General features: G+C 42.9%; 35 protein-coding genes, 2 tRNA genes and 1 pseudogene. 18 read left to right on the top strand and 20 right to left on the bottom strand.

What is annotated here, in order from left to right:
• Window positions 1–174: pseudogene (locus tag VB836_RS27475) on the top strand (photosystem II D2 protein (photosystem q(a) protein)); the annotation flags it as partial.
• 75 nt (window positions 175–249) lie between these two features.
• On the opposite strand, the gene VB836_RS27480 reads toward VB836_RS27475, so the two are convergent.
• The 7 genes from VB836_RS27480 to VB836_RS27510 all read right to left on the bottom strand — a co-directional run bounded on the left by VB836_RS27480 (window position 250) and on the right by VB836_RS27510 (window position 6,690).
• Window positions 250–789 (bottom strand): DUF1499 domain-containing protein, encoded by a 540-nt coding sequence (locus VB836_RS27480; protein ID WP_046281820.1) that lies wholly within the window; start codon window positions 787–789, stop codon window positions 250–252.
• A gap of 189 nt (window positions 790–978) precedes the next feature.
• Entirely contained in the window at window positions 979–1,617 is a 639-nt protein-coding gene (locus tag VB836_RS27485; protein WP_323224346.1) for a transaldolase family protein, read from the bottom strand.
• 109 nt (window positions 1,618–1,726) lie between these two features.
• On the bottom strand, window positions 1,727–2,383 hold the full coding sequence (locus tag VB836_RS27490) for a SanA/YdcF family protein (RefSeq protein WP_046281822.1): 657 nt from the start codon (window positions 2,381–2,383) through the stop codon (window positions 1,727–1,729).
• A 285-nt stretch (window positions 2,384–2,668) separates the two neighbouring features.
• On the bottom strand, window positions 2,669–5,503 hold the full coding sequence (locus VB836_RS27495; protein WP_323224348.1) for a CHAT domain-containing protein: 2,835 nt from the start codon (window positions 5,501–5,503) through the stop codon (window positions 2,669–2,671).
• Window positions 5,504–5,622: 119 nt separating this feature from the next.
• Entirely contained in the window at window positions 5,623–6,051 is a 429-nt protein-coding gene (locus tag VB836_RS27500) for a ferredoxin (protein ID WP_046281823.1), read from the bottom strand.
• Entirely contained in the window at window positions 6,051–6,437 is a 387-nt protein-coding gene (locus VB836_RS27505) for a DUF1257 domain-containing protein (RefSeq protein ID WP_046281824.1), read from the bottom strand. The genes VB836_RS27500 and VB836_RS27505 overlap by 1 nt, the downstream gene beginning before the upstream one ends.
• 43 nt (window positions 6,438–6,480) lie before the next feature.
• Window positions 6,481–6,690: a DUF2997 domain-containing protein gene (locus tag VB836_RS27510; RefSeq protein ID WP_046281825.1), complete on the bottom strand. Its 210-nt coding sequence runs from the start codon at window positions 6,688–6,690 to the stop codon at window positions 6,481–6,483.
• Window positions 6,691–6,994: 304 nt separating this feature from the next.
• Between VB836_RS27510 and bioU the strand changes: the two genes are divergently transcribed.
• Window positions 6,995–8,014: a (S)-8-amino-7-oxononanoate synthase BioU gene (gene bioU, locus VB836_RS27515; RefSeq protein ID WP_323224350.1), complete on the top strand. Its 1,020-nt coding sequence runs from the start codon at window positions 6,995–6,997 to the stop codon at window positions 8,012–8,014.
• Between the two features lie 95 nt (window positions 8,015–8,109).
• On the opposite strand, the gene VB836_RS27520 is transcribed toward bioU, so the two are convergent.
• The 4 genes from VB836_RS27520 to VB836_RS27535 form a co-directional block, all read right to left on the bottom strand.
• Window positions 8,110–8,742 (bottom strand): hypothetical protein, encoded by a 633-nt coding sequence (locus VB836_RS27520; RefSeq protein ID WP_323224352.1) that lies wholly within the window; start codon window positions 8,740–8,742, stop codon window positions 8,110–8,112.
• A 191-nt stretch (window positions 8,743–8,933) separates the two neighbouring features.
• A complete protein-coding gene (locus tag VB836_RS27525; protein ID WP_323224354.1) occupies window positions 8,934–10,064 on the bottom strand; it encodes a type II secretion system F family protein in 1,131 nt (376 codons plus the stop codon).
• 145 nt (window positions 10,065–10,209) lie between these two features.
• Window positions 10,210–11,313: a type IV pilus twitching motility protein PilT gene (locus tag VB836_RS27530; RefSeq protein WP_323224356.1), complete on the bottom strand. Its 1,104-nt coding sequence runs from the start codon at window positions 11,311–11,313 to the stop codon at window positions 10,210–10,212.
• A gap of 144 nt (window positions 11,314–11,457) precedes the next feature.
• Complete coding sequence (locus VB836_RS27535) at window positions 11,458–13,464, bottom strand: GspE/PulE family protein (protein WP_046278131.1); 2,007 nt, start codon at window positions 13,462–13,464, stop codon at window positions 11,458–11,460.
• 506 nt (window positions 13,465–13,970) lie between these two features.
• On the opposite strand from VB836_RS27535, the gene grpE reads away from it, so the two are divergent.
• The 8 genes from grpE (at window position 13,971) to VB836_RS27575 (ending at window position 26,051) form a co-directional block, all read left to right on the top strand.
• The gene (grpE, locus tag VB836_RS27540) at window positions 13,971–14,717 is read left to right on the top strand and encodes a nucleotide exchange factor GrpE (protein ID WP_407659778.1); all 747 of its coding nucleotides are present in this window, start codon (window positions 13,971–13,973) and stop codon (window positions 14,715–14,717) included.
• A 247-nt stretch (window positions 14,718–14,964) separates the two neighbouring features.
• Window positions 14,965–17,049 (top strand): molecular chaperone DnaK, encoded by a 2,085-nt coding sequence (gene dnaK, locus VB836_RS27545; RefSeq protein ID WP_323224358.1) that lies wholly within the window; start codon window positions 14,965–14,967, stop codon window positions 17,047–17,049.
• A gap of 109 nt (window positions 17,050–17,158) precedes the next feature.
• Window positions 17,159–18,289: a molecular chaperone DnaJ gene (gene dnaJ / locus VB836_RS27550; protein WP_046278129.1), complete on the top strand. Its 1,131-nt coding sequence runs from the start codon at window positions 17,159–17,161 to the stop codon at window positions 18,287–18,289.
• A 28-nt stretch (window positions 18,290–18,317) separates the two neighbouring features.
• Entirely contained in the window at window positions 18,318–18,575 is a 258-nt protein-coding gene (locus VB836_RS27555; RefSeq protein WP_046278128.1) for a sulfurtransferase TusA family protein, read from the top strand.
• Complete coding sequence (gene rsgA / locus VB836_RS27560) at window positions 18,572–19,741, top strand: small ribosomal subunit biogenesis GTPase RsgA (protein ID WP_323224362.1); 1,170 nt, start codon at window positions 18,572–18,574, stop codon at window positions 19,739–19,741. Before VB836_RS27555 ends, rsgA begins: the two co-directional genes overlap by 4 nt.
• Window positions 19,719–20,090, top strand: a complete 372-nt coding sequence (locus tag VB836_RS27565; RefSeq protein WP_323224365.1) for a zinc ribbon domain-containing protein — start codon at window positions 19,719–19,721, stop codon at window positions 20,088–20,090. Before rsgA ends, VB836_RS27565 begins: the two co-directional genes overlap by 23 nt.
• 181 nt (window positions 20,091–20,271) lie before the next feature.
• Window positions 20,272–21,261, top strand: coding sequence for a PleD family two-component system response regulator (locus VB836_RS27570; protein ID WP_323224367.1), 990 nt, complete (start codon window positions 20,272–20,274; stop codon window positions 21,259–21,261).
• A gap of 32 nt (window positions 21,262–21,293) precedes the next feature.
• Window positions 21,294–26,051 carry a PAS domain S-box protein gene (locus VB836_RS27575; protein ID WP_323224369.1) on the top strand — a complete coding sequence of 1,586 codons (4,758 nt, stop codon included), beginning with the start codon at window positions 21,294–21,296 and terminating at the stop codon, window positions 26,049–26,051.
• Between the two features lie 347 nt (window positions 26,052–26,398).
• On the opposite strand, the gene VB836_RS27580 is transcribed toward VB836_RS27575, so the two are convergent.
• The 5 genes from VB836_RS27580 to VB836_RS27600 form a co-directional block, all read right to left on the bottom strand.
• Window positions 26,399–27,631 (bottom strand): ATP phosphoribosyltransferase regulatory subunit, encoded by a 1,233-nt coding sequence (locus tag VB836_RS27580; RefSeq protein WP_323224371.1) that lies wholly within the window; start codon window positions 27,629–27,631, stop codon window positions 26,399–26,401.
• 86 nt (window positions 27,632–27,717) lie between these two features.
• Complete coding sequence (locus VB836_RS27585) at window positions 27,718–28,617, bottom strand: J domain-containing protein (RefSeq protein ID WP_323224373.1); 900 nt, start codon at window positions 28,615–28,617, stop codon at window positions 27,718–27,720.
• Between the two features lie 303 nt (window positions 28,618–28,920).
• The gene (locus VB836_RS27590) at window positions 28,921–29,751 is read right to left on the bottom strand and encodes an inositol monophosphatase family protein (RefSeq protein WP_407659779.1); all 831 of its coding nucleotides are present in this window, start codon (window positions 29,749–29,751) and stop codon (window positions 28,921–28,923) included.
• Window positions 29,752–29,757: 6 nt separating this feature from the next.
• Window positions 29,758–30,330, bottom strand: coding sequence for a thermonuclease family protein (locus VB836_RS27595; protein WP_323224376.1), 573 nt, complete (start codon window positions 30,328–30,330; stop codon window positions 29,758–29,760).
• A complete protein-coding gene (locus tag VB836_RS27600) occupies window positions 30,320–30,688 on the bottom strand; it encodes a 2Fe-2S iron-sulfur cluster-binding protein (RefSeq protein ID WP_046281992.1) in 369 nt (122 codons plus the stop codon). Before VB836_RS27600 ends, VB836_RS27595 begins: the two co-directional genes overlap by 11 nt.
• A 100-nt stretch (window positions 30,689–30,788) precedes the next feature.
• On the opposite strand from VB836_RS27600, the gene VB836_RS27605 reads away from it, so the two are divergent.
• Entirely contained in the window at window positions 30,789–32,066 is a 1,278-nt protein-coding gene (locus tag VB836_RS27605; RefSeq protein WP_323224379.1) for an RNA-guided endonuclease InsQ/TnpB family protein, read from the top strand.
• Between the two features lie 233 nt (window positions 32,067–32,299).
• Window positions 32,300–32,386: transfer RNA gene (locus VB836_RS27610), tRNA-Ser, on the top strand.
• Window positions 32,387–32,530: 144 nt separating this feature from the next.
• Here the strand turns inward: VB836_RS27610 and VB836_RS27615 are convergent.
• Window positions 32,531–32,602 (bottom strand) — tRNA-Val (locus tag VB836_RS27615).
• A gap of 88 nt (window positions 32,603–32,690) precedes the next feature.
• Between VB836_RS27615 and VB836_RS27620 the strand changes: the two genes are divergently transcribed.
• The gene (locus VB836_RS27620; protein WP_046278699.1) at window positions 32,691–33,362 is read left to right on the top strand and encodes a metal-binding protein; all 672 of its coding nucleotides are present in this window, start codon (window positions 32,691–32,693) and stop codon (window positions 33,360–33,362) included.
• Window positions 33,363–33,365: 3 nt separating this feature from the next.
• On the opposite strand, the gene VB836_RS27625 is transcribed toward VB836_RS27620, so the two are convergent.
• Window positions 33,366–34,802 carry an MFS transporter gene (locus VB836_RS27625; protein ID WP_323224382.1) on the bottom strand — a complete coding sequence of 479 codons (1,437 nt, stop codon included), beginning with the start codon at window positions 34,800–34,802 and terminating at the stop codon, window positions 33,366–33,368.
• A gap of 159 nt (window positions 34,803–34,961) precedes the next feature.
• Here VB836_RS27625 and VB836_RS27630 point away from each other — a divergent pair, with 159 nt between their 5' ends.
• The 4 genes from VB836_RS27630 (at window position 34,962) to ligA (ending at window position 39,800) form a co-directional block, all read left to right on the top strand.
• Complete coding sequence (locus VB836_RS27630) at window positions 34,962–35,564, top strand: DUF1517 domain-containing protein (RefSeq protein WP_323224383.1); 603 nt, start codon at window positions 34,962–34,964, stop codon at window positions 35,562–35,564.
• A 66-nt stretch (window positions 35,565–35,630) separates the two neighbouring features.
• Window positions 35,631–36,488: a hypothetical protein gene (locus VB836_RS27635; RefSeq protein WP_323224386.1), complete on the top strand. Its 858-nt coding sequence runs from the start codon at window positions 35,631–35,633 to the stop codon at window positions 36,486–36,488.
• Window positions 36,489–36,760: 272 nt separating this feature from the next.
• Window positions 36,761–37,720 carry an Npun_R2479 family HD domain-containing metalloprotein gene (locus VB836_RS27640; RefSeq protein WP_046278703.1) on the top strand — a complete coding sequence of 320 codons (960 nt, stop codon included), beginning with the start codon at window positions 36,761–36,763 and terminating at the stop codon, window positions 37,718–37,720.
• Between the two features lie 28 nt (window positions 37,721–37,748).
• Window positions 37,749–39,800 (top strand): NAD-dependent DNA ligase LigA, encoded by a 2,052-nt coding sequence (ligA, locus tag VB836_RS27645; RefSeq protein ID WP_323224389.1) that lies wholly within the window; start codon window positions 37,749–37,751, stop codon window positions 39,798–39,800.
• 229 nt (window positions 39,801–40,029) lie between these two features.
• On the opposite strand, the gene VB836_RS27650 is transcribed toward ligA, so the two are convergent.
• Both VB836_RS27650 and VB836_RS27655 read right to left on the bottom strand, forming a co-directional pair.
• The gene (locus VB836_RS27650) at window positions 40,030–41,244 is read right to left on the bottom strand and encodes a 4Fe-4S binding protein (protein WP_323224391.1); all 1,215 of its coding nucleotides are present in this window, start codon (window positions 41,242–41,244) and stop codon (window positions 40,030–40,032) included.
• A gap of 265 nt (window positions 41,245–41,509) precedes the next feature.
• Window positions 41,510–43,468 carry an alpha-amylase family glycosyl hydrolase gene (locus tag VB836_RS27655; RefSeq protein ID WP_323224393.1) on the bottom strand — a complete coding sequence of 653 codons (1,959 nt, stop codon included), beginning with the start codon at window positions 43,466–43,468 and terminating at the stop codon, window positions 41,510–41,512.
• 379 nt (window positions 43,469–43,847) lie between these two features.
• On the opposite strand from VB836_RS27655, the gene VB836_RS27660 reads away from it, so the two are divergent.
• Window positions 43,848–45,113, top strand: a complete 1,266-nt coding sequence (locus VB836_RS27660) for a glycoside hydrolase family 10 protein (RefSeq protein WP_323224395.1) — start codon at window positions 43,848–43,850, stop codon at window positions 45,111–45,113.
• Window positions 45,114–45,424 lie beyond the last annotated feature (311 nt).

A 45,424-nucleotide genomic window follows, 5' to 3' on the forward strand; every position in this document is an offset into this window, starting at 1 on the left:
TATGACTTCGTGTCACAAGAATTACGGGCGGCAGAAGATCCGGAATTTGAAACATTCTATACCAAGAACATTTTGTTGAACGAAGGTATCCGCGCTTGGATGGCTCCCGTCGATCAACCTCACGAAAACTTTGTATTCCCTGAAGAAATTCTACCTCGTGGTAACGCGCTGTAAGACTTCGGAAGGATTTAAAACTCGCTGATAAATTTAACCCCCTGCTAGATTGTAGGGGGTTTTAACATTTTCAAATTAAGACTCAAAAACTGATCGGATCATTTCAATCCGATTGCGATTAACCCCTAAATCTGACTCTCCTAAACGAGATGCTGAACGCACATGAATGATTTGCTCCGGTTTATCAAGACTAAATTCTACATCATCTACAAATCCCATAAGGGCTGAAGTGAATTCAGCATAAAGATAACTTTCGGTTTCCGTGATGATTTTGGCGTTATCCATATTTTTGATAATGGTTTTTAGCTTCTCAAAAGCTTCAGTTGGAGATTGATCGCCATAATTGAGGGGATCGATCTGATGAACAACATCCATACTTTGGCTAGAGACACAGTTGGGAGAATCGGGACAATTAGCGAATTTCCCCTCTTCAACCCCTAAATTCTTAGGTCGATTTCCGGAAAAGGAAAAAAGACTAGCAATCATCTGGGGAGGTTGAAATGTTTGAGCAAAAGCACTGGGAATTTCCCCAATATAACTTGATATTGTCAGTCCTAAAGCAACGATTAAAGTTACAATATTCAGCCGAGAGGGTTTGAGAGAAAATATCTTCATGTTTTGTCAGTGTTGTTAAAGGTTTCTGCTAGGAAACGCTAATGATATGATATCCGATTAATGAATGATTATTGTGTAGGGGCGGGTTCTGCCGAAATCTTTGTCCCCTATTAAAGAATGTCAATAAACCCGCCCTACCTCGATAAAAGAATCAATCAACCGGACGTAGTATGAAATACAAATTCAGTTTCAACCCTTGAGTCCAATACCATTTTGGGCAAATTCTTCAACGGTTTTCTCTGAAAGTTCGTGAGTGGTGATCGCTGTTAAAATATCGAGAGGAAGGGTTAAATGAGTCGCTCCCGCTTTTAAAGTGGCTGCGGCTTCTTCGGGTGATTTAATACTGGCTGCTAAAATTGTTGTCTTGCTTCGGTGAAGCACAGCCGACATCTCCTCGACTAATTTAATCCCATCGCCTAACAGTCGAGTCGCTCGGTTAACATAGGCTATCGCATATTTCGCCCCTGCTTCCATCGCTACGGCGGCTTGAGCGGCACTGTAAATGGCTGTTACTGAACAAGCAATATCTGGAGACAGACTCGCGACAGCTTGAAACCCGATAGCAGTCGCCGGAATTTTTAACACCGTTTGAGTTCCCAGGAGTTCAAAAGCGGCTTGAGCTTCTGTTATCATCCCGTCTAAGTCAGAAGCGGTGAGTTGATAACAAATTTCTCCCGATGTGGTTTGTTTGAGTTGTTTGAGCGTTTCCGCCGGGGAAAGGCTACTTTTCGCCAATAACGTTGGGTTCGTGGTTATTCCTTTTACCCAACCCCATTGACTGACTGCCCTTGCTTCTTCAATAATCGCCGAATCAAGATAAAGTGCCATTGTTTAATTTTGTCTAAACTCCCCACAGTACAGCATAAAGCAAATCACTGAAGTTTAGAAGTTCAGTAGAGGTCATTCATCAATTACCCCTACAAGACTGATAACTGTCTTACATTCCCTCAAACGGCCCCAAAAAAGTGGGTTTGGGATGTAGAATATGAAGATCTAACAAAGCTTTAATAATCGCTAAAATCTCGCGTTGGGTATAAAATCGCATGGGTTCATCTTGATATCTGCCCCAGTCTGCGGTACCGTAACCAACCGCATCAATACCCAGTTGATTGCAAGTGTAGACCGCACGGGGTAAATGATATTGTTGAGTGATTAATACTGCCCGTTCAACTCCGAAGATTTCTCTGGCTCGATAACAGCTTTCATAGGTACTAAACCCAGCATAGTCAAGTTTGATGTCTTCTAGGGGAATTCCTTGATCTTGAGCGTAGGTTTGCATGGCTATAACTTCATTGTATTCTGGCGTGGCGTTATCTCCAGTCATTAAAATTTTTTCAACTCGTCCCAGATGGTAGAGATCAATGGCACCTTGTATTCGGTCAGCCAGCATGGGCATTGGTGTTCCATCTTCCCACACACCCGCCCCAAAGACAATGGCAACAGGTTTAATCGGAACTTGGTTGATATTGGTATAACGACGATTTTGGGTAATGATTTCAACATAAGAACGGAGTGCTAATGGCGTTAGCAAAGCTCCCAAGAAGATCAGAGGGAGAAAAATATGCCAGTAACGGACTAACCCTTTCGGCAGCATTAATATCCTGCTTGACTGTAGCAGTGGACAATTTTATCGTAAAATGCGGGGTTCAATCTTGTGTGTTGTTGCGTTTGAGGGTATCTTTAGGGCTAAAGCCCAACAACTCGCCCAACAACTCGCCCAACAACTTGTGATTTCTACTGATTAGGGCAGGCAGATTCCGGAAATTTGGCAAAGCAAAGAGTTACTATAGCAATGAGCAGGGAGCGTGTTTACAACTTTAATAGGTTTCCTCCTTCTCAAGATACCAGCCCTCACTGCTATAGCTGTTATAATCTATTCCTAACGCCAATCTCCTACTAAAATATAAGGCGCCCAAAACAGAGGAGCATCATATCGATTCTTTTCTTTTAGAAACGCCAGTTGAGCTTGACGAAGTGCTTCTGCTCTCGATTTTCCTTGAATTAATTGTTCGTAAAAGTGACCCATAAATTCAGTTGCTGACTGATCATTTAAACTCCACAATGATGCAATTGTACTTCTGGCTCCGGCTCTAACTGCCATTCCTGCTAATCCTAAAACGGCTCGATTATCTCCGGGAGCGGTTTCGCAAGCACTGAGAACTAATAAATCAATGATATTAGTTTTGTTTTCCTCCCAACTGCGAAAAAATTCATCCATTTGCTTAATATTAATCGGCCCATCTGAAGCCAGAATAAATGTTTTTTCAGCTTGTGAACTAAACTGACCATGAGTGGCTAAGTGAATCACTTGAAATGCTTGTGAACTCATGGTTTTTTCAAAATTCTGACGATTAAATTCTTCATTGAGTAACTGTTCACTATTAATAATAATGTCTTGAATTTTCTGTAATTCTTGGGGAACATTCAGCAGCAAAGCAAACTGTTGACGAAATTCTTCTGGCGGTTCGACTAAACCTGCACTCAAAGCATTGACAGGTCTATTAATAGGTTTTGGGTCTAATAATTGTAGTCCGGGCTGAATGACAACTGGATGTTTTTCGATTAGATATTGTTTGCCATCATAAAGCGCTGTCATCGGAATATTTCGCAGTTCATCATCCAGCACAAAAACTAAGGTTTCATCGGCTTTTAATTGAGTTTCTAAAGGTTCAAGCAACCAACGATAAACTTGTTCTGATAATCGTTTAATTTCTTGATAAGCATAGGGCTTTTGAAGTTGAAATCTGAGTTGCTTTAGAGTATTTCTTAATTCTATTTTCGAGACAGATGTTCTATAATGAAAGAGTTGATTATTCGGTAAACTGGCAATGATTTCTAATCGGTTTTCTAAAACAATTCCATAGATAACGACTGCATTAGCATCAATTTGATCAATCGGTTGCGGTTCTGCTTCTAAACAAGCATCTTGAAAGAAATTATCGAGTTCGGCTAACTGAAGATCTTCAATGACTTCTCGGGCTTGTTTTAGATTTTCTAGAGATGGAGTTTCTGATATTAAAAGTAGATCAACGAACTCTCGATAAACCGGTTCAACGCGATCGCGAAAATCAAACTGTACATCTTGACGAATGGCAACCAGATCTTTTCTCAAAGATTGTAACGTTTTTACCGCTCCATTATAAGCTAAAATTACACTTTTTGTATCTAATGGTAGCTGATTTTTTAAAATTCTACCGAATTGCCATTGCCATTGATAAACAATTTCTTCAGCTTGAATAGACTGCGCTAAAAATAAAGCATCTTGAGTATAAAGTTTAGCTTCTTGCCATTGTTGGCGTTGTTCGTAGAGTTGACCTAAATAACCGAGTGCATAGGATTGAACTCGGGAATCTCCGAGTTGTTTTGCTTGTTGGATAGTGGTTAATAAAAGCTGTTCAATATTTTGATAAAGTAGAGGCTGATCTAAGGCTAACTTCATCAAGCTTTGTACTAAATCTAGTTTAGCATAAATTGCAGTTCGACCTAAAGGAAGATTGTTAATTTTTGACTCTATACTCTGCCAGTTTTCCTTCTCAAACTCAATTTTAGATTGAACATTCTTCAAAAAATCCGCATCTTGTTCTGAATCTAAACCCTCTGTTAATTCTAATAATAAACTAAGATGATTGAGTCTAGCTCGAATTTCAGTTATAGAAATAGAAGATGTAGCCGCTTGTTGATAACAATTTAAAGCCGTTTGAGCTGATTTTTTCGCTAGAGTTGGATTGTCTAATTCTTTGTGTTGTTGATAGATAGCTCTTGCAGTATTTGCTAAATTAAATTGAGCGTCTTTAATTTCTTGGGGCGACTGTAATTGTTGAGCTGTTTCTAACAATTCTAACCCAACAACTCCGGCTGAGAGTTCAGTAGAAGTTGAAGTTTCGACTGAATAATTCTCTAAAATTTGACAATAACTAGAATCAATATAGTCTATTTTTCCTAGATTTCCTAACAGTCTGAGAATATTACTAAGACTGCGAAGCTGAGAAACTTTCAAAACAGAATCCGGTTGTAATTTGAGGATGTCTCGGACTTCAATCAACGTTTTTTCCGCTCGACGATAAAGCCCCAATCCTTGCAAAGCTTGAGCTTGATTCAGTAAACTTTGAATGATTCCATTTTGGTTCTGAGTTTGTTGATAAGTTGTCTCTGCCAGTTGCCAAGTTTCCAAAGCCTTGTTATATTCACCTAAAGAAAAGTAGAGGTTTCCTTGAATGTTAAAAGCTTGAGCTAAGGTGGCAATCTGTCGATTATTGTTATTTGAAACAGAATGCAGCAACTCTAAACTTTTTTGAATGGCTTGCGCGGCTTCTTCCCACTTTCCTAATTTTTGTAGACTCAGAGAAAGATTACCGAGTGCAATGGCTTGTTTTAATTTGTCCGTTTCTGTTGTCGCAACTTCTGTCCAGAGTTGTACCGCTTTCTCAAAATCACCTGCTTGATAAAAATCTCGACCTTGTTGTTCGAGTTGGGAAATAGAATACTGTGGTTTTAGAGGAGTTATAGAAGCTGTTTTGAACAAAGAAGTGAATGTCGATAACTCAAAACCCATAACAGGTTTTTGACAGGATAATCCCATAGCCAAGAAAAATCCTAACAGCACCCAGAGGACTAAGTAAAGAATTTTTGTTAAAATAGACAATAGAGATTTTTGGGTGATCATGGTTAAAGGTTTTGCATTTCCAGCGATCGCCAAATCTGCTTTTAAACTCAAGACAAGATCAATAAAAATACAGAAAGAAATTCTCTCCAGAAAAAACACCAGACTTCACTTGTAGGTGCTGCTGGTGTATAGATGCCAATCGAGATCACTGCAAATGGATAGGGCAATTATTAACCTTTTTTGCGTTTGCGGTTAACCATTGAAGCCTCAACCGGAAATCCCACAACCGGGATCACTTGATGTTGGCGTTCTGCTTCAAGCTGTTTTAACTCGGTATAATCAACCCAGTGAATGCAATCAACCGGGCAAGTCTCTATTGCTTCTTGTATGATCTCTTCGGGATCACCATCTTGCCGAAACACTCGACTTCGCCCATAATCAGGTTCGAGATAGAAGGTATTACGGGCAACATGGGCGCAGTGCTTGCAGCCGATACAGGTGGGTTCATCGACATAAACCCCCTTTTGCCGCAATGCACCCCCCAACTCCGGCTCAAAGCCTGAACGCTGTGACGCATCCCGCAAACCCCCTCCCAGTTCCGGTTCTAAACCTGAACGTTCTGGTGTTAGGTTAATCGACGATGCAGACCATTCAGACATTAGGCACTCCAACGTTGGACAACGAGACGAATTGAACCATCTTGGTTTTGCTGTTGTTCGGCAATTTGAAAGCCTTGTTTGCTGCTTTGACTAACAACGGTATGATAAGCATAGCGTTGAGTCACCTTGTTCACAAAGCGATCAACGGGGATGGGTTGCTGCCAGAATTGCAAATCAGCGACTAATTCATATTCAGTCCCATTCCAGCTAAAGCCGATATCATAACCATTGTTTTGTTCAATCAGAATTTCAGCCGAACGAGTTTGACCTTTGTAGCCTCTAACTTCTATTGGGCCTGATTTCCAGTCAATTTTTAGATCCGATAAAGCGGCTTTTAAAGAAGTCAGATTGCGAATTTGTGTTTTGATTTGGCTAAAGTGTGACATAGACGCTAATGTTGAACGAATTGAATGAATTCCGGGGTAAAGTTTACCAATTGCTAAAATTGACCTTGGCAGTCGCCGTTTGAGATTGATGGTGTGTTTGTGCAAAATATTCAGAAGTAGTCTCCTGAGTTAGCACGACACCCAACTCCGCTTCAATGGCTTTAGTAACCTCCTCACAGGAAGCACCGACAATGCCAGTGACTTTTTCCTGGACTCGGCCATCGGGATAGATCACGAACTCTAAGGTTTCCATAGATTGAGCTGACTGCTACAAGATATTGAAGATCCTCATCGACACTGCTCGGGCAGTGACAACAATTTTTGCGATCGCTTCATCATTTGACTGACTCGCAGATCCCTACATCAATTTTGACGAATGGATCTAAAAGGAGTCATAGCTTCACAAAACTTATTAATATCTGAGGCAAAGGGTAAATCATATGTTAAGTTTCGCGTAGATTTCCCCCAGAGTCAAGGTAGTTTTACTCAAAGCTTGCTTGCCTTGTCTCCACAATAATCAACGATAATAAAAGATTGTCTAATCAAAAAATGATGCTATGAGTCAAATACCAATCCAAAAAGAATTCACTCAATCTCCCATGCGAGTCGGCATACTGGGATTTGGGGGATTAGGACAAGCGGCGACAGGCGTTTTAGCCGCCAAACAGGAAATGCTTTGGGTAGCGGCAGCCGATCAAAAAGGGTATGCTTATTCTGCAACTGGATTGAACCGCGATCGCTGTATTAGCGTCTACCGAGAGCAAGGTTCTCTGGGGTATCTCGAACCGAATGGCACCCTCAGCAGTCAAAGCATCGAGGAATTAGTGCAAATGGCAGAAGGGGTTGATGGGTATTTTCTCGCCTTACCGAATTTACCCAACAGCTTCATGGCGTCTGTGGCGCGACAGTTTATCAAACTCGGATGGCGAGGCGTGTTGGTTGATGCGATCAAACGAACCAGCGCGGTTGAATTATTGCTCGAACTCCAAGACGAACTTAAACAAGCCGGAATCACCTACATGAGCGGTTGTGGAGCCACTCCGGGACTATTAACTGCCGCCGCAGCTTTAGCCGCCCAAAGCTACACCGAAATTCATCGCGTTAATATTACCTTTGGGGTGGGAATTGCCAATTGGGAAGCGTATCGCGCCACCATTCGCGAAGATATTGCTCACCTGAGCGGCTATACTGTTGAACGCGCTCAAGCGATGAGTGATGCCGAAGTCGAAGCCCTACTCGATCAAACCAACGGTTTACTCAAACTCGAAAACATGGAACACGCCGATGATATCATGTTAGAGTTAGCTGGAATTTGTAGCCGCGATCGCGTCACCGTTGGGGGAATTGTTGATACTCGCAACCCCAAGAAACCGTTAAGTACCAACGTCCAAATTACAGGCAGAACGTTTGAAGGCAAAATCTCAACTCATACCTTCACTCTAGGCGATGAAACCAGCATGGCGGCTAACGTTTGCGGGCCTGCCTTTGGTTATCTCAAAGCCGGAATTCAGCTTCACCAACGGGGAATTTACGGCTTATTTACCGCCGCAGAAATCATGCCTCAATTTGTCCGTTAACTAACCTAAAACCCTCATTTTTACAGTTATCAGTTATCAGCTTTTTTCACTCTTGACTATTCACTGATAACTGGTTACTGATTACTGTTCACTGTTCACTGTTCCTGTTCTCCCCATGATTTCCACTCAGGATGATGTTCAAGATCTAATTCCTCAAGTTCATCAATAGACTGATAATCTAAGGGATCTACAGTCGTATCTAAGGCTGGAATAACAAAGGGTAAATTTGCACCTTTTAGTCCTCGTTTAATTCGTTCAGGTGTTTCTGAAAATAACACAAACAAAGGATAAATCTTTTCAGCTTCTTGTGAATAAATATGGCTATAATGTTCAGGCATCACCCATTCATAGCCCTGCTCTAAGCAAACCTGAGTAAATCGCCAGCGTGTTAATAAGTCAGAAAAATCTTCATTCGGGCGATGAATAAAGATAAAAATTTCCGCCCCCATTTTGACTTTCCACTCGGGATCACACATGATAATCCCTAAATCAGAGGGTAAACAAATTGCTTGTCCCGGTGTAATACTCAGCCCCGATTTTCCCGTATAAGAAACCCCATCTCGTAAACGGACAATCGGTAAAGGAATCGTAATTAAACTTTCATCTGGGCGACGCATACTCGGAATCATTTCCAAGTAGGTTCGATGTTGTTTTAAAAGGGCGATTGCGGCTTCAGCATTACTGTATTCAGCCAGCAGAGTTTCGTAATGAGATTGTTGTACAGGCATTTTAAATGAAGATCAAGAGAATTTTTAAAATTAGGTTGAATGAGTTAGAGATTAAGCTGATTTAAGATTTATTCAAAAATTGTATTCAGTGAGTTTTGGCTATCCAATCAGCTTTTTTTTTTCGATGATCATCTAAAAAACACTCACAATTCAGAAGAAAACTTCCTCAAATTACAAAGTGTTTTTCGGATTTACAACGACTCGAACACTTTAAACATCGGCAGATACATTGATAACAAAACCGACGCAACAATTCCCCCTACAACCACAATCATCATCGGTTCTAATGCACTGGTTAAACCCTTCACCGCTTCTTCAACTTCTGTTTCATAAAACGCCCCCACTTTCATCAACATTTTATCGAGTTCCCCAGATTCTTCACCAATAGAAATCATTTGAATTGCCAAACCCGGAAAAACATTTCCTTCTTGCAGGGCTAAACTAATTAATCCCCCTTGTTGAATTTCTGTTCTCGCGTGTTCAATCGCATTGGCAATCGCTTGATTTCCAGCTACATCTCGCACAATTTCTAGCGAGTTCATAATCGGTACACCTGCACGAGTTAAACTCCCGAAAATTGTACAAAAACGAGCCACAGCAGACTTCTCAATTAACGGCCCAAACAAAGGAAGTTTCAGGAAAATTTTATCCATTGTTAGACGGCCTCCTGGCGTTTTATAAAAAGCTTGATAAGCCAAAGAGAGTATAAATAAACTCACAATCACAAGCCCTTGAGGAATCGGCGGCCATGTTGTACAAAAGTCACTAATACTCAGCATAATGACGGTAAACAATGGCAGTTCAGTCCCAATTTGCTCGAAAATTCCTGCAAAAGTTGGTAAGAGGAAAATCGTCATCGCAAAGAACACGGCGAGGGCAATAAATAAAACCGTTTTCGGGTAAGACATAGCCGATTTAATTTCACTTTCGGTTTTGTGGTTTTTCTCCATCATCACCGCCAGACGTTCTAAAACTTCATCAAGTACACCCCCAACTTCACCGGCGGAAACCATACTGATAAACAACATATCAAAGACATCAGGAAACTTCCGCATTGATTCTGACAAAGAATTTCCTTCTTCTACATCCGCTCGAATTACTGTTAAAGCCCGTTTTAAACGAGCATTATCGCACTGTTCAGATAACACACTCAAACACCGAGCCATCGCAATTCCCGCGTTAAACATCGCCGCAAACTGACGGGCAAAAATCGCTAAATCTTTAACCGTAATTTGCGACATCGCAACGTTAATATCTTCTTCAAATTTTTTGAAATCAAAACCTTGTTTTCGAGAGTGACTGCGAAGTTTATTTGTAGTCATAGATCCCCTTTTATACAACTTTTATTGACAGTAATTTTTGGATTAAAAATAGGATTTAGGATTAGAAGAATCAAAGCTTTTTAGTCTGTTTTTGTGATCAAACCCAGGCTATCAATAACTTCTAATCCTCAACCCTAATCCTGTATTAGTGAGCTTTAGCTTTTGGTGCTGTTCCTTTCGGTGCAGGGCCAATTAAACGTTCAAGTTCCTCGGGTTTTGAACTCTTACTCATCGCGGCATCCCAACTTACTTTTCCTTCTTGGAAAATTTTAGCTAATGCCATTTCCATTGTTTGCATTCCTAATTTTGCCCCCATTTGAATTTGGGAGTAAATTTGAGTTGTTTTTCCTTCCCGAATTAAGTTCCCCATAGCTGGAGTATTCAGCATAATTTCTTGCGCCGCACAACGTCCCCCGCTAATAGTTGGAACGAGGTTTTGACTACAAACTCCAACTAAAGATCCTGATAACTGCGCTCGAATTTGAGGTTGTTGAATGGGAGGAAATACATCTAACATCCGGTCTACCGTAGCAGAAGCAGAGTTTGTGTGTAACGTTCCAAAGACTAAGTGACCTGTTTCTGCGGCGGAAATCGCCAAACCAATAGTGTCTAAATCCCGCATTTCACCCACCAGAATAATATCGGGATCTTCACGTAAAGCCGCTTTCAACGCATTGGCAAAACTCTTAGTATCTTCCCCTTTTTGCCGTTGGTGAAACAAGCTTTTAATATTGGGAAAAACATATTCTATCGGGTCTTCAACGGTTAAAATATGTTCACTACGAGTCCGGTTAATTAAGTCTAATAACGCCGCCATTGTGGTGGTTTTACCCGAACCCGTTTGACCTGTGACCAAAACCATTCCCCGAGGTCTTTCCGTCATATCCCGAATGGTTTGGGGAACCCCCAATTTATCCGCGTTAGGAATTTTTGTCGCCAACGCCCGCAAACAAGCAGCCCAGCAACCCCGTTCACGATACACATTCACCCGAAACCGAGCCAAACCTTTGACCCCATAAGCACAGTCAAGTTCCCATTCTTGCTCTAGTTGCTTACGCTGCATATTATTCAGCATTTGAAAGATGAGAACCTGCACATCTTCAGGCGCCAACAATTCTCCAAACTGAGGCTGAGGAGTCAGCTTACCACTAACCCGGAAAAAGATCGGCGCACCTGCTTGGATGTGCATATCAGAGCCACCTTGTTCGATCAAGGACTCCATCACATCTTCAATCATCAAACCAGCCATAATATTGAATCCTCCAACTCAAAAAAATGTTGATAATTTCGGGAATAGGGAACAGGCAAAACTCAGAAGTCAGAAGTCAGGAAAAAACTGATAACTGCTAGGGGGAATTCATCAATTCCCCCTACACGGGTGAGTGTAAAGACTCTAATCGGTAAAACGGGGGGTCATACAATAGGGACAATCGAGCCATTCCGGTTTGAGTTCGGCATGACAACCCTTACAAGTCAAGCCCTGCTTGCGTTTGGCTTTCAGTTCCGCTTCTAAACCAGAATCAGTGAATGTCACCCGTTCTACTTCTTCAAAGGTAGTATGGCCTTCACGCACCAGTTGTAAACTGTAAGCCAGCAAAGTTTTCATCCCTTCTTCGACTGCGGCTTCCTTAATTTGTTCGGTGGGGGCGCCTTTGGTGATTAACGTTTGCAGGCGTTCAGTGACTTTCAGGAACTCGTAGACCCCAACCCGGCCTTTATATCCTAAACCGCCGCACTTTTTACAGAGTTCACCGCGCTCGGCCATTGACTTGCGTTGATCGGGGGCGATAATATTTGCCCGAAAGAACTCGACATTCACTTCTCTCGAAGCCGATAAGCCATAGCGTCCGAGTTCTTCAGAAGTGGGAGTATAGGGAATGCGGCATTCCGTACAAACCCGACGCATCAGACGTTGAGCGAGAATACCCAATAACGCCGCCGACACCATGAACGGTTCTACGCCCATTTCATCCAAACGAGCGATCGCCCCTGCCGCGTCGTTAGTGTGTAGGGTAGTTAAAACTAAGTGTCCCGTCAGAGCCGCTTCAATCGCCGTTTTAGCCGTTTCTAAATCTCGCGTTTCTCCCACCAGCAATACATCGGGGTCTTGTCGGAGGAAAGCCCGGAGAATATTAGCAAAAGTCAAGTTTTTTTCACGAATCACCTGACATTGAGTAATACCGGGAAGGGCGTATTCAATGGGATCTTCGGCGGTACTGATGTTAACACCGGGGTCGTTACGTTCAGAGAGAATGGAGTACAACGAGGTTGATTTTCCTGAACCGGTTGGCCCTGTTACCAAGATTAACCCAAAAGGTCGTCCGGCCGTTTCCCGAACCATTGCTAAGGTTTCTTCATCGCTAATCAGCTTATCGAGTCCCAACTGGGTTGAGGAACTATCGAGAATCCGCAGTACAATTTTTTCACCGTAGCGACTGGGTAAGCTATTTACACGAAAGTCAATGGTTCTGCCTTTAAAGCGACGACGAATCCTTCCGTCTTGGGCTTGACGACGTTCAGCGATGTCTAATTCAGCGAGGATTTTCAAGCGAGAAGTAATAGCAGGGATGACTTTTTTAGGAAATCTGAAATATTCTTGCAAAACGCCATCTTTCCGCATCCTCACCCGCATCTCATGTTCTTGAGGTTCAACGTGAATATCGGAGACAGCCTCAGATAACGCTTTTGCTAAGATCACGTTGACCGCTTTAATAACCGGGGCGGTTTCCGCTTGTTCGATTTCGTCAGCCAAGTCCATGCCACCGCCCTCATCGGTGACATCTTCTAAATCCATCTCCTCAAAGTCGCCGGAGGTAAACTGAAGTTTTTCATCTTCTCGACGGGCGGCTTCGGCTTGCTTGCGTTTGAGATCTTCTTCGCCGTAGGCTGAGATTAACTTGTCATAGTCCCCTTGGGTGATCACTTGACGCTTGAGGTTCCAACCTTTCGGACGCAGCAGTTGGTTTTTCAGTTCATCTAACCCACTGAGGTTGTCCGGGTTAACCATTGCAATTAAAACCGTCGGCGGTTCAGTGTTGAGGGTTTGCAATGGAATGAAACGATGACGTTTGCAGGTTTCAATCGTGGTTTCTAGGGTGTTGAGCATTTGTTCGATTTGCTCAACGGAAACCTGTTCAACTTCGAGATCAAAAGCATCAACGCCGTAGATAATTTTCTGCTCAAAAAGCTGTTGTTTTTTATATTGGCGTGCAAGTTCTGGGGGAAGAGGCTTTCCGGTGACTGATTCCAACACTTCAGTTAAGGGTTTCCCGGCTTGGCTTGCTTTGAGGGCTTGCTGAAGTTCTTCTGGGCTAATATATCCAGATTGAATTAACTTATTGCCAAAAGGAGTCGTGCTGGTCGCAACTAGGGCGGTACGTCGCCGAGATGTATTAGTCATATCTGAAGTAACAATCTCTTAAATATATAGAATTCCCAAAGATTTTGAGAAAATTTCTGGAGCCAGTCTCTAACCGCCTTGATCTTTCTAGATTTAGCGAACTCTAGAGCCGATCAGGCTGTGATCACCGCAGGGGTTGAATCCCTGATTCTCAGGCAGGTTCAGTCAGAATTTTCACCCCAGTCAGGCCCGGAGCAATCAAACCCTTTGAGTAAACCCCAAAGCCAAATTCGGCTTCCACGTCCGATCAAAAGCCGATCCCGAGGTATGGATTTCCGATTGCGGTTAATCGTTGTTCATCATGGCTGGCTGATTAGGGTACGATCAAGATGACTGATGCTCAGTTCAGGGAAACCTATAATCAGATAATAGCTTTTGCCAACTCCTATCGCTGTGATTTACGATATTATTTTGGTTAAAATTCTTGAATAGACAGATGCGAGTTGGAGGATAGCGAAGACTGACTCAGCACAGGCAAGTATTGAAGCTCCATCGCTCAGTTTTCTATGATGAACCAAGACCAGCAAGAAGAGATGATGTCAAACTCAACCACTGATACCCCTGAAGTTGCAGCCAATTCCAATGGTATTCCGTTAGATGCCGAAATCCCATCGGACAGGGCCGCAACTCCAGAGGCTGATGCCAATTTAGACGAACAAGAATTGCCCGCCGATTTCCCCCAACCGGAAATGGACCGAGAAGAACTCACCAGCGATCAAATTCAACAAGAATTGATCGCCTTAGTTCAGGCTAATCAGGAACTCACAGCTCAACTCGATGATATTAACGGACAGTACCGACGTCTAGCGGCTGACTTTGAGAACTTTCGCAAGCGAACTCAAAAAGAAAAAGAGGAGCTAGAGGTACAAATTCAATGCAATACCATCAAGAAATTATTACCCGTCATTGATAATTTCGAGCGGGCTAGATCTCATATTAAGCCTCAAACTGAGAGCGAAATGAACATTCATAAAAGCTACCAAAGTGTTTACAAGCAAATGGTAGAAAGCCTCAAACAATTGGGAGTGTCGGCGATGCGTCCCGAAGGCGAACCTTTTGATCCCAATCTCCATGAAGCGATTATGCGAGAAGCGACAGATGCCCATCCAGAAGGCACTGTGATTGAGGAACTGATGAGAGGTTATCTCATGGGTGAACGGGTGTTGCGTCATGCAATGGTGAAAGTCGCCACTGCTCCCGAGTTTTCAGGAACACCGGAAACAGACTCAGAAGCCGTTACTCCACAAGAATAGTCATGTTGGTTGGCGAGTGTTTAGTAAACACTGGTTGTCAGCACTAAATTTCTCTGAGGGGAGAAGGCTAAGAAAAGATGAGTTTGGCAGCCGATAGAGTCCCTCTAAGGTCACTCAAATTCTGGATCAAAAAACCTCAACAATCGCTAACTTAGCCTTTTTTAAGCCCGTGTTAGCTATGTGTTGCCCTCAAAACACTGAATACTCTTTCAGGCAAACCAAAGCACACCTTCATCGCCGAGACGCTATGGGAAAAGTCATTGGCATCGATCTAGGCACAACCAATAGTTGCGTCGCTGTTCTAGAAGGCGGTCAACCCACTGTGATCGCCAATTCGGAAGGCGGACGCACAACCCCCAGTATTGTGGGATTTGGGAAACATAATGAACGCTTAGTCGGTCAACTGGGAAAGCGACAAGCCCTGACCAATGCCGAAAATACGATTTACAGTATTAAGCGGTTCATCGGGCGCAGATGGGAAGATACCGAACAAGAACGAAAACGGGTTCCCTATAAATGCGTTCCCGGTAAAGATAACACGGTAAATGTCCAGATTCGAGACCTAGTTTACACCCCGCAAGAAGTTTCGGCGATGGTGTTGCAAAAGCTCAAAGAAGAAGCCGAAAGCTATTTGGGAGAGTCGGTCGATCAAGCTGTAATTACCGTTCCGGCTTACTTCACCGATGCTCAACGACAAGCGACTAAAGATGCGGGAACCATTGCGGGTTTAGAAGTTCTGCGGATCATCAACGAACCAACCGCCGCCGCTTTATCCTATGGTTTGGATAAACAAGATCAAGATCAAAAAATCCTCGTCTTTGACTTAGGAGGCGGCACTTTTGATGTGTCGATCCTGCAATTAGGCGATGGCATCTTTGAAGTGCTAGCAACCGCCGGAAACAACCATCTGGGCGGAGATGACTTTGATAATTGCCTCGTCCTGTGGCTCGTCGAGGTCTTCGGAGAACGCGAAGGGATTGACCTTTCGAGCGATAAAATGGCACTGCAACGGATGCGGGACGCCGCAGAAAAGGCAAAAATTGAACTGTCGAGTCGCACCACAACCTCAATTAACCTGCCTTTCCTGACGGCAGATGAATCGGGTCCCAAGCATCTAGAAATTGAGTTGAGTCGCAGCCAATTTGAGGAACTCGTTAAGGAGTTAATTGACAACACCATTCAACCCGTGACTCAAGCCTTGCGAGATGCCAATCTCCAAGCCGATGATGTCGATAGGATTATTTTGGTGGGCGGTTCAACGCGAATTCCGGCTGTACAACAAGCGATTAGCGAATATTTTGGAGGACGTACCCCCGATCGTTCTGTTAACCCTGATGAGGCTGTAGCTTTGGGAGCCGCCATTCAAGCGGGTGTTTTGGGCGGTGAGGTCAAAGATCTGTTACTGCTGGATGTAACACCTTTATCCTTGGGTTTAGAAACCTTAGGCGGTGTCTTTACAAAAATTATCGAGCGCAACACCACCATCCCTACCAGTCGCTCTCAAATGTTTTCAACAGCCGTAGACGGACAAACTTCGGTGGAAATTCACGTTCTCCAAGGAGAACGAGCGCTGGTCAAAGATAATAAAAGTCTCGGTAAATTTCTCTTAACGGGAATTCCGGCTGCTAAACGGGGTGTTCCGCAAATAGAAGTGGCTTTTGATATTGATGCCAATGGAATTTTAAAAGTTTCTGCCATTGATCTCGGAACCGGACGAGAACAAAGTATCAAAATTACCAACACAGGCGGTTTGAGCGAAGCTGAAATTGAGCGGATGCGACAAGAAGCCTCACTCTACGGCGACGAAGATGAACAACGCCGCCAAATTGTTGAGCTGAAAAATCAATGTGCAACCCTGTTTGAGAACTGTAAAGAAACCCTCAAACAAAACCCACAATTAGTCACACCTCAACTCAAACAGCGAATTCGGACTGAAGCAACCGCCCTGAAACAAGCTGTGGCTAACCCCGATGTCACCTACGAACAAATGAAAGAACGAGTCGATGCTTTCAGAGAAATGCTCTACGATATCGGCGCCACAGTTTACGAAAATACCGAACCCCAGTCTGCGGTTACTTCTCCTCCCGAGGAAAGCTTGCCAGTGGTAGACTTAGAAGAGGATGAAGCTGTCTCTGAAGATTTATCCCTAGAGGATGATTTGATCACTGCCGAATCAGCTTTCGAGCTTGATAAGGTGTCCTCAGAGGATGATTTGATCATTGCCGAATCAGCTTTCGAGCTTGATGAGGTTTCTGAAGAAGTTGCTTCTCAAGCTGGGGAGATTTTAGATCCCGATCCCGGCAATCCCTTTATTCTCAATTCCACCAGTTAATCTGGAGTTAGGGAGTTTGGGCTTGTAATGAGTTCAACACTTCACTCTAGAGTAATTCCCGACCGTTGTTGTGTAGTTATTGTGATTTAGATTTCACCAATAGAGTTCTATGGCAGCCGATTATTATGAAACACTTGGTGTTGCTCGCGACGCAGACAAAGAGGAAATTAAGCGTGCTTACCGTCGGCTAGCTCGCAAATATCACCCCGATGTCAATCAAGAACCGGGATCAGAAGAACGCTTTAAAGAAATTAATCGCGCTTATGAAGTGCTTTCTGAACCGGAACTGCGAGCGCGTTATGACCGTTTTGGTGAAGCAGGAATTGCCGGAGGAGCTGGAGCAGGCTATAACCAAGACTTCAGCGACAGTTTTGCCGATATCTTTGAAAGCTTTTTCAGTGGGTTTGCAGGGGGCGCGGGTAGCCCTCAAGGCAGACGGCGAACGGGTCCGGCCAGAGGGGATGATTTGCGGCTAGACTTGCCCCTTGACTTTAAAGAGGCGATCTTCGGCGGCGAAAAAGAAATTCGCATCAAGCATCTGGAAACCTGCGAAACCTGCAACGGCAGTGGCGCTAAACCGGGAACTCGACCTCAAACCTGTTCAACCTGTGGCGGTAGTGGTCAAGTGCGACGGGCAACTCGGACTCCTTTTGGGAGTTTTACTCAAGTTTCGGTTTGTCCGACTTGTAATGGTTCCGGTCAGGTGATCGAAGATAAATGTACCAGTTGTGCGGGTCAGGGTCTTAAGGAAGTTACCAAGAAACTCAAAATTAATGTACCCGGTGGGGTTGATAACGGTACCCGCCTACGTGTCGCCAATGAAGGAGACGCAGGCAAGCGGGGAGGCCCTCCTGGAGATTTATATGTCTTTTTGTCGGTGTCAGCCGATTCACACTTTAAACGAGATGGGATTAACATCCTCTCAGACGTGAAAATAAGTTACTTACAGGCAATTTTAGGCTGTAACTTAGAAGTTGAAACCGTTGACGGGCCGACGACTGTCAAAATTCCCGCCGGAACTCAGCCAGGAACTGTCTTAACTCTGGAAAATCAAGGGGTTCCGCGTTTAGGAAATCCGGTGAGTCGAGGCGATCATTTACTCACTGTATCCGTTGAAATTCCGACTCGGGTGACGGCTAAAGAACGAGAACTTTTAGAGGAACTGGCGAAAATACACGGTGAACGGACGGGAAAAGGCGGCTTAGAAGGATTTCTAGGCAGTTTGTTTCATCAAAAATAACGGGATCAAACTCTTTTTTCCATAACTTATGACCCATTCCACCACTTCTAAACCCGATGCTCAAATGGACTTGCGAGGCACTCCTTGCCCCCTCAATTTCGTTAGAACTAAATTGAAATTAGAACAAATGCCTCCCGGTTCGCTGTTAGAGGTTTGGCTAGACTCGGGTGAACCGATTGAACAAGTTCCTGATAGCTTGACGATGGAAGGCTACCAGATCGAACAGATTGAAGATCGTTCCGGTTTCTTTGCCGTTCAAGTTCGACGCCCTCTGACTCAAGCATGAGTTTAGGGGAGCCGAATTCTACTGTCAACCCAGACACTCATCCCGTGATGGGGACTGTGGTTGCTGTTCAGGCGAACTTCTATCAGGTGCAGTTAGCCCCCGTTTCTTTCAGCTTACCGGAGGCGCAGGGGTTAACGGATTCTTTGTTACTCTGTACTCGCCGCACTCGCCTAAAAAAAATTGGTCAGAAGGTGATGGTTGGCGATCGCGTGATTGTTGAAGAAGCAGACTGGACAGGGGGGCGAGGGGCGATCGCCGAAGTGCTTCCTCGCCATACGGAACTGACTCGTCCTCCCATTGCCAATGCTGACCAAATTTTACTCGTGTTTGCGGTTGCAGAACCGGATCTCGATCCGCAAGCGTTGACTCGGTTTTTAGTGAAAGCGGAATCAACAGGTTTAGAAGTTTGTTTGTGTTTAAATAAATGCGATTTAGTCAGCATTGAACAGTTGAAAGACTGGCGTGAACGTCTTTCAAGTTGGGGTTATCAGCCTTTTTTTATTAGTGTTAATCAAGGGTTGGAATTTATTTTAGATGAGGATAAACAGGTCAAAACCTATGCAATTTCTGACCTGAAATTAGTTGTTTATCATTCTTTAATTCATCAGCTAAAAGAAAAAATAACGGTAATTTGTGGCCCTTCTGGAGTGGGAAAATCGAGCTTAATTAACTTATTAATTCCTGATATTGATCTGCGAGTGGGGGCGGTTTCTGGAAAGTTAGGACGAGGAAGACATACCACGCGACACGTTGAATTATTTGCACTTCCCTCCAAAGGATTGTTAGCCGATACTCCGGGTTTTAATCAACCGCTATTAGACTGTGAAGCGCAAGAATTAGCCTATTATTTCCCAGAAGCCCGAGAAAGATTAGCCACAGGAAACTGTCAATTTAGTGATTGTTTACATCGAGATGAACCCAATTGTATTGTCAAAGGAGATTGGGAACGTTATCCCATTTATCTCGATTTTTTAGAAGAAGCGATCAAACGTCAAGAAGTATTGCAACAACAACCGGATGCAGAATCAAGTTTTAAATCTAAAACTAAATCCGGTGGAAAGCAACAAGACGAACCGAAGTTAGAAAGTAAGAAATATCGCAGATCTTCTCGACGATTTCAGCATCAAACTTTACAAGATTTGTGTGAAGAAATGGAAGATATTTGAGTATAAATCCTCGTGGTACGGCTCAGTTGTAGTTTTTGCTCATAGATTCTATCCGTCAACTAAGACCTGTTCAAGTTGCGGTCACGTTCAAGAAATGGCTCTGAAAGAACGAGTTTTCAACTGTCAGGCTTGCGGTGTAAGCGTTGACCGTGATTTGAATGCTAGCCTAAATTTATTACATTATGCCGAGGGCTTCTCGGTAAAAAGCCTGTCTGACCGGGTGCTGCCGACAGTCCGGGGTGATGCAGCGCAAAGTCCGATCTCGGCGGAAACCGCTCGAGAAGGAACTTTGCAAGACAGGAACGAAACATTAATACGGTTTATACCGTGTTATATCAGTTTTCGATAGCAGGAAACAAGAAACAGTTATTGCAGTATGCGATCGCTGTAGTCCACAAAAACCCGGTGCGCGTAGAAGTTACCGGGTTTTTAATTTGATGAAAAGATGTCCCTCCGACTCCTTAATCAATTTTTGTGAAAGACCTTGACTATATTGTGATATTATGCGTTTCATGCAGGTTGAAGACAAGATGGACTTTGATTCATCGAGCGCCCTTTCAGAATCCCGATCAGGAGCTATTCTTGTGGTTGATGATACTCCTGGTAATCTCCACATCTTATTTAATGCCCTAACCGAAGCAGGCTATGACGTGCGTTGTGTTAAAAGTGGTGCGATGGCACTGCTCGCGGTGCAGGCAGATCCCCCGGATTTGATCTTGTTGGATATTCGGATGCCCGAAATGAATGGATTTGATGTTTGTCAACGCTTAAAAGCCAATTCTCAAACCTGTGAAATCCCTGTCATTTTCTTAAGTGCGCTAGATGAACCTCTCGATAAAGTGAAAGCCTTTCAAGTGGGTGGAGCAGATTATATTACCAAACCGTTTCAATTTGAAGAAGTATTAGTGAGAATTAACCATCAATTGACGATTCGCAGTTTACAACAACAACGCCAAGCATTAATTGAAGCCTTAAAACGAGCAAACGATGAACTGCAACGTTTGGTTATATTAGATGGACTGACCCAAATTGCCAATCGTCGTCATTTTGATCAGTACCTAACTCAAGAGTGGAAGCGATCGCTGAGAGAACAAATACCCTTGTCTTTAATTTTGGCAGATATCGACTATTTTAAGCAATATAATGATTTATGTGGTCATCTGGCAGGCGATCGCTGCCTTCAACAAGTCGCCCAGACCCTCAAACAAACGATTAAGCGACCCTCCGATCTAGTTGCCCGCTATGGGGGAGAGGAGTTCATTATACTGCTACCCAACACAGACCTCACAGGAGCGACTCAACTGGCAGAAGCAGTCCGCTTGGCTGTTGAGCAACTGAGAATTATCGATGTACCCAGGCCTCCCCGTGAACACGTTACCCTGAGTTTAGGGGTTTCGAGTTTGATTCCGTCTCGAAGTGAATCAGTAGAAACTTTAGTTAAAATAGCAGATCAGGCTCTCTACAAAGCCAAAGACGAGGGACGAAATCGAGTTTGTGTGCAAACCCTCGAAAAGCGATAACTTCACCCGAAAAGCGATAACGTGGAGCTTGAATGAGATTCAAACAGCCCTGTTTTCAGAATAATATCTCCTTGCGGTGGGTGTTAGTTGTTCCCTTTGTGCTGCACACCGTCGGAGCGGTAACATTAGTGGGGTATCTGTCTTACCGGAGTGGGCGACAGGCGGTTGAGAAACTCGCTCATCAACTGATCAAAAATGCGGGACAGCAAGTGACTCAAGAACTCGATCACTATTTGCAGAATGCTCACGAGTTCAATCAACGCCAGATCGCCGCGATCACATCGGGGGCTATAAACCTACAAAACCTCGATCAACTGCATCGCTATCTGATTTTACAACATCAACAAACAGAAGATCTGACAACGCTTTTGTTTGGAACTCCTCAAGGTGATTTTCGGGTCAGTCATCGCGTCAGTCCGAGAGATTATGGGGTAACAACCAAGCTACAACCGGAAGAATTGCCCTTTGAAGCCTCTTTTTCTACGCTATCGAATCCTGCGACTCTCCAGATTTATAGTATTAATGAAGCTGGGGAATTGATGCGCCCTGTAGAAACACTCCAAAATATTGATGTACGCGATCGCCCCTGGTATCGTCAAGCCGTTGAAACGGGAAAACCGGGTTGGAGTCCCCCTTTTCAAATCGGGAGTACGAATCTCCTCGCCCTTAATGCTTACGATCCTTTATATGACCAATCACGCCAATTGTTAGGGGTTTTTGCTGTTAATATTAGCCTGAATCAACTCGGTGACTTTCTCCGTAATTTAGAGGTCGGAGAATCGGGAGAAGTGTATATTATTGAACGCAACGGTTTATTGATTGCTGACTCAATGGAAGAAATGCCTTATTCTATATCCGGCAAACCTGACTTGAGTGGAACTGCTGAACCGGGAACGATAGTCTTTCAGCGCCTATTCCCCTCACAAATTCCTAATTCTGTAATTCAAGATTCCTATGAGTATCTCTTGGCAAAATTTGAGAATTTAGCAACAGTACAATCGGCTCAAGCCTTAAATTTTCAAAAGCATGGCGATCGCTACTTTCTAAACATTTCCCCCTATCAAGATCAATACGGGTTGGATTGGCTAATTGTGACCGTGATTCCTGAGTCGGATTTGATGGCAGAAATTCACCAAAATATCGACACCACGATTGTACTCTGCTTGCTGGCGCTGGGATTAGCGATCGCATCAGGACTGATCACGGCGAATCGATTTATGTTTCGCATCACTCGAGTCAACCGAGTTAGTCAGGAACTCGCATCGGGAAATTTGACCCAGCGATTGCCTGCTGATAGCCCAATTGCTGAAGTGAAAGCATTGGCGCAGTCTTTTAACAAGATGGCGGATCAACTCCAACAATCTTTTGATCGGCTTGAGAATGCTTTAGAAGAATCAGAAGAAAAATTTACAACTATTTTTCGTATTATTCCCGACCCGATCGCCATTACCAATCTAACAGAAGGACGGCTGTTAGAAGTCAATAATCGCATGATCGAGTTTTATGGCTATTCCCGTGAGGAAATGATTGGGCGAACGGCTTTAGAAGTGGGTTTATGGGTGAATTCGGAGGAACGGGGGCGGTTTAAATACCTGTTGGAAACCCAAGGCTATGTTGATAATCTTGAGATTACAACTCCCACAAGCAGGGGCGAGATAAAGATTGTGCTGCTATCGGCAAAAGTCTGCAACCTGCAAGGACAAAATGCTGTGATTGTGATTATTCGAGATATTACCGAACAGCAAGCGGCACTTCGTGAACGCGAACAAGTTGAACAAGCCTTACGCCAAAGTGAAGAAAGATTCCAACAATTAGCCGCCGCTTCCCCTGGGGTTATTTACACCGTTATTGAATATCCCAGTGGCCCTGTAGAATATCAATATTTAAGTCCGGCTTTTGAAGATATTCACGAGGTTAGTATCGCAGAAGTTCGCCAAGATGCCAGCATTACGTTTAAACAAATTCATCCAGATGATCGAGAGGGCTATCAACAAGCTGTAAAAGAAAGTGTCGAAACGGATAAACCCTTCAAACATGAATGGCGGATTATTACCCCTTCTGGGAAAATCAAGTGGATTCAAGCCCATTCTAGACCCCAAAGACGCGACAATGGTGAAATTGCTTGGCATGGCGTTGTTTTAGATATTAGCGAGCGCAAACAGATTGAAGAACAACTCCGCAAAACTGAACAATGGCTACAACAACACAGCCGTCTATCCCCCAGTTCCATTTATACGTTTGTTGAGGAACCCGATGGACATCTTTGGTTCGAGTACACCAGTTCTGCCGTAGAAACCATCCATGAAGTCACCCAAGCACAAGCACTAGAAAATGCTTATTTGCTGCTTGAGCAAATGCACCCGGAAGATGTGGCAGGTTATATCGCGGCGGTGACTCGCAGTGCTGAATCTTTGGAGTTGTTTTCTTACGAGTGGCGAATTATTACACCCTCTGGCAAACTCAAATGGTTACGGGCAAGATCCCAACCGGAGCGACGGAGTAATGGGGCGATCGCCTGGCATGGAGTGGTTGAGGATATTAGCGATTATAAACAGGCAGAAGCCGCCCTGCGTCAATCGGAACTGAAGTTTGCCACGATTTTTCGGGATAGCCCCCAACCTGCTTGGATTGCCAGCCTAGAAGAAGGACGCTGCATTGACATTAACGAAAGTTTTACTAAGGTTCTGGGCTATTCTCGAACTGAGGCGATCGCCAAGACCTGTGTTGAGATGCAGTTATGGACTGATTTGATAGATTTACATCAGTTTAGAGCTTCTCTGCTTCAAGAGGGAAGAATTGATAATTTTGAAATCGGGTTTCGCACCAAATCCGGTGAAGTCAAAACGGTGTTGCTGTTTGCTAGAGTTAGCCGTCTTGATGATCGAGATTGTGTGATTGGGGTCTTGAGCGATATTAGCGATCGCAAACAGCTAGAATTAGCACTGCAACAATCTGAAGCCAAGATCAAGAATATTTTTAATAGTGCGATGGCTGCTATTAGTAGTATCCGAGTATTTAAGGATAACACTTGGCAAATTGATCAGGTATCAGCCGGAGTGGAAATTCTATCGGGTTATACTTCTGAAGAATTAACTCAGGATAATTTTCTCTGGATGAGTTGCATTGATCCCGATGATTGGCAACTGGTACACCCGCAGATATATGCTGATATTTTTGCTCAACGCTCTGGCACCTATGAATATCGCTTGCGTCACAAAGATGGCAGTTTACGCTGGATTTCGCAAACGAATAATTCCTGTTGGGATGAAGTCGGAAAATGTTGGAATGTGACGGCTATTTCGGTTGATATTAACGCTCGTAAACAAGCCCAACAAGAACTGCAACAGGCGAAAGAAGCAGCAGAAGCGGCCAATCATGCTAAAAGTGCTTTTTTGGCAACGATGAGCCATGAACTTCGCACGCCTTTAAATGCAATCCTGGGATTCACACAATTGATCAACCGAGACGCAACTCTTAGCCCAGATTATCAGAACTATATCAAAATTATACATAACAGTGGAAGCTATCTTCTGAAGTTAATTAATGAAATTCTTGATCTCTCAAAAATAGAAGCCGGAAAACTGAGTTTAGACAACCAAGCTTTAGACCTATTTGATCTGCTGCAATCTTTACACGCTACCTTTAGTCAGCGAGTTAGCAATCAGAAATTACAAGTTGAGTTAGATATTCTCCCAAAAGTACCGCAATTTATTATTACAGATGCTCAAAAATTGCAACAGGTGTTAATTAATTTAATTGGCAATGCGATTAAGTTTACAAAAACAGGCCTTATTATCTTACGAGTGGGTTTAGACAATCAAGACTCGTTTTACTCCGATTTTATCTGTTTAAATTTTGAGGTAAAAGATACTGGAGTTGGTATTTCTCCTGAAGATTTAAACCAGATTTTTGAGGCGTTTACTCAGGCGTCAGCAGGTCGCAAAGTCCAGGAAGGAACGGGACTCGGACTCACGATTAGCCGCAGATTAGTACAATTAATGGGGGGTGAAATTACAGTTAGTAGTCGTTTAGGAGAGGGTAGCACGTTTGCGTTTACCCTTCCAGTTCAAATAACAACAGAAGCCTGTGTAAAACCCCAGCAGTCTAAACAACAAGTAACAGGACTCGCCCCGAATCAACCTATTTACCGAATTTTAGTAGTTGATAACCAAGCCGAAAATCGACTGCTGTTAGTCAAGCTATTGGAACAAGTTGGACTGGAGGTAAAAGAAGCTGCATCTGGCGAGCAAGCCCTATTAATTTGGCAACAATGGCAGCCCCATCTCATTTGGATGGATCGACGAATGCCGGGAGTTGATGGCTATGAAACCACTCTAAAAATTCGAGAACATGAGCAGAATAATCAAGAATTAGAGTCTACGATTATTATTGCTCTAACGGCTCAAGCATCTGTTAGCGATCGCGCTAAGGCTTTAGCTGTTGGCTGTGATGATTATATCAGTAAACCGATTGAGATTACAACTCTATTTAATAAAATGGCAGAACATCTAGGAGTCGTCTATCTCTACAGTCAAGATCACCATTTATTCTCGAATGATCAGAGATTAGTTCGGGAAAATCTAACCTCAGAAAATATCGCGGTTATGCCGCATCACTGGATCGTTGAACTCTATGAAGCCTCAATCGCTTGTCAACATAAAACCGTCGAACAGTTAATTAAACAGATTCCGCCTGAATATTCATTTTTAGCGATTGGCTTAGATCATTTAAATCAAAACTTTGAGTTTGAAAAAATGATGCAATTAACACAACAAATCAATACAGATTAGCCCCCATAATTGGCAGGGCCGTTTCAAAGTCGATAAACATTTGCTTAGAACCTCTCCCCCAACCCCTCTCCTATAAGGCGAGGGGAGCCTTTTTTTTGATTACTAAATATCTAAAACTATTAATTACTCCTCCTTCCAAATAAAAAACTTTTTTCCTTTTCCCTCTCGATTAATAAATAGTCCCGTCGGGGACACCTTTTCCCTCTCCTCGTAGGAGAGGGTTAGGGAGAGGTAGGAGAGGGCTAGGGAGAGGTAGGGAAGGGGGTTGGGGGGTTAGGTCATCAAATTTCGGGTCGAGAATGAAACAGCCCTGCCATCATTGGGGGTTTGGGGGCGATCATGATAATCTAATTAACGGTTTCAATTCTTGGAATTCCTTCCCCGTTTACCCAAGCAATTTGATGAATTCCTCGACGACGAGCATAATCTCGTAAATCTTCGATATTTTCCCGACGCCCTAACTCCATTTCGACTCGAACTAATTGAGTTGATTCTCTCAATTTCTCCGCATAAGCAAAAGCCGCAGCATAAGCTTGAGGCGTTTCAGGAACAACTAACCAATCACTCGAAGGTGCTTGTTGAGGAAGTTGATTCATCCCCAATAAAACCTGATGCAAGTCTTCAATATTAAAAGAAAATCCTATTCCCGGTTCAGTTTTCCCTTGAGGATGATAAAGTCCTAACAGTTCATCATAGCGTCCACCCTGAGCTAAAACTCGCGCTCCTGACTCGCTATTACTAACGACATCAAACACAATCCCTGTGTAGTAGTCAAACGTTTGAATTAAACTCAAATCAAGAACTATTTTGGGCTGAGAAATCTGAGGCGAATAACAGTTTTGCAACAAGTCAATTAAAGATTTTAGATTATTCAAAGCTTGCTGTTGTTCAGCGTCTAACTCCAATTGCGCCACCTGGGAAAGAACATCTTCCGGTTGTCCCCGCAAGTCAAATAGAAATAACGCCCGTTCTCGCAACTCCTGGGACATGGGTAACGTTTCTAGGGTGATTCGATCTAAATTAGCGATCGCTTCTCTTACAGGCTCTTGTAGCTTGGCTGGAAACAGAGATAAAAGCGATCGCGTCAGTCCGGCTTCACCTAAAATTAAATGACAGTTACTCAACCCCAAACCCTGCAAACACTCCAGTACCAAAAGTAAAATCTCACTATCAGCCAGCAAACCGCCTGCACCCAATAATTCAACGCCTGCTTGATAAAATTCCTGCTGACCGCCGTAGTTGGTTTTGCCACCTTTGCGGAAAATATTAGCATTGTAATACAAGCGTTGCGGCCACCAACTCGAACCCGCCATACGAGTGACAACTGTTCGAGCGATAGAAGCGGTTAATTCGGGCCGCAGTCCTAGACCTTGATCTTCGGCTTCGAGTAACTGAATAACCGTTGAACGTTGAACCGCACCTCCCGCCATCAGGGTATCTAAACGTTCCAGCGTCGAGGTAATGATCCGATGATAGCCCCAACGGTGAAACACCTGCTGTAAACGGTGTTCGATCCAAAGTTTTTGAGTCACATCGAGGGGAAGTAGATCTCGGGCGCCGAGAGGGAGTTGATGAACCATAACCTGAAATTTTGATTGTAGATTAGGGGATGTTTGCAAGGGGGAGTTCGGCGTTAGAATATCACATTTTGGTCGTTCTACTGTTGTTATTTCTTCTTACCGCCGCCAAATAAACCCCCAAACAAACCACCCCCTGGCTTTTGTTGAGGCGGTTTCCCTTTGGGTGGAGCGGCTTTTTCGAGTTGTTTTTTCGCTTCTAAGGCTTGGGGTTGTTTAGGATCAAGTTGTAAAGCCCGTTTAACGTGAGGCGTTGCGAGTTTAGGTTGATTTTGTCCAAGATAGGCTAAACCCAGTAAACCATGACAGCGACTATTTTCAGGTTCTTGTCTGATGGCATCCTTGAGTTCTAAAATAGCTTGGGCGTAGTTTTGAATAGCCATCAACTTTTCAGCCCGACTACAAGCTTGTTCGACAGCAGAATCTTTTTTCGGGGGCGTTGGTGTGGGCGCGGGTGTCTCTGACTTGGGTTGAGGGGTAGGTGCTGGAGTTGGTGTCGCCGAACCCCCTTTTGCTGCTTTTCGCAATAAATAAGCTTGATTTAATTCACTAATTTTACCGACAACCTCTAAAACCTGCTGAGGAGACTCATACTGTTTTTGTGCAAGTTGTTCAAGTAAAGTTTCGTAAGTTTGTTGATAATTTGCTGCCGTTAAAATTTGTTTAGCAATATCACTGTGAAGTGTGAGGGTACGCTGTTCTTTAACGACTCGCTCACCAATCGTTTTTAACAGCAGTTCGTATTCTTTGCGTTCGCTTTCCTTAGAAAATCGGTTATAAGCCGGACTGACTAACTTCGCTAATAACTGCTTGGCTAACTCTTTTTCCTCGGGTTTTTTAAACGGACAAGTATCAGGATGTAAACGCCGAGCAATTCTTGTATATCGCTTGCGAATATCAGAAAACTCTGCATTGAGAGGAACGCCTAAAATAGCATGACTATCTGTAAATCCCAGTAGAAATAATCCTTTTTTTACTTCAAAAGACATAAGCTCTTGCCTTCCTTACTGACTAGCGCAATGTTAACAGTTCTCATTGCTTTAAATACAATATTAGCCTGATCGTTTAGAGAAATCAGCACTCCATCAGACTTAACGGTTTTGACTGACTGAAATTCCCCCAGTTTAGGAGAAATTTCAGGCTACAACTTTTAAAAATTTACCGTTTCTACAGACACACCCATCAAGTTAGTTTTTCAAGAGTTTTTAAACTAGCGATCAAACTTGTGGCTAATGTTATAGCCCCTAATTGCATTTTAACTAAATTTGAACCCTTTCAGTGATGTGTTATTCCTATGACCAAGACGATAGCGGTGGCGTTTCCATTAACGCTTGACTTAAACTGGCGTGTAGATAACCATTTGTGGCGAGAATCCGACCCGATTTAAGTTCCAGAGGACTGCTATCATAGGCAGTAACTTTACCTCCGGCTTCCTCTAAAATCACAATACCCGCCGCAATATCCCAAGGAGATAGTCCTCGTTCCCAATATCCATCTAAGCGCCCACAAGCCACATAAGACAAGTCTAACGCCGCCGATCCGCCTCGCCGCACCCCTTGAGTTAGATGAGTCAGATGACAAAATTCTGCATAGTTATTATCAGCAGTTTCTCGGCGATCGTAAGCAAACCCCGTCACCAGTAAACTATTGGCTAAGTTATCGGTTTTAGAAACATCAATGGGTTGACGGTTACGAGTCGCACCCAAGCCTTTAGCGGCGCGAAAAAGTTCACTCCGCCAAGGATCAAAAACCGCTCCGACAGAGGGAATACCGTCAATTAGTAAAGCAACGGAAGTTGAGAAAAAAGGATATTGATGAGCAAAATTTGTCGTTCCATCTAAGGGATCAATTGCCCAAAGAAACAGGCTATCCTGATTTCCCAATTCACCAGATTCTTCTGTGAGAATAGCATGATCGCTAGCATGACGCTTGAGAATATCAAGAACCGCAGCTTCCGAGGCTTTATCGGCTTCTGTGACTAAATCTCCTGATCTCCCCTTTTCTTGAATATCTTGGAGATTCCCTAAACAAGATTGTAAGACAGCACCGCCTGCTTCAGCCGCGAGAGTGGCAATATCTAAGAACGTTTGGAGTTGATCGGGGGTTATGTTTAGTGTATTCATCTGTGATTACTTTTGCTCATTCTGACGGCGAAACTCAGCCGGAGTTAGACGCAACGGTTGTTGGGGGTTCCAAATTCCTTGAGCTAGAATTCGCGCTTCATACTGAGCATAGAGCAAACGTTGACTATATTTTGTATTGGGAATCTGTTCTTCAGCGAGAACATAACCCTGTTTGATCAGTTGCTCATTGATCAGTACCCCATCCAACCACACATAGGCTAACACGCGGTTGTAGCGATCGCGCTGTTCGCGATCAGACTCTAGTAAAATCTCTTTTCCCAAACCCACTTGTTCAAGGTAACGCTGGGCTAGCAGTCCCCAAGGTTCTTGCTTCAAGTCGGGCGCTGCAATCCCAATCAACCTTACTGATTGTAGTGCAGGGACAACACTACGAGGATCAATAATTTCGAGAGTTTGTCCACTGACGACTCGTTCAACTCGACTGATCACTCCAAGCGGTGGAGGTTCAGGCGTGGAACAGCTTACCAAAAATAAGCAGATAGCGACTAAAATCACAGAAAACAGGAAAAATATTCCTCTTTTTTGAGATAGTAATCCCCAGAGTCTGTTAATCTTCATCTAAAGGCAATCCTGCTGTTACTTTCCCTTTGCCAAAGTAGCGTCCAAACTGGAGTTCATAAACTTCGTCTTCGTCTTGAGTTTCCACTTCCAGGTCCGAACGCGGATAACTGACGCACAGTAAAGCATAACCTTCTTTTTGCAGTTCCGGTGAAAGTCCCATTGCTTCGGGTTGATAGAGATCACCCGAGATCACCCGTACCGCACAGGTGGTACAAGCGCCATTGCGACAGGAAAAGGGTAAATCAACGCCTTGATTTTCCGCACATTGCAAGATGTAGCGATCATCTGGAACTTGAACGGTGTAGAGTTGGTTCTTCTGGGGATAATGAATCCGAATGGTGTAATAACGGGACATAAAAGATTTTATCTCAAAATAGCTAGAAGACCCTCACTTTCAGTGATGGGATGAATAGCAGCCAACTAGGCTATCATAGTAGAAAAACTTTGGCAAGTAAATGTTAAAAGCCTATAAGTACCGTATATATCCAACCTCTGAGCAACAGGTCTTGCTAGCCAAGTCCTTTGGTTCGGTACGTTGGTTTTACAACTACGGGCTTGAGTTAACATCCAAAACCTACAAAGAAACGGGCAAAGGTTTAAGTCGCAATGACATCATCAAACTTTTGCCAAAGCTCAAAAAAGAATATGAATGGTTAAAAGAAGCCCCTTCTCAAGTCTTGCAACAAGCCGCTTTAGATCTGTCGGGCGCTTTTCTCAACTTTTTTGAAGGGAGAGCCAGATATCCCCGCTTTAAAAGCAAGCAGAAAAGGCAGTCTATTCGATTTCCTCAAGGGTGCAAGTTAGATGGCGATTACCTGATTTTGCCCAAACTCAAAAAAGTCTACTGTCGAGTCTCTCGCCTGCCTATTGGTACTCTGAAGTCAGTGACAATTTCTCTGACTGCAACTGGCGAGTATTACGCATCCTGTCTCTATGAGGATGGCAAACAGAAGCCCGAGTCTAGTAGCGAAGGAAAAGCAGTAGGAATTGATGTCGGACTGACTCACTTTGCGATTACTTCCGATGGAAGCAAGCACGGTAATCCTAAATACTATCGTCGATCTGAGAAAAAGTTAGCCATTCATCAAAAACGTCTGAGCCGAAAGCAAAAAGGCTCAAACAATAGAAACAAGGCGAGGGTTGTTGTTGCTAAAGTGCATCAAAAAATTAGCCGTTGTCGAGAAGATTTTCTACACAAACTCAGTCGTAAATTAGTTGACGAGAACCAAGTCATCGTTGTAGAAAATCTAGCCGTCAAAGGGATGGTCAAAAACCACAAACTCGCCAAGTCTATAGCAGATGCGGGTTGGGGAATGTTTTGCACCCTACTCAAATACAAAGCCGAATGGGACGGGAAAACTTACCTAGAAATAGATAGATTCTTTCCTTCTTCAAAAACCTGTCATATTTGTTTGAATCAAGTTAGCAGTTTACCTCTCGATATTAGAAACTGGACTTGCTTGAATTGTCAGACTGAGCATGACAGGGACATAAATGCGGCAATCAACATTAGAAATGAAGGTTTACGACTTTTGAGCCAGTGCGGTCTTGACGGTCTCCGTCGAAGAGCGCGAACTCCGATCTTGGGGTCACGCCTGCGTGGAGGAAGTAAGCCGCTTTGCGGCAGGCTACGCCAACGCAAGAGAGCAACTGGCATGGCGGGAGGGCATCTCGTTAGTGCTTCTGGAGTTCGAGTCAGACCTTACAAAGGCAGTACCTTTGTAAGGCGTTGAACTGTGAAGGAAGAATTCCTCGTTTTTAACGATGGGAGTTGTCAATGTCGCTTTCTGGATAAACAGACGGTTGCAAGATTTAGGGTCTATTGTCCCCCAGTCATTATAGCGGGGATTGGGCGATCGGTTAAATTCAATCCCTGTGGAAAGTTTTTGATGATCGCGCTTGCAAAATATCTTGCTGTTCTGCTATTATGATAATTCGGTAAGTCAATAGAATATTGCTTTTCTGTGGAGAGGTGGCCGAGTGGTTGAAGGCGCAGCACTGGAAATGCTGTTATGCAGTAATGTATACGAGGGTTCGAATCCCTCCCTCTCCGTTCTATCAATACACATCAACTTCTAGAAGTTGGCTCTCAAAGCCAAAGCAATCAGTCTATAGCGGATAATCAGTTTATCCACATTGCTATCCACTTTGGGGCTAAAATAGGGTCTGAGAGAGACTGAAATCAGGTAGTTTTGTATGGGCGATACTGGACTTGAACCAGTGACATCCTGCTTGTAAGGCAGGCGCTCTACCACTGAGCTAATCGCCCGTTTTTCGTTGTTTCACTATTATAGCACCAAACTGTAAAATAGGAACAATTTATTTGCTCAAATCAGAAATTTGTTGAGCTGTTGCTTATGCCTTCTGGCCAAACTCACGATCGCATTACCCTGTGGATCTTACCTGTTGTCACAGGTTGGACATTAGGGCAAACTCGCAGCAGCCATCTTACCCTAATTGTGGCGGGTTGTTTTCTATTTAGTGGCTTGATGTTTGGCCCTGATCTCGATATTCAACGCTCCTACCATTTTCAACGCTGGGGGTGGTTGCGTTGGTTGTGGCTTCCCTATCAAAAGAGTGTCCGTCATCGCTCGTTCTTGTCTCATGGGCCGATCATTGGGACAGCAGTACGAGTCTTGTACCTAAGCGTTTGGGTGATCATTTTGGCGACGCCTGTAGCCGTAATTGCTCGAGGGGTTTGGGAGGTAGACTGGAGTTTATCTGAACTGGCTCGAATGATACTGCGATCGCTATCCCAACATTCAACCGAGTGGTTAGCAATTTTTATCGGTTTAGAATTAGGTGCAATGGGTCATTACCTAAGCGACTGGGGAGGATCAGCGTACAAACGAATTCAAACTCAAGGCTTAGGGGGATTTCTATCAAACTTGGTGAATAAACGGCTTAAAACTCCAGGGATGATCAGATTCTTTTCTCAAAAAACTCTACCGAAGAAACGGAAATCTCCCTCAACTCGTCGGAAAACCTCTGTTTCCGTACCGAAGCGGAAAACTTCTGTCAAAGACTAAAAATTAATCACTCAACTTTTGGGTTTTGCGTTCGTTCAATTTCAACAAAATTTCACCATGAACCGCTTCGGTAATCGGATAGAAATAGGTGAGAATGATCCCACATATTAGTACAATAGCTGGAATCGGGGCGATCGCAAACCGAATAGCAAAAATAGCAGAATCCGGTTGTTGGGGGAGTGCTTGTCCGGGAACTCGTTCCATAAAGCCCGAAATTTCCAAAGCTTGTCCGACGAGAAACAATCCCCCAGCTAATCCTAATTTTTGTAAAAAGACCATAAACGAATAAAAAATTCCTTCGCGTCTTTTACCCGTATTCAACTCATCTAAATCAACCACATCCGGTATCATTGACCAAGGAATCAGATAAGCCGTTGACACCCCAAAACCCGCAATAATGGCTAAAATATACATCAGAGAAATCTGACCGGGTTGCAGAAACCACAATCCGATTTGAGCAATAATCCATAAACTCACCCCCATAAAATAAACAATTTTTTTACCATAGCGTTTACTGATAGCACTCCAAACAAATAACATGAGAATCGCCGTACCCTGAACCGAGATAGCTGTCAAATAAAAATCAATCGTTGAAAGCTTCATGCGATTTTCAACATAGTAGGGAAGAATCGCCGCAGTGAGTTGAACCCCTAGCCAAGAACACAAATAAATTCCGGTAACATATAAAAACGGACGATTTTGAAAGACAATTTTAACTTGTTCTAACAAAGGTAAATTTGAGGATGAATCGGTTAAACTATCCGAGGTTTTAGGTCTTAAAGTGCGATGACGAGTGCCTAAAAAACACCAAAAAATCGGTAAAACCGAGAGAATTCCACAAACCAAACCTAAAATCAGATATTGTTTTTTCAGATCATCTGGGAATATTGTCGCGATGACCAAGGCTAAAACCAAGGAAAAAATACTCCCTCCAATGGAAAAAGCAAAACGAAAACTATTCAGACTGGTGCGTTCGTGGTAATCCGATGTGAGTTCAGGCGTGAGAGCGGCATAAGGTAAATTAACAATGGTATAAAGGAGATTAAAAATCACCGAAATAATAACGTAGTACCAAAACAAAACCCAAACATTGGTACTGGGAACAATCCACTGTAAAAAGAAGAAAATCCCAAAGGGAATCGCCCCAAAAATCATCCAAGGATAACGCCGTCCCAAAGGATGAACGGTGCGATCGCTGAGTACCCCAATAATCGGATCATTAATCGCATCGGTGACTTTGCCAATCATATAAACACTGCCAGCAAGTCCCGCAGGTAAACCCGCGACATTCGTTAAAAAAACCAACAATACAAAAGATAGAAGATTAGCCGTAATTGCCGTACCCAGATCACCTGCACCATAGGCGAGTTTCGTTGCAAAATTCAGCTTTTCAGAAGTGGGCAAGGGGTCGGGAGAGGATGGGGAGGACTGAAGACTCATGGAATTATTCCAAATAATCGTTGATTGAAATTACAACCCAGGTGAAAGAGTTTCAGGTGTTCTCAACCGAATCTGTAGGGGGATTGTATCAACAAATAAACGCGATATCCTAGAACTATAGCTCAATTCACTCCAATTTCCATCGGGAGTAACTCAGTCATGGCTTCTCTTGGCAATCGTTTTAATCAATTTATCGGCAAAACTCGCTTTGTCGTCTGTCGCCTATTTCTGCATTTAGGGGGAACGGAGGTTTCACCGTTACTCGGTGTTCTCAACCAAGTCGCTCGTAATACCATAGATGCGGAAGGGGATCTCGAAGTGTTGGGGGAGGGACTGGTTGAAATTTGTCAAAACCTACTGCAATACTATATCTATTGGCAATCGGCGAGCAATGAAGGTGATGTTCTCTGGAATGAAGGGGAAACTGCCGATTATGTTGATGAACTGTTCACCGACTCGGCTCAACGCTATCTCTCCCAACCGTTAGAAAATCTAGCCAACCGCGATGATCAACCGTTGTCTTTACCGACAACAGCCAATCTCGTGGTGATGATAACCATCGCCTGTGAAGGGGAAGTTCCGGATCTCGAAACCGATTTAGCGAGTGTGGAAGCCATGCAGCAAGGCTTAAAAACTATCATGAATCTGCATTATCAAAATCGCCTACGAGCGGTTCAAATTCACTATTCTCCCGCCCGTTTTGGAGATGAACTCACCAGTGATCAACTGTTGCAGAACTTTCCGGAACTGATCCCGCTCTAGAATGATGCTCGCAAAACCCCAAAGCTGTTTTCAAAATTCCATCCTAAGAAAATCTAATTTTGATTTATGTTGCGTAAATTGATCATTGTTTTAATGTCGCTGTCGTTGTGCTGGACAACCCTCGCCTGTGGTTCGTCGAACACAACCACTAATCAAACTCCGACTCAAACGGCTAGCCAAAATCGAACACAGGCTAACGTTGGTGAATATCCCGTTCAGCAAGCCGAATATAACGATGCTAACGGTGAATATACCCTGATGCTGCTCAATACCCCAGCCGGAACCCCGCCTGTTTATCGGACGACAAACCTACAAATGGCGCGTCTGACGGATGAACAAATTCAAGCGGGAAAAGGAACTTACGCTCAAATTCAAGGCAATCAAGCCACATTGTATCTGACGGAAGACTTTAAAATACAATACGTTCACAATGTTACTGAAACCCGAACGAATCCCTCTACAGGACAACAGGAAGTGGTTGTCGTGCGTCAACAGTCGAGTTTCTGGCAACCTTTTGCTGGGGCTTTTATCGGCAGTGCGATCGCCAATACTTTGTTTGCACCCCGCTATTACGTTCCTCCCGTTTATCAACCCGGTGGTAACTTAGTCGGTTATGGCGGTTATGGCAATACCTATGATAGTGCTGTTCGCGATTATAGTTCCCGTTATAATTCCCCGCCTCCTGCGGTGAGAAATCGCCAAGTTCTCCGAACCACTGGAACTGTTGCATCCCCTTCTAACAACCGCACGACTCGTTCTCCTTCTGGAAATGGGAGTCGTTCGACAGGATCAGGAGTGGGTGCGAGTGACTTGCAACGACAACCCAATCAAACTCGTCCTTCTCCGACGCAAAAACGAACCCCTAGCTTTGGGAGTGGCACTTCCAGGAGTCGATCCGGGGGTGGCGCGAGACGACGCCGTTAACAACTCAAGAGAGTTTGACTTGCAAAAATAGAGGGTAGAAGGTATTTACACTCAACAAATTCTCTACCCTCTGGGCTAAATTGACGTTAAAAATGTCAAGCATGATCCTCGCTAAAAATTGAGAGTCGAAATATAATAGGATCAACTCGTAACTGTATAGAAACTTGCTCAGTAATTAGCAACAGTCAGACGACGAATCTGCTCGGAAGTTTTTTCAAGTTTGAATCCTTGAAAAATCTAAAAACCTACAAGAGTAAAATTGAGTTCTGAGTATGTTTAATGCAACTGCTATTCTAACAGATGCCTTTGTAGAAAGACTGCAAGCCGGATACCGTCGTACTTATGGCGGTTATAAGCCAGACTACCCAGAAATTATTTCGTGGGTTGGCACAATGGCATTAGAAAATATTGCCAACTGCGACGCCCTCTATCACAACGTCGAACATACGATGTTAGTGACATTAGTCGGACAGGAAATCATGCGGGGTAAACACATTCGCGAAGGGGGTGTGACTCCCGAGGATTGGTTGCACTTCATCATATCCTTATTATGTCACGATATTGGTTATGTCAAAGGGGTTTGTCGCTGCGATCAAGAAGTCAATGGACTTTATGCAACTGGGATAGGGGATGGAATGGTGACGATCCCAGTGGGGGCAACCTCGGCGAGTTTAACTCCCTATCATGTTGATCGAGGAAAATTGGTGATTGATGAACGATTTGGCGGACATAAATTAATCGATGCTGAACAAGTGAAACGCAATATTGAACTCACCCGTTTTCCGGTTCCGGCTGATGAAACCTATCAAGATCGAAATAATTATTCGGGTTTAGCAAGGGCGGCTGATTTAATAGGTCAACTCAGTGATCCTCGCTATTTGAAGAAAATTAGTGCATTATTCTACGAGTTTGAAGAAGTCGGAACTAATAAAGTTCTCGGCTACAAAACGCCCGGAGATTTACGCAAAAATTACGCTAAATTTTACTGGAATGGTGTTTTCCCTTATATTCCGGCGGCATTAAGATATTTGGAATTGACTCAAGAAGGCAAACAAGTAGTCGCTAACTTGTATGCGAATGTGTTCCAAGTTGAAAACGAATCTCGGATTATTCAAGAGATCAATAATACCCGTTTTGGTGCTGACTCCAATGGAAGTCTTTCTTTGGGCGACATTGATTCAGAAGCCAAAGAACTGCCCAAATTTAGCGAATTAACCGAACTGAATCTATAATGGTTGAGCGGAGTTGATTGAAAATTCAGTGGAACAGCCAACAGTAGAAACTCAACAGCGTGTTCAACAGCTTAGGCATCAGCTACAACAAGCTAGCTATGCCTATTATGTTCTCGATGCACCGATCATCGAAGATGCAGTCTATGATCGGTTGTATCGAGAATTGCAACAGCTTGAAACAGACTATCCTCAGTTCATTACTCCCGATAGTCCGACGCAACGAGTGGGTGAAAAACCCGCCACACAATTTACATCCGTTCAACATAATATTCCTCTGTATAGTTTAGAAAATGCCTTTAATACAGAAGAGTTAAAAGCCTGGGAACAACGCTGGAAAAAAGTTAAAAATACTGAAGAAATCGAGATTAAAGATTCAGATCCTCTCTACATTTGTGAACTTAAAATCGATGGTTCTGCCCTGGCTTTAACCTACGAAAATGGCTTATTAATTCGAGGTGCAACGCGGGGAGATGGCGTAACAGGCGAAGAAATTACCCAGAATGTTAAAACAATTCGTTCTATTCCCTTGCGGTTAAAATTAGAAAATCCCCCGCCTATTGTAGAAGTTAGAGGCGAGGCGTTTTTATCCCTAAATATCTTTGCGAACATTAATAAAGAACGTCAACAAAACGGTGAAAGCCTATTCGCAAATCCTCGCAACGCCGCAGCCGGAACGTTAAGACAACTAGACTCAAAAATTGTTGCAAAAAGACAGTTAGATTTTTTTGCTTATACCCTACATTTACCAGACGAAACAGAATTGCAAACTCAACAAGATGCGTTAGAATTGCTGCAAGAAATGGGCTTTAAAGTCAATCCTAACCGTCAACTTTGCCCCTCATTAACGGAAGTTCAAACCTATTTTCAAGACTGGGATAGCCGACGCCAAAATTTACCCTACATGACGGATGGCGTTGTTGTTAAAATTAACCCATTAAACCTGCAAAAACAACTCGGTTTTACGCAAAAATTCCCCCGATGGGCGATCGCACTCAAATATCCCGCCGAAGAAGCCCCCACGCAAGTGAAAGCCGTTACCGTACAAGTGGGGCGCACAGGGGCTTTAACCCCCGTCGCTGAGTTAGAACCCATCCAACTCGCAGGAACTACCGTACAACGGGCGACACTACATAATAGCGATCGCATCGCGGAATTGGATCTGCATATTGGCGATACTGTTATTGTTAGAAAAGCCGGAGAAATCATCCCCGAAGTGGTGCGTATCCTGCCAGAATTACGCCCTACAAACGCCCAAAGCTTCAAAATGCCCACCCACTGCCCGGACTGTGGTCAACCCGTTGTCAAGCCCCAAAACGAGGCGGTAACACGCTGTATTAACACCTCTTGTCCGGCAATTTTACGGGGTTCTTTGATTCATTGGTGTAGTCGAGATGCGTTGGATATTAACGGCGTTGGGGATAAATTAGTTCAGCAGTTTGTTGAACAAAAATTGGTTGATTCTGTTGCAGATTTGTATGAATTAACTGTTGAAAAACTCACCCAACTTGAACGCATGGGCGAGAAATCAGCCACAAAAATTGTGAATGCAATTCAAACTTCAAAAACTAAACCTTGGGCGAGGGTATTATATGGGTTGGGAATTCGTCATGTAGGGAGTGTGAATGCAGAGTTATTAACTCAAAAATTCCCCAGTGTTGAACAGTTAGCAACAGCAACACCCGCCGATATTGAAGGGGTTTATGGGATTGGGGTAGAAATTGCCCAAGCCGTTTATCAATGGTTTAAAGTTCCTGCTAATCAAACGTTAATGGAACGGTTAAAACAACAGGGATTAAATTTAGCTTCTCAACCGTCTAAAACGGAGAGTTCATCCAAAAAAGATTTAACGTTATCCGGTAAAACCTTTGTTCTTACGGGAACGTTACCCAGTTTAAAACGAGATGAAGCCAAAACGTTAATTCAAAATGCAGGCGGAAAAGTTACGGGTTCAGTTAGTAAAAAAACGGATTATGTCGTTGTCGGAGAAGATGCAGGTTCTAAACTCACAAAAGCCGAAGAATTAGGAATTAAACAGTTATCCGAAGCCTCACTGTTAGAACTGTTAAATAATCCCCAGTAGGGACCTATGGCATATGCCCTTAAACAAATTAATATAATTTTGAGGGTTTAGAGCGTGAAAAAGTTTGATGATGCAAGTCTTGTCTCTTTAGAAGAGATGATATTATGTCCGGTTGATTAATTCTGTTATGGGGTGGGGCGGGTTTATCTCAATCTCTCAGTAGTGCTAAAGATATTGACTGAACCCGCCCCTACAGAATCATTATTGATTAGTCGGACATGATATGATACTATGAAGTAAATTTTGTTTGATCATTTTGTTTTTCACTCAAGTAGAGTTTTAGACTACGTTGCCAAGTTCTGCCGAGCCATAATGCACTGACTAGAATCACAATTTCCTCAATAAAACGGACTTCAACTTTAGATAGTATTCCCATGACAGGATAACTTCCAAATAGAAAGAAAAAGTTGAAAATAAAGAAAGTACAGAGAGCAAAAATTTGATTTTGAATTTGTTCTAAACTAAGTCTAGGATTCTGCTTAAGTTGATAGGTTATATAAACTTTTTCGAGTTTTCTTCCACAGAAGTAGCCTCCCCATGTAAACAAACCGAGTGTTAGAGGAACTGCAACTAACTTGGGAATTGGGCTAGGATTTCCAAAGAGATAAAATCCAGGAGCCATAACGGTTGCGATTTGATTGTTCTCATGTGTCCAAATCCCTGATAAATAGTAATTCCAGTTTCCCGCATAGAGATTGTAGTAGAAAAAGTAGCCAATCACTAAGCCCACATAGCCGTAGTAGAGAAATTTCCGGCTGGGTTGATTAATTCCTGACCAATAAGATTTTTCGGCATCAATATCAATACAAGGATGTTGACAACCAGTACAATTACTTTTTTCATCTTTTTTAGAGTTGCTAACTCGACACATTGATTGTGTAATTGTTTGCTTGCTGGTATGAGCCTCGCTCGTGAATAACCCTCTCGGTTCACCAAAAATTCTTTGAACGGGATACATCGGACAGAAGTATTGACACCAGGATTTGCCGTCATAGAGATAACCGACGAAAATTGCTGATGCAATGATGATTAAGCAAATTAAACCTAAAGCCCAAGGTTCTGCGTTAAAAAACAGAAGACGACCACACAAACCGACATAAAGTAAGCCAAATTGTAGATAGGAATGATTACGAGACAACCATGAGTTTTTAGGAACTCTCACAACCTCCTGATGTATTGCACCTGTTAGTGAGTTAATTTTTTGATGTTTTCGTTGTATTCCTAATGCTCTGGGAATTTGAGATATAAATGATAGAGGACAAATTCGCCGCCACAGTTCATGTCCAAAAACAAGCAGAATAAAAATTGCACTGGGAACCACAAAACCCCAGAAAATTGTTGTTCCTAAAGGATAGGGCTTTTGTTCCAAGCAAACTCCTTGCACTTGAATACAAGTTTCTATATTGAAGCTGAAAGGACTCCAAGGATGATTGGGAGCAGTCAATTGTGGTGAAATAGGATCATAAAATAATGAAAGAATCAGAACTAACCAGCTCAAAGTTAGAAACCACCGAATTAAGTGTATCTGTCGCTCAGAAATTTGATGGAACATTGCCAATTAACTCCATATTGATGATCATATCATTAATGAGCTGTAATTTATTCTCTCAGCTTTTTCTTTTAGACCTGATCTTCAGAAGCAGCACTTTTAGAACTGTTAAATAATCCCTAGTAGGGGCGTATGGCATACGCCCTTAAACTTTCAAACGTTAGGTTAAAGTCCAAATTCGTCCATAGTTACTGGGAATAGTTAAATCATGTTCTTCGTCTGGGAAAATGTTTGCTAAGTTTAAAATGGGATCATCTTTTCCATGTAGTTCTTCTTGAAAATTTCCGCTATAATTTGAGGGAAGCTGAAAGTTGGAAGCATCAGGAAGTTTGAATCGAATCGTTTGATCTTGATCCGTAAAATTCAGCGCAATGAGACTAACATCTTGATCCAGTTTCCGATAGAGAATCAAAACACCATGAGACTGGTAACGTTCATAATGATTGTCAAAATAGTAACTGTCGTCATTTAACGAACGAAACTGAGCTTTCTCACGGCGTAGTTTAATCAGTTTACGCACTAAACTGATCATTTTTTGACCAATTCTATCATAGAAATAATCCCAACGAACGGGCCGAAAAAGCACGACTCGAATTGAACCTTCTGGTGGAAGATAATAATTTTCGGCAAATTCTTGACCCTGCCACAGTAAAGGAATCCCTTTTGCTGTTAAAATACCCATGAGGTAGGGTTGAACTTTGAACCAGTGGTTATAGCGATCGCCTTCTTTTAAGAAATATTCACTCTGACAAGGTTCACAACCCCAGTTACAAATAAATCGGGGATGATCGTGGGTTTCGATGTATTGAAGGGCGGTTTTAGCTAGAGTATCATTCTGATTACTCACTTGATTCGGATAGCCGTATAAACTATAACTTAAGGCTAAACTGTGGAATAAATTTTCTTTACCAAGAGCCACTTGTTTAGAAGTATACAAGGTTTGATTTTGCCAAGTACAATTGCTGTAACTTTGCTGTAAAACGCCTTTGGGATCTTGTAACTGTTCAGCACATTGAATCAGGTTGATTGTATCATTATTAAAAAATCTCTGCCAGTTTTTCCAATTTGCACCTTTTTGTTGAACAATTTCAGCTTTACTTTTTACTTCTTGGTAAGTGTTATAGGTTAAATTAGCATAGCCTTTCCCTTCTGGCCCGTCCCAATATCCGGGAACAAAATCATACCGAAAACCATCAATATGATATTCTTCCAATAAATAACAGTTAACCGTAAAAAAGAAGTCTTGAATAAACTGATGATTAAAGTTTGTACATTCATCTATTTGCCCAAAACCATCTTCTGCAAAAGCTCCCATCAACACATTTTTATGTTTTAATTGTCTGTACAAATAGCAATAAGCAAAATGTTCATCTGTGTGGGAATAAACCATATCTAAAATTACAGCAATTCCTCTGAGATGAGCCTCATCAACCAACTTTTTCAAATGTTTGGGCTTACCAAAGCGCTCATCAACTCCAAAATAGCCAATCGGTTTATACCCCCAGTCTATGGTATTCACCACATTAGAAATCGGCATTAAATTAATACAATTAACTCCGAGATCTGCTAGATAATCCAATCGTTTAATTGTTTCTTTGAGATTGACACCAAACTCACTGATCATCAATTCATAGATGACTAAATCTTTTAAAGCTGGAGTTTTCCATTCTTTTTCTTCGTGTTTACTCCAGAGATAATCTTCTTGTCCCACCGTCACAGCCGATGCCTTTCCTCTGCCAAATTCTCGCGCAAACGGATCAATAATCCAATCAATTTCATCTTCTGAATTTTGCAGTTTCAAGCAATATCGATAAACATAACGTCCCGTTTTCCCCCAACTGGAATTTTTATGATATTTATCCTCGGGTTTGAGATGAACTTGACCTAACCAATAGTCTGGGGAGAGTGAATCATTTTTATAATCTAAGTGGCTGGGTTTTAATTCAAATTTATGGGGTTGAATGTCTTGTATAAACTGGTCATTTTCATGGATGATTTTGACAAAAACTTGATAATCTTTCTGAATAGAAATCTCGGGAATCAATAAGGAAAACTCTATCAAACAAGGATTTTTAGGGTCAATCCTCGCACCAAGCTTATCTAAGGGTAAACGTTCCATAGTATTAGAATTCCTCGGATTAGTTTTTGGGACAATTTATAAAATGAGCGTTTCAAGCCAACTTTAACAGAGATTATACAGGAATTGATAGTGTTCAACACAGCTAAATCCGTTACAAAAGACGATTGAATCTAAGTTGTAGCAGGTTCAGGGGATTAGCGGGATCGCCCCAAGAATTCCCAATCAGTGTAAGAGGGGTATAAGAGGGTTTAATTGTCCAATTTCAGCAAATTGATCACAAGTTTCTCAGCTAAAATACTCATTCTCCTGTAAACTGTCTTAAGATTCTCTTTAGCAAGTTAGAAAGGCTTGCTGAGAATTGTCAATCCTTGAGTAATACCCTCAATGGATTTGGGAAGCTCATTCACCATTGGATTCAATGAAATTGCGTTTAACCCCTAAAAGTTGGTGTCACATTCGCGTAAAACAGGCGATGGGATTTCTCAAATATCTTTCTTTGGTCATTTTGACATTGTTGATCACCGTTTCGGTGGCGAGTTTCAAGAGCGAAGCTGTTGTCAATCCTCAACCCTTCCAAGAAATTCGCGGCGTTTGGATGACTAGCAACGATACCGATATTCTGCGGGATCGTCCCCAATTACAAGAAGCAGTTAGCCAACTGGGACGGTTGAACTTCAACACGATTTATCCAGTTGTGTGGAATTCTGGCTACGCGCTTTATCCGAGTGCGATCGCCCAAGCCGCAGGGATTCAACCTTTTATCCGCAAAGGATTACAAGGACAGGATATTTTAGAGGAATTAGCAACAGTTGCTCATCAGCAAAACCTATTAGTAATTCCCTGGTTTGAGTTTGGATTTATGGCGCCTCCGACGTCGGAATTGGCGTTAAATCATCCTCATTGGTTGACTCAAAAACGGGATGGAAGTCAAACTTGGATGAGTGCCGCAGGTGAAGTCGTTTGGCTAAACCCATTTCATCCGGAAGTTCAGAAGTTAATCACCGATTTAGTTTTAGAAGTGATTACTCAATATAACGTCGATGGAATTCAGTTTGATGATCACCTCAGTTTACCCAATGAATTTGGCTACGATCGCTATACGATTTCGCTTTACAGACAACAAATGAATGCTGATCCGCCTTCAAATCCCCAAGATCCAGCCTGGATGCGTTGGCGAGCCAATCAAATCACACAATTTGTTAAAAAACTCAATAAAGCCATCAAAGAAAAACAGCCGAATGCGATTTTTTCGATTTCTCCGAATCCTCTTCATTTAGCCTACAATACATACCTACAAGATTGGGTGAGTTGGGTTCGACAAAATTTAGTAGATGAATTGATTGTACAGGTTTATCGTCCTGATATCAATAGTTTTATTTCGGAAATTATGCGGCCAGAAGTTCAAGAAGTTCGCAAAAAAATTCCGACTGGGGTGGGTATTCTCACAGGTTTAAGAAATCGACCTGTTCCGATGCGACAGATTCAGGCGAAGGTACAAGCGGCGCGTCAACAGGGTTTAGGGATGTCTTTCTTCTTTTTTGAAAGTCTCTGGGATGAGGCTCCTGAACCAATTCAAGAACGACAATCTTATTTTCAAGCGTTGTTTAATTTACCCGCAACTCGAACCTTAAGTTCAGCCGCTTCTGCGGTGACTTCTGAAGCTTCACCGCCTTCAAAAAACTAAATTAAGGAGAGAATAAAAACCACTAAGACACTAAGACACTAAGAGCGATCTTGGTGTCTTTTTTGTATTGATAGAAGAAACACCACAAAGACACTAAGACACAAAGGAAAGATTTTGTCATCTTTAATAAAAGATTACCCAGTTTATAGCATTTTTTCCGAATGGTGAGGTTAAAAAATTCTAATTTTTTGAAAGTCTCTGGGATGAGGCTCCTGAACCAATTCAAGAACGACAATCTTATTTTCAAGCGTTGTTTAATTTACCCGCAACTCGAACCTTAAGTTCAGCCGCTTCTGCGGTGACTTCTGAAG

It is taken from the genome of Limnoraphis robusta BA-68 BA1, assembly GCF_034932365.1.
GTDB classification, from domain to species: Bacteria; Cyanobacteriota; Cyanobacteriia; order Cyanobacteriales; family Microcoleaceae; genus Capilliphycus; species Capilliphycus robustus.

Bases quoted from the DNA above. Each gene is read 5' to 3' on its own strand.
- VB836_RS27480 (WP_046281820.1), bottom strand. From the start codon at position 789: ATGAAGATATTTTCTCTCAAACCCTCTCGGCTGAATATTGTAACTTTA.
- VB836_RS27485 (WP_323224346.1), bottom strand. From the start codon at position 1,617: ATGGCACTTTATCTTGATTCGGCGATTATTGAAGAAGCAAGGGCAGTC.
- VB836_RS27490 (WP_046281822.1), bottom strand. From the start codon at position 2,383: ATGCTGCCGAAAGGGTTAGTCCGTTACTGGCATATTTTTCTCCCTCTG.
- VB836_RS27500 (WP_046281823.1), bottom strand. From the start codon at position 6,051: ATGTCTGAATGGTCTGCATCGTCGATTAACCTAACACCAGAACGTTCA.
- VB836_RS27505 (WP_046281824.1), bottom strand. From the start codon at position 6,437: ATGTCACACTTTAGCCAAATCAAAACACAAATTCGCAATCTGACTTCT.
- VB836_RS27510 (WP_046281825.1), bottom strand. From the start codon at position 6,690: ATGGAAACCTTAGAGTTCGTGATCTATCCCGATGGCCGAGTCCAGGAA.
- bioU (WP_323224350.1), top strand. From the start codon at position 6,995: ATGAGTCAAATACCAATCCAAAAAGAATTCACTCAATCTCCCATGCGA.
- VB836_RS27520 (WP_323224352.1), bottom strand. From the start codon at position 8,742: ATGCCTGTACAACAATCTCATTACGAAACTCTGCTGGCTGAATACAGT.
- VB836_RS27525 (WP_323224354.1), bottom strand. From the start codon at position 10,064: ATGACTACAAATAAACTTCGCAGTCACTCTCGAAAACAAGGTTTTGAT.
- VB836_RS27530 (WP_323224356.1), bottom strand. From the start codon at position 11,313: ATGGCTGGTTTGATGATTGAAGATGTGATGGAGTCCTTGATCGAACAA.
- VB836_RS27535 (WP_046278131.1), bottom strand. From the start codon at position 13,464: ATGACTAATACATCTCGGCGACGTACCGCCCTAGTTGCGACCAGCACG.
- grpE (WP_407659778.1), top strand. From the start codon at position 13,971: ATGATGAACCAAGACCAGCAAGAAGAGATGATGTCAAACTCAACCACT.
- dnaK (WP_323224358.1), top strand. From the start codon at position 14,965: ATGGGAAAAGTCATTGGCATCGATCTAGGCACAACCAATAGTTGCGTC.
- dnaJ (WP_046278129.1), top strand. From the start codon at position 17,159: ATGGCAGCCGATTATTATGAAACACTTGGTGTTGCTCGCGACGCAGAC.
- VB836_RS27555 (WP_046278128.1), top strand. From the start codon at position 18,318: ATGACCCATTCCACCACTTCTAAACCCGATGCTCAAATGGACTTGCGA.
- rsgA (WP_323224362.1), top strand. From the start codon at position 18,572: ATGAGTTTAGGGGAGCCGAATTCTACTGTCAACCCAGACACTCATCCC.
- VB836_RS27570 (WP_323224367.1), top strand. From the start codon at position 20,272: ATGGACTTTGATTCATCGAGCGCCCTTTCAGAATCCCGATCAGGAGCT.
- VB836_RS27575 (WP_323224369.1), top strand. From the start codon at position 21,294: ATGAGATTCAAACAGCCCTGTTTTCAGAATAATATCTCCTTGCGGTGG.
- VB836_RS27580 (WP_323224371.1), bottom strand. From the start codon at position 27,631: ATGGTTCATCAACTCCCTCTCGGCGCCCGAGATCTACTTCCCCTCGAT.
- VB836_RS27585 (WP_323224373.1), bottom strand. From the start codon at position 28,617: ATGTCTTTTGAAGTAAAAAAAGGATTATTTCTACTGGGATTTACAGAT.
- VB836_RS27590 (WP_407659779.1), bottom strand. From the start codon at position 29,751: ATGAATACACTAAACATAACCCCCGATCAACTCCAAACGTTCTTAGAT.
- VB836_RS27595 (WP_323224376.1), bottom strand. From the start codon at position 30,330: ATGAAGATTAACAGACTCTGGGGATTACTATCTCAAAAAAGAGGAATA.
- VB836_RS27600 (WP_046281992.1), bottom strand. From the start codon at position 30,688: ATGTCCCGTTATTACACCATTCGGATTCATTATCCCCAGAAGAACCAA.
- VB836_RS27605 (WP_323224379.1), top strand. From the start codon at position 30,789: ATGTTAAAAGCCTATAAGTACCGTATATATCCAACCTCTGAGCAACAG.
- VB836_RS27620 (WP_046278699.1), top strand. From the start codon at position 32,691: ATGCCTTCTGGCCAAACTCACGATCGCATTACCCTGTGGATCTTACCT.
- VB836_RS27625 (WP_323224382.1), bottom strand. From the start codon at position 34,802: ATGAGTCTTCAGTCCTCCCCATCCTCTCCCGACCCCTTGCCCACTTCT.
- VB836_RS27630 (WP_323224383.1), top strand. From the start codon at position 34,962: ATGGCTTCTCTTGGCAATCGTTTTAATCAATTTATCGGCAAAACTCGC.
- VB836_RS27635 (WP_323224386.1), top strand. From the start codon at position 35,631: ATGTTGCGTAAATTGATCATTGTTTTAATGTCGCTGTCGTTGTGCTGG.
- VB836_RS27640 (WP_046278703.1), top strand. From the start codon at position 36,761: ATGTTTAATGCAACTGCTATTCTAACAGATGCCTTTGTAGAAAGACTG.
- VB836_RS27655 (WP_323224393.1), bottom strand. From the start codon at position 43,468: ATGGAACGTTTACCCTTAGATAAGCTTGGTGCGAGGATTGACCCTAAA.
- VB836_RS27660 (WP_323224395.1), top strand. From the start codon at position 43,848: ATGAAATTGCGTTTAACCCCTAAAAGTTGGTGTCACATTCGCGTAAAA.